We start from the raw sequence: 53302 nt of genomic DNA, 5'->3' as shown, positions 1-53302 counted from the left end.
GCCACGCACCCCGCCCGTCGCCGTTTGATCTACCCGTCGGTAGCATCCTGGCCATGGCAGACACGCAGCAGGTTGACGCGAAGGCCGAGCGCACGGTGGCGAAGCTCGCCCGGCGGATCGGCGCCTTCTCCAAGGCGCACGGCGGCGCCGAGGGCCAGGTGGCCCACATCGGCGAGCGCGGCGCGCGGATCGTCCTCGTGGGCGAGGACGGCGGCTGGGGCGACCTGGTGGCCCCGAGCTTCGAGATCGCCGAGAAGGCGGTGGAGAAGTCCGGGATCACCGTCCACGAGGCCTTCGACGGCGAGTTCGCCGCGAAGGTGACCACCGGCGCGTACGAGTGGAAGCGGATGGCCGGCATGCAGATCGGCGGCTGAGCATCACCTCGCCCCCGGTTCACCCGTTAGGACGGGTAAGACCCGCGTCCTACGGGGAGCCGGAATGATCGAAACGCCGTCCCTCGTGGACCAGTACTGCCACGGCGTACTGAGAACGGAGCTGGGCCTCGGCACCTTCGAGGCCCAGCTGGCCCGCACCGAGGGACCGCCCGCCCCCGGCACGACGCTCTTCGACACGCAGACGGGGTTCGCGGTACGCCGCTGGTGCCCCCCGCTGCTCGGCCTGGAGCCGCACTGCCCGCCCGCCCGCTATCTCGCCCGGCGCCGTGAACTGGGCCCCCTGGAGGCGGGCCGCCGGCTGCTGCGCGGCAGCGGCATCACCACGTACCTGGTCGACACCGGACTGCCGGGCGACCTCACCGGCCCCGCCGAAATGGCTTCCGCGGGCCTGGCCGACGCCCGCGAGATCGTACGGCTGGAACTCCTCGCCGAGCAGGTCGCCGACACCTCCGGCACCGTCGAGTCCTTCCTCGCCAACCTCGCCGAGGCGGTCCACGCCGCCGCCGCGCACGCCGTCGCCTTCACCTCCGTGGCGGGCGTACGGCACGGCCTCGCGCTCGCTCCCGAGCCGCCGGGGCCGGGGGAGGTGCGGGGCGCGGCCGGCCGCTGGCTCGCCGCGCGGCGGGTCGGCGGCGAGCTGAGCGACCCGGTGCTGCTGCGGCACCTGCTGTGGAGCGCGGTCGCCTCGGGGCTGCCGCTCCAGCTGCACGCGGGGCTCGGCGAGCCGGGCCTGCGCATCGACCGCACCGACCCGGTGCTGCTCACGGACTTCGTACGGGCCACGGCCGGCCTCGGCACCGACCTGGTCCTGCTGCACGGCTACCCCTACCACCGGCACGCCGCCCACCTGGCCGGGGTCTTCCCGCACGTCTACGCCGACTCGGGCGCCGCGCTCGTGCGCACCGGGGCCCGGGCCGCCACCGTCCTCGCGGAGATCCTGGAGCTGGCCCCCTTCGGCAAGATCCTCTTCTCCACCGGCGCGGGCGGCCTGCCCGAGCTGCACGTGGTCGGCGCCCGTCTGTTCCGCGAGGCCCTCGGCCGCGTGCTGGGCACGTGGGTGGCCGAGGGAGCGTGGTCCCTGGCGGACGCGCAGCGGGTGGCGGGGATGGTGGCGTCGGGGAACGCGCGGCGGGTGTACGGGCTGAGCTGAGACGCCGGTGTACCGGCGTCCTTGCCGGAACTCAGGCCCGGACTGAGTTCCGGACTCAGTCCCGGACTCAGGCCTTCGTGAGGGACGCCTCGGCAGCCGGACCCGGCAGGTCCGCCACGGCCGGCTCCGGCCGCTCCCGCAGCGCCAGCAGCACCCGGAGCACGCCGATCCACACCAGGGCCGATCCGAGCATGTGCAGGCCGACCAGGATCTCCGGCAGATCCGTGAAGTACTGGACGTAGCCCACGACCCCCTGGCCCAGCAGCACCAGGAACAGATCCCGCGTCCGGTGCAGCGGGCCCTTCGGCGCGTCGACCGCCTTCAGGACGAACCACAGCGCGAAGGTCAGCGTCACCACGATCCAGGCCAGCACGGCGTGCAGCTTGGTGACCGTCTCCCAGTCCACGTGCATGCGGTCGACCTCGCTGGAGTCGCCCGCGTGCGGTCCCGCGCCGGTGACCACCGTGCCGACCGCGATCAGCAGACCGGCCGCCGCGACCAGGAACCAGACCAGTTGCACCACCGACTTGCCGACCAGTGGCCGGGGCGCCCCGTCGCCCTCGCGGGTGCGCTGCCACATCACCACGGCGACGCTGATCAGCGCCGTCGACAGCAGGAAGTGCGCCGCGACCGTGTATGGGTTCAGGCCGACGAGGACCACGATGCCGCCGAGCACCGCGTTGCCCATGACTACCCAGAACTGCGCCCAGCCCAGCCGGGTCAGGCTCCGCCGCCACGGCTTCTGCGCCCGCGCGGCGATGATCGCCCAGCCGACCGCCGCGCAGAGTACGTACGTCAGCATGCGGTTGCCGAACTCGATGGCGCCGTGGAAGCCCATCGCGCTGGTCGCGGTGAGCGAGTCGTCGGTGCACTTGGGCCAGGTCGGGCAGCCCAGACCGGAGCCGGTGAGCCGAACGGCACCGCCGGTGACCACGATGATCACCGCCATGACGACGGCGGACAGGGCCGCCCGCTGGACCGTCCGGGGGGCGGGCGTCCAGCGTGCGGCGATGAAGGCGAGCGGGTTGCGCGCGGCGGCGGTGGCGTCGGCGGGGGTCAGCTTGGGCACGCCCACCATCGTAGGCGCCTGCTTGTGCACGCTTTCACGAGGGTCGGGCACGGTCCTACTCCCAGCGGAAGAACTTCCCGGCCGCCGCCAGCCCGACGACGGCCCACGCGGCGAGGATGCCCGCGTCGCCCCAGGGCATGGCCGCGCCGTGCTGCAGGACGTCGCGCAGGCCGTCGGAGAGGGCCGAGACGGGCAGCAGGGCGAGGACGTCCTGGACGCCCGCGGGGAACTTGTCCAGCGGGACGATCACGCCGCCGCCGATGAGCAGCAGCAGGAAGACCAGGTTGGCCGCGGCCAGGGTGGCCTCGGCCTTCAGGGTGCCGGCCATCAGCAGGCCGAGGCCGGAGAAGGCCGCCGTGCCGAGGACGAGGAGGAGCAGGACGGCGAGCGGGTTGCCGTGCGGGGACCAGCCGAGCGCGAACGCGATCACCGTGAGCAGCACCACCTGGAGCACCTCGGTGACCAGCACGGACGCCGTCTTCGCCGTCATCAGCGCCCAGCGCGGCAGCGGGGAGGAGGCGAGGCGCTTCAGGACGCCGTAGCGGCGCTCGAAGCCGGTCGCGATGGCCTGGCCGGTGAAGGCCGTGGACATCACGGCCAGGGCGAGGATGCCGGGGGCGAGGAAGTCGACGGGCTCGCCCGCGCCGGTGTCGACGATGTCGACGGAGCTGAACAGGACCAGCAGCAGCGTCGGGATGATCACCGTGAGGAGCAGCTGCTCGCCGTTGCGCAGCAGCATCCGCGTCTCCAGCGCGGCCTGGGTGCCGATCATGCGGGGGAGCGGGGCCGCCCCCGGCTTCGGGGCGTAGGTGCCGGTGGCGGTCACGAGCGCAGCTCCTTGCCGGTCAGTTCGAGGAACACGTCTTCGAGGGAGTGCCGCTCGACGGAGATCTTCTCCGGCATCACGCCGTGCTGGGCGCACCAGGAGGTGACCGTGGCGAGCAGCTGCGGGTCGACCTTGCCGCTCACCCGGTACGAGCCGGGGGTCAGCTCGGCGGCCGAGCAGTCGGCGGGCAGCGCCTTGAGCAGGGAGCCCACGTCCAGGCCCGGGCGGCCGGTGAACCTGAGGGTGTTCTCGGCGCCGCCGCGGCACAGCTCCTCGGGGGAGCCCTGGGCGATGACCTTGCCGGCGTCGATGATCGCGACGTCGTCGGCGAGCTGCTCGGCCTCGTCCATGTAGTGGGTGGTGAGGATCACGGAGACGCCGTCGGCGCGCAGGTCGCGCACGAGGTCCCAGGTGGCGCGGCGGGCCTGCGGGTCGAGGCCGGCGGTCGGCTCGTCGAGGAAGACCAGTTCCGGGCGGCCCACGACGGCCATGGCCAGGGCGAGCCGCTGCTGCTGGCCGCCGGACAGGCGGCGGTAGGAGGTCCGGCCGCAGGAGCCGAGCCCGAGCCGCTCGATCAGGGCGTCCACGTCGAGGGGGTGGGCGTGCAGCCTGGCCATGTGGCGCAGCATCTCGTCGGCCCGCGCCCCGGAGTACACGCCGCCGGACTGGAGCATCACGCCGATCCGGGGGCGCAGCGCGGCCGACTCCCTGACCGGGTCGAGGCCGAGGACGCGGACCGTGCCGGCGTCCGGCCTGCGGTATCCCTCGCAGGTCTCGACCGTGGTGGTCTTGCCGGCGCCGTTGGGGCCGAGGACGGCGGTCACGCCCGCCCGGGCCACCAGGTCGAGGCCGTCGACCGCGGTCTTGCCGCCGTACCGCTTCACCAAGGCCTGGACCTGGACCACCGGCTCACTTCGCATGGGTCATGAGTCTAGGTAGGCGCGGGGGGCCTCCGGCGGGCGGGTGGCGGAACTGCTCCGCGCCCCTCGAAGCGCCTCCGCGCGCCGGGGCCGCGGGGTGGCCGGTGGGCCCGCGGTCACCGCCGCGACCTGCACTGTTTGATCGATCAGAGATCGTTTCCGCAGGTCACATTAGGTATGCCTAAGTGACGTAGGGCACCGTCCGCCGGTCAGGGCGCCGCTTGTCACGCTCTCGAGAATTACGCAACAATGGCGTTGTGAAAAACGTCGGCGAGGCTCGGGAGACCCCCACGGGGACCCCGCAGGAGGAGCTCGCGACCGGGGAGCGCTCGACGCGCAACCGGGTCGCGCGGTCCATCCTGGACCACGGCCCCTCGACCGTCGCCGAGCTGGCCGGCCGGCTGGGACTCACCCAGGCCGCCGTACGCCGCCACCTCGACGCGCTCGTCGCCGACGACGTCGTGGAGGCCCGCGAGCAGCGGGTGTACGGCACCCGGACCCGCGGCCGCCCCGCCAAGGTCTTCGCCCTCACCGACTGCGGACGCGACGCCTTCGACCAGTCGTACGACAAGCTGGCCGCGGACGCGCTGCGCTGGATCGCCGAGCAGGAGGGCGGCAGCGAGGCCGTCGCCGCCTTCGCCCGCGCCCGCATCGCCGCACAGGCGGCGAGCTACCGCCGCGCGGTGGAGGGCGCCGACCCCGACCAGCGCACCGAAGCCCTGGCCAGGGCGCTGAGCGCGGACGGGTACGCTGCCACTGCGCGGAGCGCCCCGGTGGGCGAGCAGCTGTGCCAGCACCACTGCCCCGTCGCCCATGTCGCCGAACAGTTCCCGCAGCTGTGCGAGGCGGAGACGGAGTTCTTCGCCGAGCTGCTCGGCACGCATGTGCAGCGGCTGGCGACCATCGCGCACGGCGACGGCGTCTGCACGACGTTCATCCCCAAGATTTCTCAGACCACCGACAACGCATCTGCAAGCACGGCCGGGAGGAACCCCGCATGACTCTCCCCACGGAGACTGCCCACCCTGAGCTGGAGGGCCTGGGCAAGTACGAATACGGCTGGGCCGACCGCGACGTGGCCGGTGCGTCGGCGAGGCGCGGTCTGAACGAGGAGGTCGTCCGCGACATCTCGGGCAAGAAGTCCGAGCCGGAGTGGATGACCAAGCTGCGCCTGAAGGGCCTGAAGCTCTTCGAGAAGAAGCCCATGCCGAACTGGGGCTCCGACCTCTCCGGCATCGACTTCGACAACATCAAGTACTTCGTGCGCTCCACGGAGAAGCAGGCGGAGTCCTGGGAGGACCTGCCCGAGGACATCAAGAACACCTACGACAAGCTGGGCATCCCGGAGGCCGAGAAGCAGCGCCTCGTCGCCGGTGTCGCCGCCCAGTACGAGTCGGAGGTCGTCTACCACCAGATCCGCGAGGACCTGGAGGAGCAGGGCGTCATCTTCCTCGACACCGACACCGCGCTGAAGGAGCACCCGGAGCTCTTCAAGGAGTACTTCGGCACCGTCATCCCCGCCGGCGACAACAAGTTCGCCGCGCTGAACACCGCCGTGTGGTCGGGCGGCTCCTTCATCTACGTGCCGAAGGGCGTGCACGTCGAGATCCCGCTCCAGGCCTACTTCCGCATCAACACGGAGAACATGGGCCAGTTCGAGCGGACCCTGATCATCGTCGACGAGGGTGCCTACGTGCACTACGTCGAGGGCTGTACGGCCCCGATCTACAAGTCGGACTCGCTGCACTCCGCGGTCGTCGAGATCATCGTCAAGAAGAACGCCCGCTGCCGCTACACGACCATCCAGAACTGGTCGAACAACGTCTACAACCTGGTCACCAAGCGCGCCGTCGCCTACGAGGGCGCGACCATGGAGTGGATCGACGGCAACATCGGCTCCAAGGTGACGATGAAGTACCCGGCCGTCTACCTGATGGGCGAGCACGCCAAGGGCGAGACGCTGTCCATCGCCTTCGCCGGCGAGGGCCAGCACCAGGACGCCGGCGCCAAGATGGTCCACATGGCGCCCAACACCTCGTCCAACATCGTCTCCAAGTCGGTGGCGCGCGGCGGCGGCCGTACCTCCTACCGCGGCCTGATCGAGATCGGCGAGGGCGCCGCCGGCTCGAAGTCGAACGTGCTCTGCGACGCGCTGCTCGTCGACACCATCTCCCGCTCGGACACCTACCCCTACGTGGACGTCCGCGAGGACGACGTGTCCATGGGCCACGAGGCCACCGTCTCCAAGGTCTCCGAGGACCAGCTCTTCTACCTGATGAGCCGCGGCCTCAGCGAGGACGAGGCCATGGCGATGATCGTGCGCGGCTTCGTCGAGCCGATCGCCAAGGAGCTGCCCATGGAGTACGCCCTGGAGCTCAACCGGCTGATCGAGCTGCAGATGGAAGGCGCGGTCGGCTGACGACCGCCCCCATCGCCCGCACACGTCTTACTCAGGAAAGAGAGCACTACGACAGCCATGGCTGAGGCCCAGAACATCCCCGTGGGGTCGACCACCGCGGGCGCGATCGCGGTCGCCGCGGAGTCGACCGTCGTCTCCCGCATGAGCGCCCCGCCCTCCTACGACGTCGCGGACTTCCCCGTCCCGCACGGCCGCGAGGAGGAGTGGCGGTTCACCCCGCTGGAGCGCCTGCGCGGACTGCACGACGGCACCGCCACCGCCACCGGTGAGGGCGTCAAGGTCGACGTGCAGGCCCCCGAGGGCGTCATCGTCGAGACCGTCGGCCGCGACGACGCGCGGCTCGGCAAGGCCGGCACGCCGGTGGACCGCGTCGCCGCGCAGGCGTACTCCGCGTTCGAGAAGGCCTCGGTCGTGACCGTGCCGAAGGAGACCGTCCTCACCGAGCCGATCCGCATCGCGGTGCACGGCGAGGGCGGCACCCGCTTCGGCCACCAGGTCATCGAGCTGGGCGCGTTCGCCGAGGCCGTCGTGGTCATCGACCACACCGGTGACGCGGTGCTCGCCGCCAACGTCGAGTACCTCCTCGGTGACGGCGCCAAGCTGACCGTCGTCTCCGTCCAGGACTGGGACGACAAGGCCGTGCACGTGGCCCAGCACAACGCCCTCGTCGGCCGCGACGCCTCCTTCAAGTCGGTCGTCGTCACCTTCGGCGGCGACGTCGTCCGCCTGCACCCGCGCGTGCGGTACGCCGGCCCCGGCGGCGAGGCCGAACTGCTCGGCCTGTACTTCACCGACTCCGGCCAGCACCAGGAGCACCGCCTCCTCGTCGACCACAACGTGCCGCACTGCAAGTCCAACGTCGTCTACAAGGGCGCGCTCCAGGGCGAATCGGCGCACGCCGTGTGGATCGGTGACGTGCTCATCGAGGCCGCGGCCGAGGGCACCGACACCTACGAGATGAACCGCAACCTGGTCCTCACCGACGGCGCCCGCGTCGACTCGGTGCCGAACCTGGAGATCGAGACCGGCGAGATCGTCGGCGCCGGTCACGCCTCCGCCACCGGCCGCTTCGACGACGAGCAGCTCTTCTACCTGATGGCCCGCGGTATCCCCGAGCACGAGGCCCGCCGCCTCGTCGTCCGCGGCTTCTTCGCCGAACTGGTCCAGCAGATCGGCGTCGCGGACATCGAGGAGCGCCTGCTCGCCAAGATCGAGGAGGAGCTGGAGGCGTCGGTCGCATGACCTTCGTACGTGCCTGCGGGCTGAGCGAGCTGGAGGAGGACACCCCGAAGCGGGTGGAACTCGACGGCACGCCCCTGTCCATCGTGCAGACCGAGGGCGAGGTGTTCGCGATCCACGACATCTGCTCGCACGCGAACGTCTCGCTGTCCGAGGGCGAGGTCGACGACTGCCACATCGAGTGCTGGCTGCACGGCTCGCGCTTCGACCTCCGCTCCGGAAAGCCCGACAGCCTTCCGGCGACGCGTCCCGTCCCCGTATACCCCGTAAAGATCGAAGGGGACGACGTGCTCGTCTCCCTCACCCAGGAGTCCTGAGGCACCCATGGCTACGCTTGAAATCCGAGACCTGCACGTCACCGTCGAGGCCGACAACGCCACGAAGGAGATCCTCAAGGGCGTCGACCTCACCGTGAAGCAGGGCGAGACGCACGCCATCATGGGCCCCAACGGCTCCGGCAAGTCGACCCTCGCCTACTCGCTCGCGGGTCACCCGAAGTACACGATCACCGGCGGCACCGTCACCCTCGACGGCGAGGACGTCCTGGAGATGTCCGTCGACGAGCGCGCCCGCGCCGGCCTGTTCCTCGCGATGCAGTACCCGGTCGAGGTCCCCGGCGTCTCCGTCTCCAACTTCCTGCGCACCTCCGCCACCGCCATCCGCGGTGAGGCCCCCAAGCTGCGCACCTGGGTGAAGGAGGTCAAGGAGGCCATGGAGCGCCTCAACATGGACCCCTCCTTCGCCGAGCGCAACGTCAACGAGGGCTTCTCCGGCGGTGAGAAGAAGCGCCACGAGATCCTCCAGCTGGAGCTGCTCAAGCCGAAGGTCGCGATTCTCGACGAGACGGACTCCGGTCTCGACGTCGACGCCCTGCGGATCGTCTCCGAGGGCGTGAACCGCGTCCGCGAGACCGGCGAGGTCGGCACCCTGCTGATCACGCACTACACGCGCATCCTGCGCTACATCAAGCCCGACCACGTCCACGTGTTCGCCGGCGGCCGCATCGTCGAGTCCGGCGGTCCGGAGCTCGCGGACAAGCTGGAGAACGAGGGCTACGAGTCGTACGTGAAGGGTGGCGCATCCGCGTGACACAGCTGCCGGGCCTCCTCGACACCGAGGCGCTCCGTAAGGACTTCCCGATCCTGGACCGGGTGCTCCACGACGGCAAGAAGCTGGTGTACCTGGACAACGCGGCGACCTCGCAGACGCCGCGCCAGGTCCTCGACGTACTCGCCGAGTACTACGAGCAGCACAACGCCAACGTCCACCGCGGCGTGCACGTCCTCGCCGAGGAGGCCACGGCGCTCTACGAGGGCGCGCGGGACAAGGTCGCGGACTTCATCAACGCGCCGAGCCGCGACGAGGTGATCTTCACCAAGAACGCCTCCGAGTCGCTCAACCTCGTGGCCAACATGCTCGGCTGGGCCGACGAGCCCTACCGGGTGGACTCCGACACCGAGATCGTCATCACGGAGATGGAGCACCACTCCAACATCGTGCCGTGGCAGCTGCTCGCGCAGCGCACGGGCGCGAAGCTGAAGTGGTTCGGGCTGACCGACGACGGCCGCCTCGACCTCTCCAACATCGACGAGATCATCACGGAGAAGACGAAGATCGTCTCCTTCGTGCTGGTGTCGAACATCCTCGGCACGGTCAACCCGGTCGAGGCGATAGTGCGCCGCGCCCAGGAGGTCGGCGCCCTGGTCTGCGTCGACGCCTCGCAGGCCGCGCCGCACATGCCGCTGGACGTGCAGGCCCTGCAGGCCGACTTCGTGGCCTTCACCGGCCACAAGATGTGCGGCCCGACCGGCATCGGCGTGCTGTGGGGCCGCCAGGAGCTGCTGGAGGACCTGCCCCCGTTCCTCGGCGGCGGCGAGATGATCGAGACCGTCTCGATGCACTCCTCCACCTACGCCCCCGCCCCGCACAAGTTCGAGGCGGGCACCCCGCCGATCGCGCAGGCGGTCGGTCTCGGCGCGGCGATCGACTATCTGAACTCGATCGGCATGGACAAGATCCTCGCCCATGAGCACGCGCTGACCGAGTACGCCGTCCAGCGTCTGCAGCAGGTCCCCGACCTGCGCATCATCGGCCCGACCACGGCCGAGGACCGCGGCGCGGCGATCTCCTTCACGCTCGGCGACATCCACCCGCACGACGTGGGCCAGGTCCTCGACGAGCAGGGCATCGCGGTCCGCGTCGGCCACCACTGCGCGCGTCCCGTCTGCCTCCGGTACGGAATTCCTGCGACCACGCGAGCGTCGTTCTATCTGTACTCCACGCCGGCCGAGATCGACGCACTGGTCGAGGGGCTGGAGCACGTTCGGAACTTCTTCGGCTGAAGGGCGTGAGCTGAGACCGTGAAGCTGGACTCGATGTACCAGGAAGTCATCCTGGACCACTACAAGAACCCGCACGGGCGGGGCTTGCGGGATGGCGACGCCGAGGTGCACCACGTCAACCCGACGTGCGGCGACGAGATCACCCTGCGCGTGAAGTACGACGGCACCACGATCCAGGACGTCTCGTACGAGGGCCAGGGCTGCTCCATCAGCCAGGCCAGCGCGTCCGTGCTGAACGAACTGCTGGTCGGCAGGGACCTCGCCGACGCGCAGAAGATCCAGGAGACCTTCCTGGAGCTGATGCAGTCCAAGGGGAAGATCGAGCCCGACGACGCGATGGAGGAGGTGCTGGAGGACGCGGTCGCGTTCGCCGGCGTCTCCAAGTACCCGGCCCGGGTCAAGTGCGCCCTCCTCAGCTGGATGGCGTGGAAGGACGCGACGGCCCAGGCCCTGGGCGGAGCCGACGCCGAAAGGAAGACGGCATGAGCGAGACCGTTGAGATGAAGCCGGCCTCCGAGGACGAGATCCGCGAGGCCCTGTACGACGTCGTCGACCCCGAGCTCGGCATCGACGTCGTCAACCTCGGCCTGATCTACGGCATCCACATCGACGACGCGAACATCGCGACGATCGACATGACCCTGACGTCCGCGGCCTGCCCGCTCACCGACGTCATCGAGGACCAGGCCAAGTCCGCCACGGACGGCCTCGTCAACGAGCTGCGCATCAACTGGGTCTGGATGCCGCCGTGGGGCCCCGACAAGATCACCGACGACGGCCGCGAGCAGCTGCGGGCGCTCGGCTTCAACGTCTGAGGCGTCCGGTACGACACCCTGAACGGCCCCCGGCATCGCGCCGGGGGCCGTTCGGCGTGCCAGGGGATCTTCGCTGTGTACGGTCGTGCGCATGGGATACCTGCTGCTGTTCGGAGCCATCGCCGCCGAGGTGGCCGGGACGACCGCGATGAAGTACAGCGACGGCTTCAGCAGGCTCTGGCCCTCGCTGCTGACCCTCCTCGGCTATCTGGTGTCCTTCTGGCTGCTGGCCCGGACACTGAAGACCGTCTCCGTGGCCACCGCCTACGCCATCTGGTCCGGCGTCGGCACGGCGGCGATCGCCACCATCGGGATCCTCTTCCTGGGCGAGGGCATGACCGTGACCAAGGCCGCCGGGATCGCGCTGATCATCGTCGGCGTGGTCGTGCTCAGTCTGGGCGGCGCCCACTGACCGCGGCCAGCGCCGCGTCCACGCTTCCCGCGATGTCCGTCACCGGGTACTGCGCGTGCCGCACGACCCGGTCCCGGTCCACCACCAGCGTCAGCCGCTTCAGGCGGGTCGTGGCCGCCGCGCGGAACGTCGGCAGGCGCAGCGCGGTGATCAGGGCCAGGCCCGCGTCGGACAGCAGCCGCTGGCCCAGCTGCTCCTTCTCGGCGAACGCCCGCTGCTCGTCCGGGCGTTGGGTGGACACGCCGTACACCGTGGCGCCGGCGGCGGTGAAGTCGGCGAGGCGGTCGCGGTAGGTGCAGGACTCCAGGGTGCAGCCCGGGGCGCCCGGAATCCGCGACCAGCCCGGGGGATAGGCGTCGGCGCGCGCGAAGGCGCCGGGGAAGCAGTACAGGACCGTGAACGGGGTGTCCGCGGCGACCGGGTCGCGGGGCTCACCGGTGTCGTCGGGCAGGGTCAGCTCCGGGACCCGGGTGCCGACGAGGTCGTGCACCCGGCGGGCCTCCGTGGACGCCTCGTCCGCCGTCGCCGACGCGGTGCCGTCGCCCAGCACCCAGCTGTCCCCCCAGTCCTGCAGCGCGACCAGCACCGGCAGCAGGGCGCGGCCGCGCGGGGTGAGCCGGTATTCGTGCCGCACCGGGCGGTCCTGGTACGGGACGCGGGCGAGGACGCCGGCCTCGACGAGCAGCCGCAGCCGCTCGGTGAGCACCTTGCGGGACATGCCCAGCTCGCGCTGCAGGTCGTCGAAGCGGTGCACGCCGCGTGCGGTGTCCCGCACGATCAGCAGGGTCCACCAGTCGCCGACCACGTCCAGCGCCTGGGCGATGGCGCAGGTGGAGTCCTCCAGGCTGGTTCTGCGGGCCATGACCCTCCACCTCTTCTTCCCCGGTCGTCGTTGACCCGAGGCTGCCATGCTGACATAGTCAGTTCCCAAAAGAAACTCACTCGGGGGTGGGCGGGTGCGAGGCCTGAGGGACGTTCCGCGTGCGGTGTGGCTGCTGGCCGGCGGCACGTTCGTGAACATGACGGTGAGCGTGACCTTCGCCTTCCTCTTCCTGTATCTGACCGGCCCGCGCGGCCTGGACTCCGGGCAGGCGGGCCTGGTGGCCGGGGCCGGGGGAGCGGGCCTGCTCGCAGGCAACCTCACCGGCGGCTTCTTCGGCGACCGGTTCGGACACCGCCGCGCCCTGCTCACGTCCGCGGTCACCGGTGGCCTGCTGCTGGCCGCCGTACCCCTGCTGCCGACGCCCGCGCTGTTCGCCGCGCTGCCGCTCGCCCAGTACGCGTCCGGAGTGCAGCGCGCCGCGAACGCCGCGCTGGTGGCGGTGATCGTGCCGGAGGGGCAGCGGCGGCAGGCGTTCGCGGTGGTGCGGGCGGCGGCCAACGGCGGGTTCACCGCCGGCCCGCTGCTCGGCGCACTGGTCGCGACCCGGCTGTCGTACGACTGGCTGTACGTGGCGGACGGGCTGGGCAGTGTGGGGCTGGCGTGGTGGACGGCGCGGGTGATCCCGGCACGGGTGGGGGGTGTGCGGCTGCCGTCGTCGGGGGCGGGTGCGGTACGGCCCGGGTCGTCGCGGGAGGGTGGCGTACGGCACGACCCCGTGCGCCCCGTGCGGCCGGTCGCGGCGCCGGGGCTGTGGGCGGCGCTGCGGGCGCGGCCCGCCGTGCCGGTGCTGCTCGGCGCGATCGTCGTCGCGGACATCGTCTACCGCCAGCTCTACACGACCTTCCCCGTCTACCTCGCCGACCACGGCCAGGACACCGGCGTCTACGGCGCCCTGCTCGCCGTCAACGGCGGGGTCCTGCTCTGCCTGGAGCTGCCCGCCGCGCTCGCCCTGCGCCGGCGCGCTCCGCTGCCGGTCGTCGCGACGGGCCTGCTGCTGGTCGCGGCGGGGTACGGCGTGCTGCTCGCCGGGCCGGGAGCCGGGGTGGCGGTGGCGATGATGACGCTGCTGACCCTGGGGGAGCTGCTGTACAAGACCCCCGCCACCGCCTATGTCGCCGACCGGGCCCCCGCCCACCTGCAGGGCCGCTTCCAGTCGCTGTACGCCGGCGCGTCCATCACCGGCGTGGTCCTGGCAGCCCCGCTCGGGGGCGCGCTCTACCAGGCGGCGCCGGGACTGCTGTGGCCGCTCACCACGGCCGCCGCGGGGGTGGCGGGATGCGCGGTGCTGGTGGGGGCACGCCTGGAGAGCGGCCGGACCGCGTGGCACCCGGCGGCCGGAGCGGCGGCGGAACCGCTCGCGACGCCCGTGCTGCGCGCGGCGACGCGCCGGAACCCTCCGGCGTGACCTGCGCGGAGGCCTCGGTCCCGCCCGCCTCCTGAGACACCGCGCCGCTGGTTGGCCTCGGCGGCCCTCGGCCGGTTAGGTTGCCCTCATGACCGACTCGACTGCTTCTCGTACCACCGGCGCCGTCGCCGCCGGCCTTGCCACCATCGCCTCCGACGGCACCGTTCTCGACACCTGGTTCCCGGCCCCCGAGCTGGTCGAGCAGCCGGGCCCGGCCGGCACCGAGCGGCTCAGCGCCGAGCGGGCCGCCGAACTGCTGGGCGGCGGCGCCACCGCGGCGATCGGCCCGGACGCCCGCCGGGGCGTCGAGGTGGTCGCGGTCCGCACGGTCATCGCCTCCCTCGACGAGAAGCCGATCGACGCGCACGACGTCTACCTGCGCCTGCACCTGCTCTCCCACCGCCTGGTCAAGCCGCACGGCCAGAGCCTGGACGGCATCTTCGGCCACCTGGCCAACGTCGCCTGGACCTCGCTCGGCCCGGTCGCCGTGGACGACGTCGAGAAGGTGCGCCTCAACGCCCGCGCCGAGGGCCTGCACCTCCAGGTGACCTCGATCGACAAGTTCCCGCGCATGACGGACTACGTCGCCCCCAAGGGCGTGCGCATCGCCGACGCCGACCGGGTCCGCCTCGGCGCGCACCTGGCCGAGGGCACCACGGTCATGCACGAGGGCTTCGTCAACTTCAACGCCGGCACGCTCGGCACGTCGATGGTCGAGGGCCGGATCTCCGCGGGTGTCGTGGTCGGCGACGGCTCGGACATCGGCGGCGGCGCGTCCACGATGGGCACGCTGTCCGGCGGCGGCAACGTGATCATCTCCATCGGCGAGCGCTGCCTGATCGGCGCCGAGGCCGGCGTCGGCATCGCGCTGGGCGACGAGTGCGTGGTGGAGGCGGGCCTGTACGTCACCGCGGGCACCCGCGTCACCATGCCCGACGGCCAGATCGTCAAGGCCCGCGAGCTGAACGGCGCCTCCAACATCCTCTTCCGCCGCAACTCGGTCACGGGCGCGGTGGAGGCCCGGCCGAACAACGCGGTGTGGGGCGGCCTGAACGACATCCTGCACAGCCACAACTGATCCCGGGCGGCCGTGACCTGCGGCCGCCGGACCGGCCAACACCCTGACCCGCTGCCGAGCTGTCGGTGGCTGTCGACGTTGGTCATCGCTGAGCGCCCTTCCACGGCCGAGGACGGCCCGGGAGGGCGCTCGTGCGTGAGCACCCGCGGCGCGGTCTACCGGCCTCCGGTCAGTACCAGACCTGGTAGTTGTTTCCGCTCTGGCACGGCAGCGCGTACATGTCCCCGCTCCCGTTTCCGTCCAGGCACAGACCGGTCATCCGGTTCACCAGATTGAAGCCGTTCCCGACCCAGCGCTCCTCCCACTGCTCGTAGTAGTTGACGGGACCGGAGCAGTTCTCCAGGTACACCGGGCCGAGACCGTTCGAGCCCGGCCAGTAGGAGGTCAGGCAGACGTTCGTGTTGTGGACCTTCTGCGCCCAGTACTTTCCGCTCCCGTTGTTCTCCAGGCCGCTCTGAGTGTCGTCCCAGCTGCCGCCCTGACTGGAGGTGGTGGTGCACCAGTAGTCGTTGTGGACGGAGTACCTGTTGTCGCTGCTGCGGGTCCAGAGAAGGCAGTGGTCGGTAGCGCGGGACCGCCAGGTGAAATCGGTGCTGGCGGACGCCGAACCGGCGGTGGCGGTGAGGAGGACAGGTACGGCGGCGGCGATGACGGCGGCCTTGCCGACCCCCTGCTTGATCTTGAGCATGACGAATTCCCCCTGCAGTCTGTGGAGTTGACCGGCCCATCAGAGGCCGACGACTGCTGACGCTACATTCGCGCTCCTGGCGCGGCTTTGCGTTGCGTGCAGGATCTCTGCACGATGCACGCCATGGGGGGCATGGCTTGGTGGGGCGCACCTGAACGCCCTTCCCGGTTGCCACGGGAGGGCGTTCACTCAGCCGGCCAGCCCCGTCGCGAACTGCTCCAGCGCCGTGAAGTCCTCCGTGCGCAGGCCCACGCGGGGGTTCACGTGGTGCAGGAGGGCGGGGGCGGGGTGGCGGTCGGTGACGTATGCGTCGTCCAGGGGGCTCTGCTCGTCGTCGACCCAGGCGAAGGGGCGCCCGGCGGCGTACTCGACGAGGGCTTCCGTCTTCCAGTGGACGCCGTCCGGGCGCTCGCGCAGCAGTCGGGCGCCGAAGTCGACGTACGGGAGAGCGGGGAGGCCGAGGACGGGGGCGATCCAGCGGTTGGCGTCGGCCTTCCATGTCGTGGCCCAGCACAGGTCGTAGGGGAGGGCCTGGAGGGCCGGACCGTGGGACGGGTTCAGCCAGACGCGCAGCGGGCGGGGGCGGGAGGCCACGGGGACGCGGATCGTCGTGTAGCCCTCGGGGCGGCGTTCCGGCTTCGCCGCCCACGGGTTGAGGGGGCCGTCGACATCGAGGAACAGCAGCGGGCGGGTCATGCCGTCAGAGTGTCGTATGCCTTTCGCAGGGCCGTCACCGTGTTTTCGTCCGCCGGGCGCAGGGGTGGGCGGACCGGGCCCGCCGGGTGGCCGAGGTGGGTCAGGAGGGCCTTGGCCGTCACCGTTCCCGGGAGGCCCGCGGACATCATCGCCTCGATGAGAGGGATGGCCCGGCGCTGGAAGCGGGCAGCCGTCGCCGTGTCGCCCGCGTCGAACGCGTCGAGGATCGCGCGGAGCCGGGCCGGCGCCACGTTCGCCACCGTGCTGACGTAGCCCGCCGCGCCCACCGCGTACAGGGCGAGGATGTGCTCGTCGCAGCCCGCGTAGTACGCCAACTCCGTGCGGGAGAGCACCTTCTGCGTGCCCAGGAAGTCGTAGGAGCAGTCCTTCACCGCGACGATCCGGGGGTGCCCGGCGAGGCGGATCATCGTGTCCGGCTCGATGCGGGTGCCGGTGCGGCCGGGGATGTCGTAGAGCATCACCGGCAGGCCCGACGCGTCGGCCACCTCACGGAAGTGCGCCTCCAGGGCGTCCTGCGGCGGCCTGCTGTAGTACGGCGTGACGACCAGCACCCCGTCCGCGCCCGCCTTCTCCGCCTCCAGCGTCAGCTCGACCGTGTGCCGGGTGTCGGCCGTGCCCACCCCCGCGACCAGCGCCGCCCGGTCGCCGACCGCCTCGCGCACCGCCCGCACCAGCGCCGCCTTCTCGGCGTCCGACGTGGTCGGTGACTCGCCCGTCGTGCCGGACAGCACCAGGCCGTCGCAGCCCTCCCGTACCAACCGGTCGGCGAGGCGCTGGGCGCCGTCCAGGTCGAGCGCGCCCTCCTCGGTGAAGGGCGTGATCATGGCGCACAGCGCGCGGCCGAAGGGAGGGGTGGCAGAAGGTGCGTAGGTCATGAGAGCAGTGTGGGTCTCCTCCGTCTCGTAGCTCCACTTAAATTTTCTGCGACATACCTGTAAGGGATGCTGCGAGATTGCAGGTGGTCTGCCGAGGCCCTATGTCCTCGATGCCCCCTCATGGGTCACCATGGGCGGGACGGGTCATGGACCACCGGTCATGGGAGGCGTCATGAAGCTCGGCAAGGCACTCGCCACCGGCGTCGCGGAGGAGCAGCCCCAGACGGTCGACCGGGGGAGCGATCTCTCCGTCGGCCTCCCGGTCGACGTCGACGAGATCCAGGAGCCCTCGGCCCCCGCGCCCGAAGAGGTGCCGGCCGCCCGATGAGGCTGCGGCTTCCGGAGGAACGCCCGACGGAGCCGCCGACCGGCTACAAGATCGCCCACGCGGTGCTGTCGCAGGACGGCACCCGTGCCGCCTTCACCGGCGTGTCGCTCGGCGGCGCGCTCCCGTACGGCGTTCTGGCCGACGCGTCCTGCGCGTACGGCCTGCGCCACCGGCCGCCGCACCGCCGCTGCGACTGCGGCTTCCACTGCGTGCACGACCGTACGGCCGCCGAGGCGCTGCTCTGCACCGCCGAGCACCGCTCTGCCCTCCTGCTGGAGGTCACCGTGCTGGGCGCCTACATCCGCTTCGAGCGTGGCTTCCGCTACGCCCGGCAGCGGGTGCGCACGGCCACCGTCGGCCCCTGCACCTGCGGGACGCCGGCCGCCGGCCTGGCCGACGCGGGCTGGGGACGTCCCGGCTGGCGCGCCCTCGCCCCGGTCTGCCCGGGCTGCGCGCACGGCCGTACGACCGTCTCGCTCGCCGCGTTCGCCCGGCTGGCGGGGGAGGGGCTGCGGGTCGTGGGGGGTGAGGGTGCCCCGGATGTCCGGCCACCCGTCGGCGCCGACCCCGCCCGGCCGGGCCTTCCTGAGCTGACCGTTCCCGAGCTGGTCGCCGAGGCGGCTCTCCTCCAGGCCCGGCTCGACTGGTTCCAGTCCCAGCTGGCCCGGCTCGGCGAGCCCGGCGGGGACGGACCGGCCCGCGGGTAGCGGCGGCGGGGCAGGGTACCCGGCGTTCCGGACCGAGAGGAGGCGGAACACCGTGACCGGGACCATCGACGTCAGGCCCGCCCGGACGGGGCCGGCCACGCGGCAGCACGTGTCGCCCGCCCGCACCGGGCCGGCGACCCAGCACTACGTCACACCCGCCGGGACCGGGTCGCGGGCCCGGCAGGAATCCGTCGGCGCACTCGTCGGCCGGGCCAGCGAACAGCTCTCCAGGCTCGTACGGCAGGAAGTGGCCCTCGCCAAGGAGGAGCTGGCCGAGAAGGGCCGGCGGGCCGGCCGCGGCGGCGGGCTGCTCGGCGCCGCGGGCGCGTTCGGCTACGCCGGGCTGCTCTTCCTGGCCGGCACGGCCACCGCCGCGCTCTCCCTGGTGCTGTCCGTGTGGGCCTCGGCGCTCATCGTCACGGCGGTGCTCTTCGTGATTGCCGCCCTGCTGGGCATGGCCGGCCGCGCGCAGCTGCGCCGCGCCACGCCGCCCGCCCCGTCGCAGGCGATCGACAGCGTCAGGGCCGATGTGGAGGAGATCAGGGAAAGGGTGCACCGATGACGGATGCGACGGGCGACCAGCCCGGAAAGAGCGGCCCCCGGGGGGCCAAGGGGCCCGACGAGCTGCGCCGGCAGATCGCCGAGACCCGCAGGGAACTCGGCTCCACGGTCGAGGAGTTGGCCGCCAAGGCGGATGTGCGGGGCCGCGCCAAGGCCCGCGCCGCCGACCTGCGCGACAAGGCCGGTGCGCTGACCGTGCAACTGCGCAGCACCGCCGCCCAGGCCGGCCACACCGTGCAGGGCCGGGCCACCAAGGCCGGGCACACCGTGCAGGAACGCGCCGCCAAGGCCGGGCACACCGTGCAGCACCGCGCCTCCCGCGCGGGTCACGAGCTGCAGGACAGGGCCTCCCGCGCCGGCCATGAGCTGCAGGACCGGGCCTCGCGGGCCCGGCACACCACGCGCGACAAGGCCCTGGAGACGGGCCACGCTGTCGAGCACCAGGCCCCGTGGCCGGTGCGGACGGCCGTGCGCACCGGCCGGCGCCACCCGGGGCTGCTGCTGTTCTGCGCCGCCGGAGTGGTCGCGTACGGCTCGTGGCGGATCCTGCGCCACCCGAAGTAACCGAAGCAGGGCCACCCGCGGCAGACCGTGGGCCGGCGGCCCGGTCCGGAGCATCCGGGCCGGGCCGCCGGGCGTCACACAGGCTCGGCTACGGGTGGAACCGCAGCACCTGCGGGTCGTGGTCGCTGATCTGGTCGTGGAACTCCGCGTTCAGGTGCACGCTGTCGTACTCGAAGTCACAGCCGCGCCGGATCGCCGGGCTGATCAGGATCTGGTCGAGCACCTGGGCGTTGCCCTGGTAGACGTACGAGTAACGCTCGCTCTCCGGCAGCGACTTGACGGCCGACCACAGCGCCCCGTCCCGCTCCAGGATCTGCGCGGTGCCGGAGAACTCGAAGTCGTTGATGTCGCCGAGCGCGATGACGTCCGCGTTCTTCTGGACGTCGAGGATGTCCTTGACGAACGCGTTCACCAGGGCCGCCTGCTGGTGGCGCTGCACCTCCGAGCTGCGCACCGGCGGCTGGTACTGCGCCGTCAGGCCCTGGTCGCCGCCCTTGGAGTTGAAGTGGTTGGCGATCACGAAGACCGTACGGCCGCGGAAGACGAACTCGCCGACCAGCGGCTTGCGGCTGGACTTCCACGCCTCGTTCGCCGGGTCGATACGGCCCGGGGACACCGTCAGCCGCGCCTTGCCGTACGCCCGGGTCACGCCGACGGCGGTCGTGGCGTCGCCGCCGGGGCGGTCGGTGAAGGACACCCGCTGCGGGTTGAACAGGAACACCTGGCGGATGTTGCCGCCGGGCTCGCCGCCGTCGGTGTCGTTCGCCGGGTCGACGGAACGCCAGTCGTAGCGCGGGCCGCCCGCCGCGACGATCGCGTCGATCAGCTTGGTCACCGTCACGTCGGCGGCCGTCGTGCCGTCGTCCGTGGCGCCGTTGTTGTCCTGGATCTCCTCCAGGGACACGATGTCCGGGGACTGGAGGTTGTGCACGATCGCGGCGGCGTGCGCGGCGAAGGTGCCGTCGGACGGGTCGAGGTTCTCGACGTTGTACGTGGCGACCGCCAGCTCGCCGTTCCTCTGCTTCTCGGTCGTCTCGCGCTCCAGCCCCGCGCTCTCCAGCGCGCCGATGCTGTTCGCGACGAGGGTGTAGCCGCCGAACTGGTTGTAGTCCAGCGGGCCGGCGGTGGTGCCGGCCAGGGTGTCGCCGACGTTGGCGACGGGGAAGTCGGCGGTCCTGCCCAGCGACTGGATCTGCAGACGGCCGGTGTTCTGCGCGTCGTAGGAGCCGTAGACCGTGCCGCCGCGCTCGGCGCGGTGCTCGTCCGGCTTCACCGTCACCCACAGCTCGGTGTACGGGTCGGAGGCGCCGACCACGCGCACGTCGGCGACCTGGACGTTCATGCCCTCCAGGGACTCCCAGTAGTCCAGCGCGTACGCCGTCGGCCGCAGCGTCAGGCCGTTGACCGAGTTGTTCACGGCGCTGTCCCCGGCCGGCGCGTACGCGTCCGGCACGGAGTCCGCGTCGACGACCACCGGGGCGGGCACGGCGTTGCCGCTGGAGACGACCGTGATCACCGGCTTGGTGATCTCGGTGACCGACTGGTTCCCGGAGGAGGTGCCGCCCGGGACGTACTCCGAGACCGTGCCGGACACCTTCACCGCGTCGCCGACGGCCACGCCCTTCGGGGTGGAGCTGGTGAAGACGAACACGCCCTCACTGGTCGCCGCGTTGTCGTCCGGGTCCGGGTCCTGGATCCAGAAGCCCTTGGAGGAGCCGTAGGTGCGGATGCCGGTGACGATTCCGGCCACGTCCGCGACCTTCTGGCCGGCGTACGGCGATATCCGGGTCGTGCCCTGGATGTCGTGGACGCGCACCGAGGCGGCGTGCGCGGGGGAGGTGAGGACGACGGTGGACGCCGCGGAACAGACGGCGGCGACGGTGAGCGCGGCGAGACGCGCGGACGACTTGCTCGGCAAGGGATCCCTCCGGGGACGTGACGGGGCGCCGGGACGAGGGTGGTGCGTCGTGCAGAGGAAAGCGCGCCTGGCGCGCGGTCGCCGCCCGCTCGGACGGCCGTCGCGCACTGGACGCGCGTAGAAAACAGTGAACAGTTGTCCCCCGACTTCTACGCGCGTCAATCTCCAGCCTGCCCCGGTCAGTTGTCAAGGTTTCGGCCATGTACGGCGGCCGACGGGGAGATGAACCGGGCGGCATGGGTGGAAATCCGTCTAGGCTGAGCGGCTGAGTGGTACGACCGTCCGAGGAGAACGAGCCCATGTCAGACAGCTCCCCCCTGCCGCCCGTGCGGCTGACCGACGAAGCGGAGCTGGCGCGGGCCGCCCTGTCCACGCCGCTGCTCTCCCGGGCCGCGCGGCTGGCCCGCTGGGCGGGGCCCGAGACCCGTGTCGACGCCGGCGGCGGGCTCGTCGAGGAGCACCTGCCCGCCGCGGCCGAGGTCCTCGGGCTCACCGGCGACGACGCCGCCGCCTACGCCAGCGAGGCCTGGCGGATCGCCGTCGACACCGGCCTGGTCGAGATCACCGACGAGGAGTCCGGCACCGTCGCCGCGGGCGAGGACCTCGCCCTGCTCACCGGCGGCTCCCCGCACGACGTGCTCGGCATCTGGCTGGGCGCCCTGGAGACGGTCCTCGCCGACGCCGGCGTGCCCGACCTGGACGACCTGGTCGACGCCATGGACCTGGAGAACGGCGGCGGCGAGATCGACTTCTCGCAGCTGGACTGGGACCCCGAGGCCGAGGCCGAGTTCCTGGACGGCGTGCTCGGCAACCTCTACCTGCTCTCCGTCAGCGAGGACGGCCCCGGCGAAGGGCCCGTGCCGCTCCCGGCGCTCGCCGCCTCCATGATCGTCCCCGGGGACATGGCCGAGCCCAGCAACGACATGCTGGAGCAGGTCTCCGACGCGATGATGCGCCTCGACGACCAGTTCCGGCTGCTGGAGCCGGTCGGCCTGGTCGCGTACCAGCCCGTGGACGAAGCCCTGATGGCCGACGCGGACGACGACGCCGACGCCGCCGACCCGGGTAACGCCGGGCCCGCCGGCCCCGTCGACGACACCGACGTCTCCCGCTACGGCATGGTCCGGCTCACCCCGCTCGGCCTGTACGGGCTGCGCGCTCGGCTGCTGGAGGCCGGCTTCGACGCGCCCGCCGTGGGCGACCTCGCCGACAAGGGCGCCGACGCGCTGCTCGACGGCACCGCCGCGTACGGGCCCCGGGCTGTGCGCGCGGAGACCGAGCAGTGGCTGTCCCGTCGCGAACCCCTCACCGCCGCACGGGAGTTGCTGGCCGCCGCGCGCGGCAGCGACCCCGGTGCGCCGCTGCGCCGGCTGCGCTGCCAGGAGGCGCTGTCCCTGGTCGGCCGCGCCGCCGAGCCCGCGCTGCGCGAGGTCCTGGGCGACGCGGAACTCGGCGGGCTGGCCCGGGTCTGGCTCACCGAGCACGGCGCGGCGGACGTGCCCGCGCCCTCGGAGGCGATGATCTTCTGGCTCACCATCGACACGGTCGCCGCACAGTTGGCCGCCGAGGGCAACTCGGAGGAGCTGCAGGCCCTCGTCGAGGGTCTCGCCGCCCAGCACGACGGCTTCTTCGCCGCGGCCTGGCGCGTCGAACACCCCGCCACCGCCGACGTCCTGGAGGCGATGGGCCGCCTCCACCCGGACAAGAAGGTGGCCAAGGAGGCCCGCAAGGCGGCGTTCAAGGCACGGTCGGCACAGGGCGGCTGAGGCCCGCCGGGGCTGTATGCGACGGCCGCCCCCCGCGGCCGCCGGATCGCACGCGGCGGCCGCTCCACCCGGGCCGCGTGCGGCGGCCATCCTGGGGCCGTGTGCAGCGCCCGGCCCCCGGGGCCGTTCAGCGGCCCCTCCCCGTGGCCGTACACAGGGGCCGCTTTCACCTGAGCCGCGCGCGGCGGTACACCCTGGTGGCACACGGCAGCCATCCCCGGGCCCTGCGCGGCAGCCGCCCTCGGCCCTTGTGCGCCGGCCAACCCCCCGGCCGCGTGCGGCGGCCAACCCCGGCCCGGGTGCAGCGGCCGGCCCCCCGGGGCCGTTAGCGGCCGCTCCCCGGGGGGCGTACACAGCAGCCGCTTTCCCCTGGGCCGCACGCGGCAGGCACCCCGGGGCCCTGCGCGGCAGCGGCCCTCGGCTCGTGCGCGCCGGCCACCCCCTGTCCGTGTGCGGCGGCCGCCCCCTGTCCGTGTGCGCCGGCCATCCCCGGCCCGTGCACGCCGACCGCCCCCGGCCGCGTTCGGCGGCCCTCCCCGGCGGCCGTCCCCGGGTCGCGTGCGCTGGCCGTCCCCGGGCCGCGTGTGGCGGCCGTCCGGCCGTGCGCTGCGGCCATCCCCGGCGCGTATGCAGCGGGCCGTCCCCGGCCTGTGCGGCGGTTGCCCCCACGGCCGTACGCAGCGGCCGCCGGGCGCCCCGCACACCGGCCGGAACCCCACGCCGACGGGATTCACGCGCCAGGTCCCGCTGCCGTCCCCCTCTGTTCAACCGCCGTTCAGCGGCGGGCGCGACGGTGTGGCCGCATCCGAGGTCCGCCACCCTCCACGGCACACCACTGTCACAGGAGACACCATGTCGCTCACCCGCAGGGACTTCACCCGAAAGTCCGCGATCACCGGTGCCGGGGTCGCCCTGGCCGGCAGCGTCGGCGCGCTCGCCACCGCGCCGAACGCCCTGGCGTCCTACGACACCGAGACCGAGGGCGACGCCTCGGCGGACGCGCGGCACTCGGCCGGCTACGGCCCGCTCCTGCCCGACCCGAACGGCATCCTCGCGCTGCCCGCCGGCTTCTCCTACCGCGTCGTCACCCACAGCGGCAAGACCAGGCTGGAGTCGGGCGAGTTCACCCCCTCCAACCACGACGGCACCGCCACCTTCACCGGTCCGCGCGGCGCGACCCTCCTCGTCAACAACCATGAGCTGAAGGGCCCGCGCGCCAACTGGAAGTACCCCGTCCCGCTCACCGACGGCCTCGTCTACGACCCCGCCGCCTCCGGTGGCTGCACGGTCGTCGAGGTCCGCCACGGCCACGTCGCCGAGTGGGTCGGCATCGCCGGCACCTCCACCAACTGCGCGGGCGGTTCGACCCCCTGGGGCACCTGGCTGACCTGCGAGGAGACCGAGGACAAGGCCGGCCAGAACGGCATGACCAAGGACCACGGATACGTCTTCGAGGTCGACCCCGCCGACCGCCGCGCCAACCGCGACCCCAAGCCCATCAAGGCGTTCGGGCGCTACGCCCACGAGGCCGTGGTGATCGACCCCAGGCGCGGTCACGCGTACCTCACCGAGGACGCCTCCGGCCCCAACGGCCTGCTCTACCGCTGGACCCCGCCGGCCGGCTTCGAGCACGGCCGCGGCCGGCTGCGCACCCTCGCCGACGACGCCGGCACGCTGCAGGCGTTCAAGTGCTTCGACTCCGGCGGTCAGTTCGTCGACGACCTCTCCCGCGCCACGAAGACCGGCACGGTGTACGGCGTGGACTGGATCGACGTCCCCGACCGCGACGCGAAGACCGTCCCGGTCCGCAAGCAGTTCACCACAGGCCGGATCACCCGCGCCCGCAAGCTGGAGGGCATGTGGTGGGGCGACGGCGGCGTCTACGTCGTCTCCTCCTTCGCCCGCGAGGAGAGCCCTGTCCAGCACGACGGCCAGGTCTGGTTCTACGACCCCAAGCGCCGCACCCTCACCCTGAAGGTGCTGCTCGGGGTGAACCCCGACCCGGCGCGGGACGGCGCCTTCGACGGCCCCGACAACATCACCGTCTCCCCCTACGGCGGCCTCGTCATCGCCGAGGACGGCGAGGGCGTACAGCACCTGTTCGGCGCGACCGACAGCGGCCGTACCTACCCCATCGCCCGCAACGAGCTGAACATCGGCACCGCCGAGGAGCCGGAGTACAGCGAGTTCACCGGCGTCACCTTCTCGCCCGACGGCAGGACCCTGTACGCCAACATCCAGACGCCCGGCATCATGCTCGCCATCACCGGCCCGTGGAAGCGGCAGAAGCGCGGCTGAACCCCCGTGTGATCCCCGCTCGTTAATTCGCTCGCCCGAACCCGCGGCCCCCACCTAAGCTGACGTACGTCCAGGTGCGACAGGCAGGACCTACTTCCGCTCATAACGGGGAGGCCGCGGGTTCGAATCCCGCCGCCGGCACGACAGGCCGGTGTAGCTCAGAGGCAGAGCACCACACGTCGGTTCAGCCGCCCTCGATCTCTGGACACGCAGAGCTTCACGCACCTCCCGGTGCGCAGGCAGCGGTTACTTCGTTGTGATCGAATCCGTACCGCAGCCGACTCAGATCTCGGGAGGCGCGGCTCATGGTGGGTGCCCGGTGCGCAGGCAACGGATACTTCCGGATCTGGTGGGCGCCGTGTGCGACCGTGCGGGTTCGAGCCCCGTCGTCGGCCCTGGGCCGATGTGGCGGAAGTGGAAGACGCGCCAGGATATGTGACCGTCGCCGCCTCTGACCTCGGGCCCCCTCCATCCGCCGCGCCTCCTCCGAACCACCAATGAATTCGGGGGAATTCACCATGGCACGCTTCAACACGCGGACCGCCAAGGCGCAGCCCGCCTCGCCCGTCACCACGACGGGCCGGGTGCTGCGCACCCACGAGGGCGGCCGCGGCCGGGAGCGGGACCCGCGCTCCGAGCTGTTCCTGCTCGCCGTCTCCCACCTCGTCTCCCAGAAGACCTTCTACGAGTCCGGCACCGCCCGCGACGAGCGGTTCGTGCGGCTCGTGCGCGAGCTGGCCGTCGCCGACCCGTCCTGGACGGCCGGCCTGCTCGGCTGGCTGCGCGGCGAGGGCAACATCCGTACCGCCGCCGTCGTGGGCGCCGCCGAGTACGTCAAGGCGCGTCTCGACGCCGGCGCCACCGACGGCCCGGCCAACCGGCAGGTCGTCGCCTCCGTGCTGCGGCGCCCGGACGAGCCCGGCGAGCTGCTGGCCTACTGGACGGCGACGTACGGCCGGGCCGTGCCCAAGCCGGTCAAGCGGGGCATCGCCGACGCCGTGCGCCGGCTGTACACCGGCAAGGCGCTGCTGAAGTACGACACCGCCTCCAAGGGCTACCGTTTCGGCGACATCCTCAACCTGGTGCACGCGGCGCCCGACCCGGACAAGCCGTGGCAGGGCGAGCTGTTCCAGTACGCGCTGGACCGCCGCCACCACCCGGAGACGGCCCTGCCGCCCGCCTCGGACCGCGTCCTGACCGCGCACCGCGCGCTGATGGCGCTGCCCGTCGCCGAGCGGCGGGCGGTGGTGACGTCGGCCGGCGGCGCCGAGCGGCTCGCCGAGGCCGGGATGACGTGGGAGGCGCTGGCGGGCTGGCTGCAGGGCCCGATGGACAAGGCGGCCTGGGAGGCCGTGATCCCGTCCATGGGCGCGATGGCGCTGGTGCGCAACCTGCGCAACTTCGACGAGGCCGGCGTCTCCGACGAGGTCGCGGCCCGGGTCGCGGCGCGGATCAGCGACCCGGCCGAGGTGGCGCGCTCGCGGCAGTTCCCCTTCCGCTACCTCGCCGCCTACCAGCACGCCCCGTCGCTGCGCTGGGCGTACCCGCTGGAGCAGGCGCTGCGCCACTCGCTGGCCAGCGTGCCCGCGCTGACCGGCCGCACCCTGGTGCTGGTCGACCGGTCAGGCTCGATGTTCTACTCCCGTCTGTCCGACCGGTCCGAGCTGACCCGGGCGGACGCGGCGGCGGTCTTCGGCGCGGCGCTCGCGCTGCGGGCCGAGCACGCGGACCTGGTGGAGTTCGGCACGTCGAGCAACGCGGTGCCGTTCCGCAAGGGCGAGTCGGTGCTGAAGGTCCTCGGCCGCTTCGGCGACCTGGGCGGCACCGACACCGTCGCGGCGGTACGGCGCCACTACCGGCGGCACGACCGGGTGCTGATCGTCACCGACGAGCAGTACGCCCCCAGCGGGTACGGCGACCCGACCGAGCAGGTCCCGGCGCACATCCCGGTCTACACCTGGAACCTGGCCGGCTACCGGGCCGGCCACGGCCCGTCCGGCACCGGCAACCGGCACGTCTTCGCGGGCCTCACGGACGCCGCGTTCCGCATGGTCCCGCTGCTGGAGGCGGGCCGGGACGCCGCCTGGCCGTGGCAGCGGGACGTGGCCGCCTAGGCGGAATGCCTGTATTGCCGGTGCCGGTGCCGGTTGCCGGGGCGGCCCGCTCAGGCCTGTTGCCGGGTCCTGCCGCCCCGGATGACCAGGGCCGACACCACCAGCGCGGTCAGGGCGATCAGCGCGCCCGCGCCGAACGCCCGGGCCGCGCCCGTGGTGAGGACGGCGGCGGGTGCGCCGGTCGCATGCCGGGTGGCGGTGCCGTACACCGTGACCAGCACGGCGAGGCCGACGGTGCCGCCGAGCCACTGCAGGGTCTGCAGCAGGCCCGAGGCGGCGCCCGCGTCGCCCGGTGCGACACGGGCCAGGATCGTGGCGTTGAGCGGCATGAAGCTCAGGCCGATGCCGGTGCCGAGCAGCAGCAGCGGGCCGAGCAGCCCGGCCGCGTACCCGTCGCCGGGCTCCAGCCGCCACAGCCACCCGGCCGCCGCCACCAGCAGGCCCATGCCGGTGAGCAGGACCGGCTTGGTGCCGAGGCGGGCCAGCAGGCGCGGCACCAGGCGGACGACGGTGAACATCGCCAGCGTCATCGGCAGGAAGGCCACCCCCGCGCGCAGCGGGCTGTAGTCCAGGACCTGCTGGGTGAAGAGGGTGAGGAAGTAGAACGCGCCGAACATGCCCGCGGGCAGCAGCAGCACGCCGAGGTAGCCGCCGGTGCGGTCGCGGTCGGCGAACAGCCGCAGCGGCATGACCGGTTGCCCGGCCCGCGCCTCGACCAGGCAGAAGCCGGCCAGCAGCGCCGCCGCGGCGGTGAAGCCCAGCAGCGCGCGGGTGTCGCTCCAGCCGTCCTCCGAGACCCGGACGAAGGCGTACACCAGCGAGGTCGTGCCGGCGGTGCCGGTGAGGGCGCCCGCCGCGTCGAACCGGCCCGCGTGGCGCGGGGTCTCGGGGACGAAGCGGGGCAGCGCGAGCGCGACGCCCACGCCGATGGGCACGTTGATCAGCAGGGACCAGCGCCAGGACGCCCACGAGGTGAGCATGCCGCCCACGAGCAGGCCGACCGAGGCGCCGATGCCGGCCATCGACGAGTAGACGCCGAGGGCGTGGTGGCGGCGCGGGCCCTCCGGGAAACCGGTCGTGATCAGCGCGAGCGTGCTGGGCGCGATCAGCGCGGCGCCGGCGCCCTGCGCGGCGCGGGCCGCGAGCAGCCACCCGCCCTCGCCGGCCAGGCCGCCGAGCAGGGACGAACCGGCGAACAGCAGGACTCCGGCGGTGAGCGTGCGGCGGCGGCCCGCGAGGTCGCCGATCCGGCCGCCCAGGAGCAGCAGACCGCCGAAGGCGAGCGTGTAGGCGTTGAGCACCCAGGACAGGCCGGTGGGGCTGAAGCCGAGGTCGTGCCGGATGTCCGGCAGAGCCACGTTGACCACGGTGGAGTCCACGCCGACCATCAGATAGGCGGTGACGACGACGAGGAGGACGGCACGCGGCCGGACGGGCCGGCCGGGCGGCGCGGAGTGCGCGGCGGTGGTGGTGGACGGCGTGGACATGGATGCTCTCTGTCTGGTGTCCCCGGATGGTGTCTGGTGTCCCTGGGCGAAGTGGTGGAGCATGCGGGCAGCACGGACGGACGGGTGACACGGCCCTGGGCGGCACGGCACTAACCGGGGACTGTCTCCGTTTCGTTGCGGACAAAATACGGAGAGAGTCTCCGGATTTGCAAGGAGTTTCTGGATGACGCAGGTCAAGCCCATGCGGGCGGACGCTCGGCGCAACTACGAGCGGTTGCTGAAGGCGGCGGCGGAGGCCTTCGCCGAGCATGGGGAGGGCGCGTCGCTCGACGACATCGCCAAACGCGCGGGGGTCGGCTCCGGCACGCTCTACCGGCACTTCCCGACCCGCCAGGCGCTGCTGGAGGCGGCGTACGTGGACCGCATCGAGGCGATGGCGGCGCGGGCGGACGAACTCGCCGCGCAGCTGCCGCCCGGCGAGGCACTGGACGAGTGGCTGTACGAGGTGTGCGTCGGCACGGTCCAGGTGCGGGGCATGAAGGCCCTGCTGGGATCGGCCGTCACCGACGGCAGCACGGCCGCGCTGACGGCCTGCGGCACGTCGATGAAGGGCGCGGCGGCGCGGCTGGTGGAGGCGGCGCAGCGGGAGGGCACGCTGCGGGCGGACCTGGAGCCGGTGGACCTGCTGCGGCTGGCGCACGGCGTGGCGACCGCCTCGGAACTCGCCGATCCCCGGGGCGGGCAGCTGCGCCGCTATCTGTCGGTGCTGACGGACGGGCTGCGGCCGCAGAAGTGATCCCGGCCGCGGGCGCCCCGGAGGCGGGGCGCCCGGCCGGGACCGCTCACAGGGCCTGGGCGGCCGGCTTCACCATGTTCCGGACCGTGCGGGCCTTGACGAAGTCGCCCATCGCGGTCATCTCCCACTCGCCGGAGAACTGGCGGATGAGCTTCGCCATCATCACGCCGGTCTGCGGCTCGGCGCTCGTCAGGTCGAAGCGGACCAGCTCCTCGCCGGTCGCGGCGTCGATCAGACGGCAGTAGGCCTTGGCGACCTCGGTGAACTTCTGGCCGGAGAACGAGTTGACCGTGAAGACCAGGCCGGTGACCTCCTGCGGCAGGCGCCCCAGGTCGACAGTGATCACCTCGTCGTCGCCGCCGCCCTCGCCGGTGAGGTTGTCCCCGGAGTGCCGGATCGCGCCGCCGACGATGGTCAGCTTGCCGAAGTAGCAGCTGTCGATGTGGTTGCGCTGGGGGCCGAAGGCGATGACCGAGGCGTCCAGGTCGATGTCCTTGCCGCGGTACGCGGGCTCCCAGCCGAGGCCCATCTGCACCTGCGACAGCAGCGGGCGGCCGCCCTTGACCAGGGAGACCGTCTGGTTCTTCTGGAGGCTGACCCGGCCCTTGTCGAGGTTGATCTTGCCGGCCGGGGCCGGGGGAGCGGCCGGAGCGGCCGGTGCCGCCGGGGGCTGCGTGGTGGGCATCGGCGGCGCCGCGGCCGGCTGCGGCGGGGCGGCGGGGGCCGCCGCGGGCTCCTCCACGCTCACGCCGAAGTCGGTCGCGATGCCCGCCAGCCCGTTCGCGTACCCCTGGCCGACCGCTCGGGCCTTCCACTGGCCGTTGCGCAAGTAGATCTCCACGACCACCAGGGCCGTCTCGGCGCCGAGACGCGGGGGCGTGAAGGTGGCGAGCACCGAGCCGTCGTCCGCGTTGCGGATCGTCGCCGTCGGCTCGATGCCCTGGAAGGTCTGGCCGGCCGCGTCCGGGCTGGCGGTGACGACGATCTTCTCGATGCCCGGCGGGAGGGCGGCCGTGTCGACGGTGATCGCGTCGGGGGCCGCGCCGCCGCCCGAGCGGTAGGTCACGCCCGGGCCGGAGGGCTGGTTGTAGAAGATGAAGTCGTCGTCGGAGCGCACCTTGCCGTCGGCGGTGAGCAGCAGGCCCGAGACATCGAGCCGCACGGGCGCGGCGACGTCCACCGCCACGCGGGCGACGGGGAGCGGGATGTTCGAGCCGGGGGTCATAGCTGTCATGCCGGGTGAACGAGCGGGGCCGCTTTACCGTTCCCTTACCAGCGGCCCTTCCCTCTCCAGCGCCCGTTCACCGGGGGCCCGCGCCGGTCAGGCCGACGGCACCACCACGATCTTCCGCCCCACCCCCGCCGCGAACTGCTCCAGGGCCTGCGGGTAGCTCTCCAGCGGGATGCGGTCGCTGATGAAGACCTCCGGGTCCAGGACACCGTTCGCGAAGAGTTCCGCCGCGCGTTCGAAGCTGTGCAGCACCGCCATCGACCCGGTGATCGTGATCTCCTGGTTGTAGATGCGGTACGGGTCGATCGTCACGCGCGTCGCGTAGTCCGCCACCCCGAACTGCAGGAACGTACCCGCCTTGGCCACCCTCTCCAGGCCGTCCTGGATCGCCGCCGCGTTGCCCGTGGCGTCGACGACGACGTCCCAGCCCTGCGGGCGGTCCAGCTCGTCGGCGTTCGCGGCCGACGCCGAGACACCGAGCCGGCGGGCCGTCTCCAGGCGGGCCGGGTTCACGTCGACCACGTCCACGCTCGCCGCGCCCGTCCGCTTGGCCAGCTCCAGCATCATCAGGCCCATCGTGCCGGAGCCGTAGATCAGCACGTGCGCGCCGAGGCGCGCGTTCAGCACGTCGTAGCCGCGGACCGCGCACGACAGGGGCTCGATCAGGGCCGCGTCCTCGGTGCGGACGTGCTCCGGGAGCTTCACGCAGTTCGCCACCGGCGCCAGCGCGTAGCGTGCCGCGCCGCCCGCGGTCGTCACGCCGATCGCCGCCCACCGCTCGCACAGGTTGTTGTGGCCGGTACGGCAGTAGCGGCACTCGTGGCAGTACAGCGACGGGTCCACGGCCACCCGGTCGCCCTCCGCGACCTCCGTGACCTGTGTGCCGACGGCGACGACCGTCCCCGCGAACTCGTGCCCCGGCACGATCGGCAGCTTGGGCGCGAACTCGCCCTGGAGGATGTGCAGGTCGGTGCCGCACAGTCCGCACGCGGCGACCTCCACGACGACCTCGCGCGGTCCCGGCGTCGGGTCCGGGACCTCCGTGACGACGGCGCGGCCCACGGACTCGATGACGGCGGCCTTCATTTCACAGCTCCCAACGACAGGCCCTGGACCAGCTTGTCCTGGGCGGCGAACCCCGCGGCGAGCACCGGCAGGGAGACGACGAGCGACGCGGCGCACACCTTCGCCAGGAACAGGCCCTGGCTGGTGATGAAGCCGGTCAGGAAGACGGGCGCGGTCTCGGCGACGACGCCGGTGAGCACCCGGGCGAACAGCAGCTCGTTCCAGCTGAAGATGAAGCAGATCAGGGCCGTCGCCGCGATGCCCGGCAGGGCGATCGGGGCGACCACGCGCGCGAGGATCGTCGGCAGCCGGGCCCCGTCCACCCGTGCCGCCTCGATGACGGCGACCGGGATCTCGGCGAGGAAGGACTGCATCATCCACACCGCGATCGGCAGGTTCATGGAGGTGTAGAGCAGGACCAGCAGCCAGATGTTGTCGAGCAGGCCCGCGTTCTTGGCGAACAGATAGAGCGGCAGCAGGCCCGCCACGGCCGGCAGCATCTTCGTGGAGAGGAAGAAGAACAGCACGTCCGTCCACTTGCGCACGCGCCGGATCGACAGCGCGTACGCCGCCGGCAGCGCGAGCAGCAGCACCAGCAGCGTCGACGCCGCCGACGCCACCAGTGAGTTGACCAGCGCCGGCCAGGGGCTCGCCCCGCCGCCGGTGCCGAAGAACTCGCGGTAGCCGTCCAGGGTCAGTGCGGCCGTGAAGGACGGCGGGTTGGTGGCCGCGTCCTGCTCGGAGTGGAAGGACGTCAGCGTCATCCACGCGATGGGCAGGAAGAACACGATCCCGGCCAGCCAGGCCAGCAGGCCCAGACCGTTCCGGCGCAGTACGGCGGTCATGAGCGCGCCACCTCCTCACGGAACAGGGACGACACGACGCGCAGGGCGAAGGTCGCGATGACGATCGAGCCGATGACGACCAGGACGCCGGCCGCCGAGGCGAGGCCGTTCTCATGGGCCTGGTAGAAGCTCTGGTAGACGGTGTAGGGCAGGTTGGCGGTGCCCAGCCCGCCGGAGGTGATCGTGAACACCGCGTCGAAGTTCTGCACGATGTAGATCGAGCCGAGCAGGGCGCCCAGTTCGAGGTAGCGGCGCAGGTGCGGCAGTGTGAGGTGGCGGAAGATCTGCCAGTCGCTCGCGCCGTCGACGCGGGCCGCCTCGATCTGCTCGTGGTCGCGGCTCTGCAGCCCGGCGAGCAGGATCAGCATCATGAACGGGGTCCACTGCCACACCAGGGACGCCTCCACCGCGAGCAGCGGCGTGTTCGAGATCCAGTCGGGCTGCGGGCCCCCGACGTAGTGCAGCAGCCCGTTGAACAGGCCGTACTCCGGGTTGTACAGGACGTGTTTCCACAGCAGCGCCGCCGCCACGGGCACGATCAGGAACGGCGCGATCAGCAGGGTGCGCACCACGCCCCGGCCGCGGAAGCGCCGGTCCAGCAGCAGCGCGAGGGCGAGGCCGAGGACCAGGCTCACCAGCACGACGGTCGCGGTGAGCAGGACGGTCGTCCACACCGAGTGGCGCAGGTCGGCGTCGGTGAGCACCTGGCGGTAGTTGTCGAGGCCGGTGAAGCGGCGGGCCTTCGGGTAGAGGGCGTTCCAGTCGAAGAAGCTGATCACCAGCGTGGCCACGAACGGCAGCTGGGTCACCACGATCATGAAGACCAGGGCGGGCAGCAGCGGGGCCCGGGTCGCCCAGCCGCGCAGCCGCGCCGAGGGCTGCCGTACCGTGCGGACGGGCGCGGTGGTCACGGGGGTCGTCGTCGTCGCGGTCATCGTCCCTCGTACTCCTCGGAGATCTGCTCGGCGAGCTTCTGGGACTTCTTCAGGGCCGACGCGACGGACTGGCGTCCCGCGACGGCCGCGCTGATCTCCTGGGAGACCTTGGTGCCGAGGTCGGTGAACTCGGGGATGCCGACGAACTGGATGCCGGGCGCGGGGCGCGGCTGGACGCCGGGGTCGTCGGGGCGGGCGTTCTCGATGGCCTTCCTGGTCATCTCCTGGAAGGCGGCGGCCTCCTTGGCGTACGCCGGGTTGCCGTACGTCGAGGCCCGCTTGCCCGCCGGGACGTTCGACCAGCCGATCTCGTCCCCGACCAGCTGCTCGTACTCCTTGCCGGACGCCCACGAGACGAACTTCCAGGCCTTGTCGGGGTTGCGGGAGGCCTGCTGGATGCCCCAGGCCCAGGTGTAGAGCCAGCCGGAGGACTGCGTCTTCTCCACGGGCGCGGGCGCGTACCCGAGCTTGCCCTTGACGGGGGAGTCCGCCGCCTCCAGCAGGCCGGCCGCGGAGGTGGCGTCGTACCACATGGCGACCTTGCCCTGGGTCATGTTGTTCAGGCACTCGGCGAAGCCGGCCTGGGCGGCGCCGGACTCGCCGTGCTCGCGGACCAGGTCGACATAGAACTTCGTCGCCTCCTGCCACTCGGGGGAGTCCAGCCGGGCCTTCCAGTCCTGGTCGAACCAGGTGCCGCCGAAGGTGTTCACGACCGTCGTCAGCGGGGCCATCACCTCGCCCCAGCCGGGCAGCCCGCGCAGGCAGATGCCCTTCATGCCGGGCTCGGCGCCGTCCGCCTTCGCCGCGAGGTCGGCGACCTGCCGCCAGGTGGGGCGGGCGGGCATCGTCAGGCCCTTCTCGGCGAAGACGTCCTTGCGGTACATCAGGAAGGACGACTCGCCGTAGAACGGCTGGCCGTAGAGCTTGCCGTCGTCGCCGGTGAGCGACTGGCGCATGGGCTTGAGGACGTCCTGCTCGTCGTAGGCCGGGTCCTTCGCCGCGTACGAGTCCATCTCGTGCAGCCAGCCGTTGCGGGCGTAGATCGGTATCTCGTAGTTGGACAGGGTCGCCACGTCGTACTGGCCGGCCTGGTTGGCGAAGTCCTGGCTGATCTTGTCGCGGACGTCGTTCTCCGGCAGCACGGTGAAGTTCACCTTGATGCCGGTCTCGCGCGTGAAGTGGGCGGCGGTGAGCTTCTGCAGCTCCACCATCTGCGGGTTGTTCACCATCAGGACGTTGAGGGAGTCACCGCCCGAGCCCGCCCCGCCGGCCCCGACCCAGCAGCCGGAGAGCAGCGGGGCGAGCAGCGTCCCTGCGGCGGCCGCGGCGAGCGTGGCCCGCCGTGGTCGTCGTCGGCTCTGGGTTCGCATGGATCGCTCCTGGACGTATGAGGAGATAAGGGGCATCAAGGGGTGCGGGAGGGCCCGCGGGTGGCGATGCCGGGTGTCTGCCCGGGTGTCTGGCCGGGTGTCTGCCGGGTGCCGTCAGACCCGGATGACCTGTGGCCCGAGCAGCGAGTAGCGGTGGGCCTCCGCCGCCGGGAGCAGCGTGCTCGTCACGATCGCCTCCACCGCGCCGACCTCGGCGAACCGGCAGAAGCTGACCGCGCCGAACTTGGTGTGCACGCCGGCGAAGACGGTCCGCCGCGCGGCCCGCATCGCCTGCGCCTTGACCTCGCCGACGGCGGGGTCGGGCGTGGTGAGGCCGTGGTCGCGGGAGATGCCGTTGGCGCCGACGTAGGCCAGGTCGAGGACGAAGCCGGCCAGCATCCTCGTCGTCCAGTGGTCGACGGTGGCGAGGGTGCCGGCCCGGACCCGGCCGCCGAGCAGCAGCACCGAGACGTTCTCCGACCCGGCGAGGGCACCGGCGACCGGCAGGGACGCGGTGACCACGGTCAGCGGCCGGTCCCGGGGCAGTGCCTCGGCGATGAGCTGCGGGGTGAAGCCCTCGTCGACGAAGACCGTCTCGGCGTCGCCGAGCAGTCCGGCCGCCGCGGCGGCGATCCGGCGCTTCTCGGGGACGTGGCTGGTGGCGCGGAAGGCGAGCGTCGTCTCGAACCCGGCGCTCTCCACCGGGTAGGCGCCGCCGTGCGTACGGCGGATCAGACCGTGGTCCTCCAGGGCGCGCAGGTCCCGCCGTACGGTCTCCTTCGCGACGCCCAGCTCGGACGCGAGCGCGGCGACGTCGACCGAGCCGGTGGCCCGTGCGACGCGCACGATCTCCCGCTGGCGCTCCTCCGCCGTCCTCGTGGCCATCGGCCGCCACCCACTTCCTCGTGTGCTGCCCGTTCGGGCCCGGTGGGGCCCTCGGAAGGAAGTTCTACAGCGGCTGCCGGGCGCTGACCAGGCCTGTTGCCTGCCCGATGCTGCCCGAATGTGCCCGTTCACGGGGCGTGCTGCCCGGCGCGGACCTGCGGCGCTGCGGTGCGGGGCGTGGGATCGGGCACGACCGGTGCCCGAATACGGCGGCGGGCGGGCCCGTTCGGTGCCCGCCCGCCCTCCTGAGGGTCGATTTTCCGCCGCGCGTCAGTACGGCCAGACCGGCGGGTCGTTGACGAAGTGGCCGCCGAGGCAGGCGTGGGCGGGGTTGTCCGGGTCCAGCTCGCCGTGCTCGGCGACGAGCTTCTCGGCGTACACCTCGGAGTCGTCCTGCGGCGCGTAGCCGAGCGCCCGCGCGGTGGTCAGGTCCCACCACAGGCGGGTGTTGGCGGAGGAGCCGTAGACGACGGTGTGCCCGACCCGCTCGGCGGTGAGCGCCGCGTGGAAGAGGCGGGCGCCGTCGGCGGGGCTCATCCACACCGACAGCATTCGCACGCTGGTCGGCTCGGGGAAGCAGGAGCCGATCCGCACGGACACCGTCTCCAGGCCGTACTTGTCCCAGTAGAGCTGGGCGAGGTCCTCGCCGAAGCACTTGGACAGGCCGTAGAAGGTGTCCGGGCGGCGCGGCGTGTCGATCGGGATGAGGGGGTCGTCGCCCTGCGGGCGCGGGGTGTAGCCGACGGCGTGGTTGGAGGAGGCGAAGACGATCCGGCGCACGCCCTCCTCGCGGGCGGCCTCGTACAGGTTGTACGTGCCCTCGATGTTCGCCGTGAGGATCTTCTCGAACGGGGCTTCCAGGGAGATGCCCGCAAAGTGGATGATCGCGTCGACGCCGCGTACGGCCTCGCGCAGCGCCTCCCGGTCGGCGAGGTCGGCGGTGATCGCGTCCGGCGCGCCCTCGACCGGGCGCACGTCGAGCAGGCGCAGCGTGTAGCCGTACTCGGGGAGCAGGTCCCGCATCAGGGTGCCGAGCCCGCCGGCGGCGCCGGTGAGCAGAACGGTGCGGGGAGCGGGCATCCTCGGTCTCCTTGGTCAGCCGCGGCGGACTTCCGCATGCTTGGACGATATTCACATGCGTGGACACGCTAGGGAGCTGCGGCGCGCCCCGTCAAGGGTCACCGCTTGACCGGCCTCGGGAAACGTCCTTAGGGTGAGCGTGTTCATAAATATGGACGCCAGTCATAAACATGAGCGCCTTCCCAGGGAGAGCCCGTGACGTCAGCCCCTCTCGCCGCTCGACTCGGCCGACCCGGCGGGCCGCTGTTCTTCCCCGTCACCGCCTACGGCCCCGACGGCTCCGTCGACCTCGACACCTACCGCACCCATGTGCGCCGCGGGATCGACGCCGGGGCCGCCGCCGTGTTCGCCTGCTGCGGCACCGGCGAGTTCCACGCGCTCACCCCCGAGGAGTTCGAGGCCTGCGTGCGCACGGCCGTCGAGGAGGCCGACGGGCGCGTCCCCGTCCTCGCCGGCACCGGGTACGGCACCGCGCTCGCCGTCCGCTACGCCCGCCTCGCCGAGGCCGCCGGCGCCGACGGGCTGCTCGCCATGCCGCCGTACCTGGTGGTCGCCGGACAGGAAGGGCTGCTGCGGCACTACCGGGAGATCGCCGCCGCGACCGCGCTGCCGGTCATCGTCTACCAGCGCGACAACGCCGTGTTCACCCCGGAGACGGTCGTGGAACTCGCTCGCACCGAGGGCGTCGTCGGCCTCAAGGACGGCCTCGGCGACCTGGACCTGATGCAGCGGATCGTCAGCGCGGTGCGCGCCGAGGTCCCGGGCGACTTCCTCTACTTCAACGGCCTGCCCACCGCCGAGCTGACCCAGCCCGCCTACCGCGCGGTCGGCGTCCCGCTGTACTCCTCCGCCGTCTTCTGCTTCGCCCCGGACATCGCCCTCGCCTTCTACCGGGCGCTGGAGGAGGACGACCGGGCCACCGCCGAGCGCCTGCTCGACGGCTTCTACCGGCCGTTCGTCGAGCTGCGCGCCCAGGGCCGCGGCTACGCCGTCTCCCTCGTGAAGGCGGGCGTACGGCTGGGCGGACTGGACGTGGGGGAGGTCCGGCCGCCGCTGCACGAGCCGGCCGAGGACCACGTCAAGCAGCTCGCCCAGCTCGTCGAGCGCGGACACGCGCTGCTGGAGGGGGACGGCCGGTGAAGGCGTCGGCATTCGTCTACCCCTGGGACGTCAACGGCGACCCCGAGGCCCCCGCCCGTATCGCCGGGCTCGGCGTACGGCAGGTCACCCTCGCCGCCGCCTACCACTCCACCCGCGCGCTGACCCCCCGCCACCCGCGCCACCGTGTCGTCACCGCCGAGTACGCGGCCGTCCTCTACCCGCCCGGCGCGCACTGGGCCGACCGCGCCCCGCGCCCTCACCCGGCCGGGGACTGGGCACCCGGCGACGCGTGGGGCGAGGCCGCCGCCGCACTCGCGGGCGCCGGCCTGGAGGTGCACACCTGGGTCGTCCTCGCCCACAACTCCCGCCTCGGCGCCGAGCACCCGGACACCTCCGTCGTCAACGCCTACGGCGACCGCTACCCGTGGGCGCCGTGCATCGCGCAGCCCGCCACGCGCGCGTACCTCGTCGGCCTGGCCGCCGAGGCCGCCGTACGGCCCGGCGCGGCCGGCACCGAGCTGGAGTCCCTCGGCTGGTACGGCCTCGCCCATCTGCACGCCCACGACAAGACCGGCGGCGTCGGCCTCGGGGAGGCCGGGCAGTACCTGATGTCGCTGTGCTTCTGCCCCGCCTGCCGGGACGGGTACGGGCGGCACGGACTGGACGCCGACCGGCTCGCCGCCGCCGTGCGGGCCGCGCTGGAGCCGGTGTGGCGGCAGGAGCCGGGGGAGGGCGGCTGGGCCGGTGTGGAGAAGCTGCTGGGCGAGCCGCTGGCCGCGGCCACGCGCGCGTACCGCGACGAGACCGCCCGCACCCTCCAGGAGGAGGCCGTCGCCGCCGTACGCGCCGCCGCCCCGGCCGGCTTCCAGGTCCTGCTCCACGCCGACCCGGTGTCCTACCACTGCGGCGCCAACGCGGGCGTCGACCCCGCGCACATCCTCTCCGTCGCCGACGGCGTCGTCGTGCCCTGCACGGGCGACCCGTCACCGCTCACGCCGTTCGCCGCACAGGACCGGCCGGACGCGGTGCTCGCCGCCAACCTCACCGTCGTCTCCGGCATGGGCGGCAGCCCGGCCACCCTCGCCGCGGACGCGGCACGCGCGCGTGACCTCGGCGCGACGGAACTGCGGCTCTATCACGCGGGGCTGGCGTCGGACGCCGACCTGTCGGCGGTACGGTCGGCACTCGCCGGGGGGTGAGCCGTACGGGTACCGGGCTGGGGCTGACCCCCGTCCTCGTCCCCTGGCCGGTACCCGTCCTCGTCCCCCTCGCGGTACACGCCCACGCCGCACACCTCCCGGCCCCGGCGGGCCAGGACCGCCGGCGCCGTCAGCCACACCGCGCCGAGGGCCGGCAGGACCAGACGGTGGTCGGCCAGCTCCACCAGGCCCGCGCCCACCGCCAGTCCCGCCACCGTCGGCGCGAACAGCAGCGTGTTCGCCGTGGCCGCCACGCGGCCCAGCAACGGCCCCGGCGTCTCGCGCTGTACGGCGGTCATCGCGGCGATCAGCGCGCACGGCAGCCCCACGCCGTAGACCGCGCTGCACACCACGGCCACCGCGTCCGACGGCACCGCCCGCAGCGCCGCCGCGACGGCCGCGAGCGCGCTGCCGTACACCGCGAACCGGACCGCGCCCAGGCGGCGCAGCGCCGGACCCGCGACCAGCCCGGCCACCACCGTGCCCGCGCCCTGCGCGGCGGCGAGCACCCCGGCGTACGCGGGGCAGCGGCCGAGGCCGTCGACGACGGCGTAGACGAGGGCCCCGTTGATCCCGGAGCACAGCATCGTCGCGCCGCCGGCCAGCACCAGCAGCCGCAGCCGGGGACGCCCCCACAGGTACCGCGCGCCCTCCGCGGTCCGCGTGCGCCAGCCGGACTCGGGCGGGGGCGGCTTCTCCTCGCGGACGCGCAGCGCGGCGTAGACGCCGGCGGCGAGGACGAAGGTGAGCGCGTCCAGCAGGGCGACGCCCGGCCCGCCATACGCCGCGTACAGGCCCGCCCCCGCGAGCGGGGCCAGCAGCTTCATGCTCTCGGTGGCCGTCATGCGCAGCCCGTTGAAGTCGCCGAGCAGCCGCGCGTCCACCGCGGACGCGACCAGCGCCGACTCGGCCGCGTCATGGACGACGCCCGCGGTGCCGTAGACGAACAGCACCGCGAGGACGAGCCACACCCGGTCCGCCGAGCCGACCGCCGACAGGGCCGGCAGCAGGGCGGCCGGCAGCAGGCTCACGCCGATCAGCAGCGGTCTGCGGCGGACCCGGTCGGCGAGTGTGCCCAGCGCCGGGCCCGCCAGGACCGGCGCCCACATCGCCAGCTGGCACAGCGCGGCCAGCCCGTCGGAGCCGGTCAGGTCCTTCACCCACACGCCGGCCGCCAGCCACAGCGCCGCCGTGCCGAAGCCGGAGACCACCACCCCGGTCAGGTAGATCCCCGCGTTGCGGTCGCGCAGCACGTGCGGCAGCGGCGACCTCGATCGCTTGCTCGTCATGTCCGGCCATGCTGGTCCTAAGGCCCCCGGGCGGGGATCGGGCACATTCCCCGGAAAGTTCCGGGCCGGCCGATGAGTTCCGGGGCCGGCGTCGGTCACCCTTCCGAGAGCCCCTACGGCGAGGAGCCACGGATGACCGACACGAGCCAAACCTTCGACTTCGCACCCCAGACCCGGATCCTGGCGCGCCTCGTGGAGGGCGTGCGCGACGGACAGCTGGACGACCCCACCCCCTGCCCGGGGGTCGCGGTGCGCAACATGCTGGGCCATGTGCACGGCGTGGCCATCGCCTTCCGGGACGCCGCCCGCAAGGATCTCGGCCCCACCACCGACACCGCCCCGGACGCCACCACGCAGGACGTCGGCCCCGACTGGCGCGCGGCACTCCCCAAGGCCCTCGACGAACTCGCCGACGCCTTCCGCGACCCGGCCGCCTGGACCGGCATGACCCGCGCGGGCAGCGTGGACCTGCCGGGCGCGGTGGCCGCCGCCGTCGCCGTGGACGAACTGGTCGTCCACGGCTGGGACCTGGCCCGCGCGACCGGCCAGGAGTACGAGCCCGACCCGACCGCGCTGCGGGTGTCGTACGACTTCCTGCTCGCCTCCGTCGACGCCGAGGGCAACGGCATCTTCGGCCCGGTCGTCCCGGTCCCCGAGGACGCGCCCCTGCTGGACCGCACGGTGGGGCTGAGCGGCCGGGACCCGGGCTGGACGCGGCAGGCCTGAGAGCCGGCTTCCACCGGGACCGCGAAGGGGCTGCGGCCCGCCTGCCGCCCGCGCTACGGTGCTCTGCAACCGGCCTGTGACGAGGGGGAGTTCATGCCGAGAGCAGGGGTGTGCAGCGGCCTGACCGGGACGCGGGCGGGGAGGTCGGCCGGCCGGGGCGGGGCGCGCCGGGTGTGGTGTGCCGCGCTGCTCTGCGCGGGCCTGGCGGTCCTCTCGGCCTGCTCCGACGAGGACGAGCCCGTGGGGGCCGCCGAGTCGGCCACGAGCGCCTCCACGCCGTCCGCCCCGCGGTCGACGCCCACGCCGTCCTCCGTATCTCCGTCCCCGTCGGCATCCGTCTCGCTCTCGCCGCGCGCCGCCGTCACCGGCTGGTTCACCTCCGGCGGCGAGGACCAGCTCGTCGACGTCATGGGCGTCGCCGCCGACGTGCAGGCCCGCCACGAGAGGGACGCGCTGATCATCGACTTCACCGGCTTGTTCGACACGGTGCACGCGGCGCAGAAGTACGCGCCCATCCCGGACCGCGCCACCCAGACGGCCTGGAAGACCGCGCTGCAGCACCTCAGCAGTGGCGCGGGCGATGTCTACAACGCCTCCGCGCTCGGCCGCGGGACGGAGGACGACCCGAAGTCGCGGGAGCAGATCGATCACGGCTGGAAGGAGTTCGGCGAGGGCGTCAAGGGCCTGAAGGCGCTCCAGACGCGCCTGCACCGCCAGTTCGGCCTGGACCTGCGGACCGACCCGTGGGCCGACCCGACCTGAGCCCGACGACGGCCCGCCCCGAGCGCGGAGGTCGCCGGGCCGCCCAGCGGCGGGCCACAGCCTTGCCCCCCTCCGGCCACCGAAGCGGGCCGGCCCGCCCGGACCGGGCGCGGATCCGCGCCGCCCGCCCGAGGCCATCCCCGTAGGGTCCCCCCATGCCCCTCGCCCTCACCGTCCTCGGCACCGCCTCCCCGCACCCCGGCCCCGGCCGGCCCGCCTCCGGGTATCTGGTGCGCGGCGGCGGTGCCGAGGTGTGGGTGGACGCCGGGTTCGGGACCTTCGCGGAGTTGCGGCGGCACACGGATCCGGCGCGGCTCGACGCGATCTGGATCTCCCATCTGCACGCCGATCACAGCGCCGATCTCCTCGCCGCCGTCTACGGTCTCGCGTTCGGCGGCCTCACCCCGCCCGCGCCGGTCCCCGTCTACGCCCCGCGTGACTGCGCTGCGCGCCTGGCCGGCTTCTTCGGCCGTCCCGACGCCTCCTTCCTGACCGGCATCTTCGACTTCCGTCCCTTGTCCGACGGGCACACGGCCCGGCACGGAGGGCTGACCCTCACCGCACGCGCCGTCGTGCACGACACCGAGGCGTACGGGCTGCGCGCCGCCTGCGACGGCAAGGTGCTCGCGTACTCCGGGGACAGCGGACCCTGCGCCGCCCTCGACGGACTCGCGGCGGGCGCGGACCTCTTCCTGTGCGAGGCCGACATCGACCGGCATCGCGAAGGCGAACAGCGTGTGCATCTCACCCCGGAGGACGCCGGCGCCTGCGCGCGGGGCGCCCGGCGGCTCCTCGTGACCCATGTCGGGCCCACTCTCACCCGCGAGGCGGCGACCGCCCAGGCCGCCGCCGTCTTCGGCGGTCCCACCGCCGCCGCCGTGGAGGGCGACACCCACACCCTCTGACAGGTCGCCTCGACTTCCTTTGTCAGAAGCATTGACGAAACACAGGGGCGCTCCTACCTTCAACGCGTCGTACTTCGTACGTCATATATGAGACGCGATACGTGAGATCCCATACGCGGGACACAGATCCCGCGAAGATCCGAGAGGCGCGCATGACCTCTGTGCCCATGCCGATCCCCTCCCGCACGCAGTACGTGCTGGAGGAGATCAAACGACGCATCCTCACCGGGCGGCTGACGCCGGGTCAGGCCCTGGTCGAGACCGAGCTGGCCGCGCAGTTCGGGGTCTCCAAGACCCCGGTGCGCGAGGCGCTCAAGACCCTGGCCGGCACGGGTCTGGTCGTCATGAGCCAGTACAAGGGCGTCACGGTGCGCATGGTGGACGCGGACATGGCGCGCGAGGTCTACGACGTGCGGCTGCTCCTCGAACCCGAGGCCCTGAAGCGGGCCGTCCGCCGCGGCGCCTCCCTGGAGGCCGCCCAGGCCGCCCTCACCCGCGCCGACGACGCCACCGACACCGCCGAACGCTCCCTCGCCAACCGGGAGTTCCACCGCGCGCTGTACCTGCCGTGCGGCAACCCGCTGCTCGGCCGGATGCTCGACGAGGTCCGCGACCAGGCCGCCCTGGTCTCCGCCGTCGCCTGGGCCGCCGACCCCTCCTGGGAGCGGGAGGCCGGCGAGCACCGGGAGATCCTGCGGCTCGCCCTGGACGGCGACGCCGACGGCGCCGCGCGCGCCCTCCACGCCCACATCGCGTCCTTCGTGCGGCGGGCATTCCCCGAGGCCGGCACCCCCGGCGAGGAACAGGAAGGTCAGGAATGAGCAGCGTGGCGTTCGAGACCCAGCGGGCGGCCCTGGCCGACGTGGTGGCGATCCCGGTGACCCCGTTCGCCGAGGACGGCACCGTCGACCGGGACACCCACCGGTCCCTGCTGCGCCGCCTGCTCGACGGCGGCATCACCACCCTCACCCCCAACGGCAACACCGGCGAGTTCTACGCCCTCACCCCCGACGAGCGCCGCCTGGTCACCGAACTGACCGTCGAGGAGGCCGGCGACCGGGCCGTGATCCTCGTCGGCGTCGGCCACGACGTGCCCACCGCCGTCGCCTCCGCCCGGCACGCCCGCGAGCTGGGCGCCCGGATGGTGATGGTCCACCAGCCCGTCCACCCGTACGTCTCCCAGTCCGGCTGGGTCGACTACCACCGCGCCATCGCCGAGGCCGTACCCGAGCTGGGTGTCGTGCCGTACATCCGCAACGCGCAGCTCACCGGCGCCCGCCTCGCCGAACTCGCCGACGTGTGCCCCAACGTCATCGGCGTCAAGTACGCCGTCCCGGACGCCGCCCGCTTCGCCGCCTTCGCCCGCGACGCCGGCCTGGACCGCTTCGTGTGGGTGGCCGGCCTCGCCGAGCCGTACGCCCCCTCCTACTTCTCCGCGGGCGCCACCGGCTTCACCTCCGGCCTCGTCAACGTCGCCCCGTCGGTCTCGCTGAACATGATCGAGGCGCTGCGGGCCGGCGACTACCCGGCCGCGATGAAGGTCTGGGAGCAGATCCGCCGCTTCGAGGAACTGCGCGCCGCCAACGGCTCCGCCAACAACGTCACCGTCGTCAAGGAGGCCCTCGCCTCCCTCGGCCTGTGCCGCCGCGACGTCCGCCCGCCCAGCCGCCCGCTGCCCGAACAGGAGCGCGCCGAGGTCGCCGCCATCGCCGCGGGGTGGTCCATATGACACGCCGCCCCGAGGACCTCAGAAGCCACCAGTGGTACGGCACCGACGGCCTGCGCTCCTTCAGCCACCGCGCCCGCACCCGCCAGCTCGGCTACCTGCCCGAGGAGCACCTCGGCAAGCCGGTCATCGCGATCCTGAACACCTGGTCGGACATCAACCCCTGCCACGTCCACCTGCGCGACCGCGCGCAGGCCGTGAAGCGGGGCGTGTGGCAGGCCGGCGGTTTCCCGCTGGAGTTCCCGGTCGCCACGCTGAGTGAGACCTTCCAGAAGCCGACCCCGATGCTCTACCGCAACCTCCTCGCGATGGAGACCGAGGAGCTGCTGCGGTCCTACCCGGTCGACGGCGCGGTCCTGATGGGCGGCTGCGACAAGTCCACCCCCGCCCTGCTGATGGGCGCCGCCTCCGCCGACCTGCCCGCCGTGTTCGTGCCCGCCGGGCCGATGCTGCCGGGCCACTGGCGGGGCGAGGTCCTCGGCTCCGGCACCGACATGTGGAAGTACTGGGACGACAAGCGGGCCGGCCTGATCGGCGACTGCGAGATGCAGGAACTGGAGAGCGGCCTCGCCCGCTCGCCCGGCCACTGCATGACGATGGGGACGGCGTCCACGCTCACCGCCGCCGCGGAGGCCCTCGGTGTGACCGTGCCGGGAGCCTCCAGCATCCCGGCGGTCGACTCCGGGCACGACCGCATGGCCGCCAGGGCCGGCATGACGATCGTCGACCTGGTCCACAAGGACCGCAGGATCGGCCACATCCTCACCCGGGAGGCCTTCGAGGACGCCGTCACCACCGTCCTCGGCCTCGGCGGCTCCACCAACGCCGTCATCCACCTGATCGCCATGGCCGGCCGGGCGGGCGTGAAGCTCACCCTCGACGACTTCGACCGCATCGCCCGCACGGTCCCCGTCCTCGCCAACGTCCGGCCCGGCGGACAGACCTACCTGATGGAGGACTTCCACTTCGCGGGCGGCCTGCCCGGCTTCCTCTCCCGCATCCCGGACCTGCTCCACCTGGACCGTCCCACGGTGTCGTACGACACCCTGCGCGAGCAGATCGCCGGCGCCCAGGTGCACCACGACGACGTCATCCGGCCCCGGGACAACCCCGTCGCCAACGAGGGCGGCGTGGCCGTGCTGCGCGGCAACCTCTGCCCGGACGGTGCGGTCATCAAGCACATCGCCGCCGAACCGCACCTGCTCAAACACACCGGTCCCGCCGTCGTCTTCGACGACTACCGGACGATGCAGCGCACCATCAACGACCCCGCGCTCGGCATCACCGCCGACAGCGTGCTGGTGCTGCGCAACGCCGGACCCAAGGGCGGCCCGGGCATGCCCGAGTACGGCATGCTGCCCATCCCCGACCACCTGCTCAAGCAGGGGGTGCGGGACATGGTGCGGATCTCCGACGCCCGGATGAGCGGCACGAGTTACGGCGCGTGCGTGCTGCACGTGGCGCCGGAGTCGTACATCGGCGGACCGCTCGCGTTCGTCCGCACCGGCGACCTGATCACCCTCGACGTCGAGGCACGCACCCTCCATCTGCACGTGGACGACGAGGAACTGGACCGCCGCCGGGCGGCCTGGACCCCGCCGCCCACCCGCTACGAGCGCGGCTACGGCGCGCTCTACAACGACCAGATCACCCAGGCCGACACGGGCTGCGACTTCGAGTTCCTGGCCCGGCCGGGCAAGGTCCAGGACCCGTACGCCGGCTGACCGCCGCCTTCAAGCACCGCACGACCGACCGCGCACCGCCCTGCCCGTCGAGAAAGCGCTTCCCGCGGGACGCGCTTCCCGGACGACGCGCTTCCCGCACGACGTACCAGAACGGAGAACAGTCATGGCCCAAGCCGCAGCCGTGGCGAAACCGCCCGCGCCACCGAGGCGGCGCCGTGCCTCCGCCACGCCGCGCAGGCTGCCGTACCTGCTGATCGCGCCGGCCGCCCTGCTGATGCTGGGGTTCATCGCCTATCCGGTCATCAGCGTCTTCTACTACAGCCTGCAGAACTACAACCCCACCAAACCGTGGCGGAACGGCTACGCGGGCTTCGACAACTTCGTCCACGCCTTCACCGACGACCCGCAGTTCTGGGACACGCTGACCTTCAGCGCCAAGTGGGTCGTCGTCGAGGTAGGACTCCAGCTGCTGTTCGGTCTCGCCCTCGCCCTCATCGTCAACCAGACCTTCGTGGGCCGGGGCCTCGGCCGCGCCCTGGTGTTCTCGCCGTGGGCCGTCTCCGGCGTGCTCACCTCCGCGATCTGGGTGCTGCTGTACAACTCCCAGACCGGCATCACCCGCTACCTCGCCGACATGGGCATCGGCTCCTACGGCACCAGCTGGCTGTCGGACACCTCCACCGTCTTCCCCGCGGCGGTCGTCGCCGACCTGTGGCGGGGCGTGCCCTTCTTCGCGATCCTCATCCTCGCCGACCTTCAGTCCGTCTCCAAGGACCTGTACGAGGCCGCCGAGGTCGACGGGGCGAGCCGGCTCAAGCAGTTCTGGCACATCACCCTGCCGCACCTGAAGGACGCCATCGTCCTGTCGACGCTCCTGCGCGCGGTGTGGGAGTTCAACAACGTCGACCTGCTCTACACCCTGACCGGCGGCGGACCGGCCGGCGAGACGACGACGCTCCCGCTGTACATCGCCCACACCTCCGTCGACGCCCACAACTTCGGCTACGCGTCCGCCCTCACCACCGTGGCGTTCGTGATCCTTCTCTTCTGCTCGATCGTCTATCTGCGGCTGAGCAAGTTCGGAGGCGGTGACAAGTGAGCACCAAGGAGGCACCCGCCCTCGCCCCCGCCCCCGCGCGCGTGCCCGTGACCAAAGCGCCACGCCCGCACCACAAGCGCCGCACCTGGGACGAGGTCCCCCGCTGGCAGATCTACGTTCCGCTGTCGATCTACCTGCTGTTCACGCTGATCCCCTTCTACTGGATCCTGCTCTTCGCGCTGCGCCCGGCCGGCTCGTCCTCGCTCGTGCCCTGGCCCATGACGTTCGAGCACTTCGAGAAGGTGTGGACCGAGCGGGAATTCGGCACCTACTTCCAGAACAGCGTCCTCACCGGCATCGCGACCCTGGTGCTGACCACGGTCGTCGCCCTGGCCGGCGGCTACGCCCTCGCCCGGTTCGACTTCAGGATCAAACGAGCATTCATGCTCGCTCTGCTCTGTTCGCAGTTCGTTCCGGGCGCGCTGCTGCTCGTTCCGCTGTTCCAGATCTTCGCCGAGCTGAAAATGATCAACTCGCTGGGCAGTGTGATCATCGCCGAGACGGTGTTCCAGCTGCCGCTGTCGATGATCCTGATCAGCGGCTTCATCCGGAACGTGCCGCCCTCCCTGGAGGAGGCCGCCTGGGTGGACGGCTGCAGCCGCTTCACCGCGTTCCGCATCGTCGTGCTGCCGCTGCTGCGGCCCGGTCTGATCGCCGTCGGCTCCTTCGCCTTCGTGCACGCCTGGAACCACTTCCTGTTCGCGCTCATGTTCCTGTCCGACCAGAGCAAGCAGACCATTCCGGTCGGTCTGAACTCCCTGATGAGCGCGGACAGCGTCGACCTCGGCGCGCTCGCCGCGGGCGGCATCATCGCCGCCGTCCCGGTGGTGATCGTGTTCGCGTTCATCCAGAAGTGGCTGATCACCGGCTTCAGCGCGGGGGCGGTGAAGGGCTGATGGCCAAGAGCCGGAACGGCAGCGCCCTGCACGCGGCCGCCGACCGGGCGGTGGCGCGCGGCGCCGGAGCGGGGAGGATCCCATGACCGTACCTGTGGTGCTCGCCGGCGCGCGCGGACACGGCCGCTGGCACGTCGAGAACATCCGCCGCCTCCAGGACCGGGGCGTGGTGCGGCTCGTGGGGATCTGCGAGCTGACCCCGCTGACCGAGGACGAGTTCGGCGGTGAACTCCCGCGGCAGTCCAGCGACTTCGGTGCCCTCCTGGACGCCACCGGCGCCCGCGCCGCCGTCGTCTGCACGCCCATCCCCACCCACACCGACCTCGCGCTGACCGCCGCCGAGCGGGGCGTGCACCTGCTGCTGGAGAAGCCGCCCGCGCCGTCGTACGCCGAGTACCGGCGGATGGCCGACGGCGTCGCCCGCGCCGGCGTCGCCTGCCAGATCGGCTTCCAGTCGCTCGGCTCGCACGCGCTGCCCGCGATCCGGCGGATGATCGCCGACGGTCTGATCGGCGAGGTCACCGGCGTCGGCGGGGCCGGCCCCTGGGCCCGCCCCGAGGCCTACTTCCGGCGCGCCCCCTGGGCGGGCAGGCGGCGCCTGAACGGCGTGGACGTGGTCGACGGGGCCCTCACCAACCCCCTCGCCCACGCCGTCGCCACCGCCCTCGCCCTGGCCGGCGCCGCCCGCGCCGAGGACGTCACCCGCATCGAGACCGAGCTGCTGCGCGCCAACGCCATCGAGTCCGACGACACCTCCTGCGTCCGCGTCACCACCGGCCGGGACCTCCAGGTCACCGTCGCCGCCACCTTGTGCGCCGAGCACCCGGACGAGCCGTATGTGCTGGTGCACGGCACGCGCGGCCGGATCACCTTCTGGTACAAGCAGGACCGCGTCCTGCTCCAGCGCGCCGACCACGGCCCCGAGGAATTCGAGTACGGCCGCACCGACCTGCTGGAGAACCTCGCCGCGCACCTCACCACCGGCGCGGACCTGCTCGTGCCGCCGGAGACCACCGGCGCCTTCATGCGGGTCGTCGAGGCGATCCGCACGGCCCCCGACCCGGCTCCGCTGCCCGAATCGGCCTGGCACCCGCTGCCCGAGGAGGGCCGCCGGGTGGTGCCCGGCGTCGACGGGCTCGTCGCCGCCGCCGCGGACACCCTCGCCCTCTACTCCGAACTGGGCGCCCCCTGGGCGCCGGCCGCCCACGCCCTGCCGAGAGAGGTGAGCACCCGATGACCGACACCGCCCCGGTCCTGCGCGTCGCCGGCCGCCCCGTCGGCCGGTACGTCGTCCGGCCCGAGCTGCCCGCCCGGCTCTCCCCGCGCCCCTACCTGCACCCCGTCACCACCCTGGCCGGCACGGCCGTCACCGAGCTGAGCCCCGCCGACCACGCACACCACCTCGGCGTCGGTGTCGCCGTTCCCGACGTCGAGGGGCACAACTTCTGGGGCGGGCGCACCTTCGTCCGCGACCAGGGGCCGACCGAGCTGGACAACCACGGCGCCCAGCGCCATCTCGGTTTCCAGCTGCGCGACCCCGACGGCTTCGTGGAGGAGCTGCGCTGGCTCGCCGCCGGGTCCGAGCTGCTGCGCGAGCGCCGCACGGTCGCCGCCACCGAACTCACCTCCACCGCCTGGGCGCTGGACTTCACCTTCTCCCTGACCAACACCACCTCCGGCCTGCTGTCCATCGGCAGTCCCGCCACCAACGGCCGCCCGGGCGCCGCGTACGGCGGCTTCTTCTGGCGGGCCCGCAAGGAGGAGGCGGCCCCGCGGGTCTTCACCGCCGACGCCGACGGCGAGGAGGAGGCGCACGGCCGCCCCGCCGACTGGCTGGCCCTCGCCGGCTCCACGTGGACGCTGGTCTTCGCCGGCGCCACCGACGCCACCCGGCGCGACCCCTGGTTCGTGCGCGCCGCCGAGTACCCCGGCGTGGGCTCCTCCCTCGCCTCCGCCGAGCGGCTCCCGATCCCGCCCGGCGAGACCGTCGTACGGCGGATCGTCACCGTCGTCGCCGACGGCCCGCTCGGCCGCGACGAGGCGGCGGCGCTGGTGCGGAAGGCGGTGACGCAGTGACGACGCACCGGGAGCCCGGCGGGCAGCCGGGCGGGGCGACGTACCGCAACCCCGTCCTGAACGCCGACTGGTCCGACCCCGACGTGGTGCGTGTCGGCGACGACTTCTACCTGACCGCCTCCAGCTTCGGCCGCGTCCCCGGACTGCCCCTGCTGCACTCGCGCAACCTGGTCGACTGGACCCTCGTGGGGCACGCCCTGGACCGCCTGGAACCGGAGGAGACGTTCGCGGCACCCCGCCACGACTGCGGCGTCTGGGCACCCTCGATCCGCCACCACGACGACCGGTTCTGGATCTTCTGGGGCGACCCCGACCAGGGCGTCTTCCAGGTCAACGCCCCCGGGATCCGCGGCCCCTGGACCCGCCCGCACCTGGTCAAGGCGGGCAGGGGCCTGATCGACCCGTGCCCCCTGTGGGACGACGAGACCGGCGAGGCCTACCTGGTGCACGCCTGGGCCAAGTCCCGCTCCGGCGTCAAGAACCGCCTCACCGGCCACCGTATGCACCCCGACGGCACCTCCCTGCTCGACGAGGGCAAGCTGATCGTGGACGCCGACCGCATGCCCGGCTGGTTCACCCTCGAAGGGCCCAAGCTGTACCGGCACGACGGCTGGTTCTGGATCCTCGCGCCCGCCGGGGGAGTGGAGACCGGCTGGCAGGGCGCCTTCCGCTCCCGCGACTTCTTCGGACCGTACGAAGAGCGGATCGTCCTGGAGCAGAAGGACACCGACGTCAACGGCCCCCACCAGGGCGGCTGGGTGCGCACCGCCGCGGGCGAGGACTGGTTCCTGCACTTTCAGCAGCGGGGCGCCTACGGCCGGGTCGTCCATCTCCAGCCGATGCGCTGGGACGAGGAGGGCTGGCCGGTGCTCGGCGACGAGGGCGCGCCCGTCACCGAGCACCGCAGGCCCGCCCTGCCCGCGCAGGCGCCCGCCGCGCCCGCGGCCGACGACGACTTCCCCGGCGGGCGCTTCGGCCGGCAGTGGCAGTGGACGGCGAACCCACAGGACGGCTGGGCCACCCAGCACTCCGGGGACGGGCTCCGCCTCACCTGCGTGCGCACGGCCGACGCGCACGACCTGCGCAGGCTGCCGAACGTGCTCACCCAGCGGCTGCCCGGACTGCCATCCGCCGCCGAGGTCGAACTGCGCCTCGACAGCGAGGAGCCCGGGGCCCGGGCCGGACTCGCGGTGCTGGGGGACGCCTTCTCCTGGATCGGGCTGCAGCGCGGGGCCGACGGGACGGTCCACCTGGTGCACCGGTTCGCGGAGGGCGTCGCCGAGCGTGAGCGGGACGCCGGGCATCCCCGGCCCGCGCCCGACGGGCGGGCCCGGCTGCGGATCGAGATCGGCGCGGGCGCCCGCTGCCGCTTCCTCGCCGACACCGGCGACGGCTTCCGGCCCTCCGGCCCCGTCTTCGCCGCCACCCCCTGGCGCTGGGTCGGTGCCCTGCTGGGCCTGTTCGCCCTCGCGCCCGACGGGCGGTCACCCGCCGGCGCCGCCACGTTCACCCGGTTCCGCATCACCGCCCTCTGACCCCCTGTTCGTACGCCTGTCGGGAGCCGCAATGACGCACATCCCCAGCAAGCGCTTGCCGAGAGCCCTGGCCAGGTCCGTGGCCGGAGCCGCGCCGAGATCCGGAGTCGTCCTCGCCGCCGTCGCCGGGCTGGTCGCCGCCCACGGGCTCGGCGCGGTGGGGGAGGCGAAGGCCGCCGCGCCCTCGTCCCCCGCGCCCGCGTCCGCCGCCCCGCGCTGGTCCGACCGGCCGCACGGCTTCGCCTCCCTCGCCGGCGGCACCACCGGCGGCGCGGGCCCCTACCGGCTCGACCCCGCAGCCGCCGTGCCGGCGCTGGTGAGCCGCTTCTCCGGCCCGCAGAAGCAGCTCGGCGACGTGCACACCGTCGCCGACCACCTCAGGGGCACGGACGGCCGGGCGCCGTCCGGCCACCGCTGACTCCCACACCTCCGTATCTCCGTTGGATCCAGAAGAAGAGAGCCGACCAATGAAGAGCAGCATCAGCAGAAGCAGACGTGCCGCCATCGCCGTCGCCCTGGGCTCCGCCCTCGCGCTGACCGCGACCGCCTGCGGTGACGACGGCAGCGGCACCGGCGGCGACAAGGGCGCCGAGGGCAGCGGCAAGGGCGAGATCGTCTTCTGGGACAACAACGGCGGCGTCCGCACGGACATCTGGAAGGAGATCATCGCCGACTTCGAGAAGGCGAACCCCGGCATCAAGGTCAAGTACGTGGGGATCGCCGCGAAGGAGTACCAGTCCAAGGTCGACACCGCGATCCAGGGCGGCGGGCTGCCCGACGTCGGCGGCGTGGGCGCGGCGATGATCGCCGAGTTCTCCGCGCAGAACGCGCTGGAGCCGCTGGACGGCCGGCTCGCCAAGTCGCCCCTGAACGGCAAGCTCAACGAGGAGTTCGTGAAGTCGCTGAAGGCGGCCGGCGGCACGGGCGACACCCTGTACTCGATCCCGACCTCCGCCAACAACGGCGTCCTGTACTACCGCACCGACCTGTTCCAGGCGGCCGGCCTGAAGGCACCGGAGACCTGGGACGCCTTCTACACGGCCGCGCAGAAGCTGACGGACTCCGGCAAGAACGAGTTCGGCTACACCATCCGCGGCGGCGCCGGCTCCATCGCGCAGGCCCTCGACGCGATGTACGGGCAGTCCGGGATCACCTCGTT

At 72.7% G+C, this 53302-nt stretch carries 53 protein-coding genes and 1 tRNA gene (1 of these 54 only partly in view); 37 read left to right on the top strand and 17 right to left on the bottom strand.

Features of this window, described 5'->3' with window-relative positions; translation table 11 throughout:
- Positions 1-53: 53 nt before the first annotated feature.
- Together IE308_RS34180 and IE308_RS34175 are read left to right on the top strand one after the other, a co-directional pair.
- Positions 54-374 carry a hypothetical protein gene (locus tag IE308_RS34180; RefSeq protein ID WP_162655469.1) on the top strand — a complete coding sequence of 107 codons (321 nt, stop codon included), beginning with the start codon at positions 54-56 and terminating at the stop codon, positions 372-374.
- 64 nt (positions 375-438) lie between these two features.
- Positions 439-1545, top strand: coding sequence for an amidohydrolase family protein (locus IE308_RS34175; RefSeq protein ID WP_110627354.1), 1107 nt, complete (start codon positions 439-441; stop codon positions 1543-1545).
- A gap of 67 nt (positions 1546-1612) precedes the next feature.
- Here IE308_RS34175 and IE308_RS34170 read toward each other — a convergent pair whose 3' ends face one another.
- From IE308_RS34170 to IE308_RS34160, 3 genes are read right to left on the bottom strand one after another with little or no spacing between them, the layout of a single operon-like run.
- Positions 1613-2623, bottom strand: coding sequence for a COX15/CtaA family protein (locus tag IE308_RS34170; RefSeq protein ID WP_190220987.1), 1011 nt, complete (start codon positions 2621-2623; stop codon positions 1613-1615).
- Positions 2624-2669: 46 nt separating this feature from the next.
- Entirely contained in the window at positions 2670-3386 is a 717-nt protein-coding gene (locus IE308_RS34165) for an ABC transporter permease (protein WP_229909363.1), read from the bottom strand.
- A 50-nt stretch (positions 3387-3436) separates the two neighbouring features.
- On the bottom strand, positions 3437-4360 hold the full coding sequence (locus IE308_RS34160) for an ABC transporter ATP-binding protein (protein WP_110627351.1): 924 nt from the start codon (positions 4358-4360) through the stop codon (positions 3437-3439).
- Between the two features lie 257 nt (positions 4361-4617).
- On the opposite strand from IE308_RS34160, the gene IE308_RS34155 reads away from it, so the two are divergent.
- The 9 genes from IE308_RS34155 (at position 4618) to IE308_RS34115 (ending at position 11587) form a co-directional block, all read left to right on the top strand.
- Entirely contained in the window at positions 4618-5361 is a 744-nt protein-coding gene (locus IE308_RS34155; RefSeq protein WP_110627350.1) for a helix-turn-helix transcriptional regulator, read from the top strand.
- Positions 5358-6779 (top strand): Fe-S cluster assembly protein SufB, encoded by a 1422-nt coding sequence (gene sufB, locus IE308_RS34150; protein WP_110627349.1) that lies wholly within the window; start codon positions 5358-5360, stop codon positions 6777-6779. Before IE308_RS34155 ends, sufB begins: the two co-directional genes overlap by 4 nt.
- Before the next feature lie 57 nt (positions 6780-6836).
- Positions 6837-8021, top strand: coding sequence for a Fe-S cluster assembly protein SufD (gene sufD / locus IE308_RS34145; RefSeq protein ID WP_110627348.1), 1185 nt, complete (start codon positions 6837-6839; stop codon positions 8019-8021).
- On the top strand, positions 8018-8335 hold the full coding sequence (locus IE308_RS34140; protein WP_110627347.1) for a non-heme iron oxygenase ferredoxin subunit: 318 nt from the start codon (positions 8018-8020) through the stop codon (positions 8333-8335). Before sufD ends, IE308_RS34140 begins: the two co-directional genes overlap by 4 nt.
- Before the next feature lie 7 nt (positions 8336-8342).
- Complete coding sequence (gene sufC, locus IE308_RS34135) at positions 8343-9107, top strand: Fe-S cluster assembly ATPase SufC (RefSeq protein WP_110627346.1); 765 nt, start codon at positions 8343-8345, stop codon at positions 9105-9107.
- Positions 9104-10360 carry a cysteine desulfurase gene (locus IE308_RS34130; protein ID WP_110627345.1) on the top strand — a complete coding sequence of 419 codons (1257 nt, stop codon included), beginning with the start codon at positions 9104-9106 and terminating at the stop codon, positions 10358-10360. The genes sufC and IE308_RS34130 overlap by 4 nt, the downstream gene beginning before the upstream one ends.
- A gap of 18 nt (positions 10361-10378) precedes the next feature.
- Positions 10379-10846: a Fe-S cluster assembly sulfur transfer protein SufU gene (gene sufU, locus IE308_RS34125; RefSeq protein ID WP_110627344.1), complete on the top strand. Its 468-nt coding sequence runs from the start codon at positions 10379-10381 to the stop codon at positions 10844-10846.
- Complete coding sequence (locus IE308_RS34120; protein WP_110627343.1) at positions 10843-11175, top strand: metal-sulfur cluster assembly factor; 333 nt, start codon at positions 10843-10845, stop codon at positions 11173-11175. Before sufU ends, IE308_RS34120 begins: the two co-directional genes overlap by 4 nt.
- Positions 11176-11266: 91 nt before the next feature.
- Positions 11267-11587: a DMT family transporter gene (locus IE308_RS34115; protein WP_110627342.1), complete on the top strand. Its 321-nt coding sequence runs from the start codon at positions 11267-11269 to the stop codon at positions 11585-11587.
- Here the strand turns inward: IE308_RS34115 and IE308_RS34110 are convergent.
- Complete coding sequence (locus tag IE308_RS34110; protein WP_110627341.1) at positions 11565-12449, bottom strand: winged helix-turn-helix transcriptional regulator; 885 nt, start codon at positions 12447-12449, stop codon at positions 11565-11567. The genes IE308_RS34115 and IE308_RS34110 overlap by 23 nt on opposite strands.
- A gap of 94 nt (positions 12450-12543) precedes the next feature.
- Here IE308_RS34110 and IE308_RS34105 point away from each other — a divergent pair, with 94 nt between their 5' ends.
- Positions 12544-13875, top strand: coding sequence for an MFS transporter (locus IE308_RS34105; RefSeq protein ID WP_190220858.1), 1332 nt, complete (start codon positions 12544-12546; stop codon positions 13873-13875).
- Positions 13876-13963: 88 nt separating this feature from the next.
- A complete protein-coding gene (dapD, locus tag IE308_RS34100) occupies positions 13964-14953 on the top strand; it encodes a 2,3,4,5-tetrahydropyridine-2,6-dicarboxylate N-succinyltransferase (protein WP_110627339.1) in 990 nt (329 codons plus the stop codon).
- A gap of 169 nt (positions 14954-15122) precedes the next feature.
- On the opposite strand, the gene IE308_RS34095 is transcribed toward dapD, so the two are convergent.
- The 3 genes from IE308_RS34095 to dapA form a co-directional block, all read right to left on the bottom strand.
- The gene (locus tag IE308_RS34095) at positions 15123-15641 is read right to left on the bottom strand and encodes a ricin-type beta-trefoil lectin domain protein (RefSeq protein WP_190220857.1); all 519 of its coding nucleotides are present in this window, start codon (positions 15639-15641) and stop codon (positions 15123-15125) included.
- 189 nt (positions 15642-15830) lie between these two features.
- Positions 15831-16337: an HAD domain-containing protein gene (locus tag IE308_RS34090; RefSeq protein WP_190220856.1), complete on the bottom strand. Its 507-nt coding sequence runs from the start codon at positions 16335-16337 to the stop codon at positions 15831-15833.
- Positions 16334-17233, bottom strand: a complete 900-nt coding sequence (gene dapA / locus IE308_RS34085) for a 4-hydroxy-tetrahydrodipicolinate synthase (RefSeq protein WP_190220855.1) — start codon at positions 17231-17233, stop codon at positions 16334-16336. Before dapA ends, IE308_RS34090 begins: the two co-directional genes overlap by 4 nt.
- Positions 17234-17393: 160 nt before the next feature.
- Here dapA and IE308_RS34080 point away from each other — a divergent pair, with 160 nt between their 5' ends.
- Genes IE308_RS34080 through IE308_RS34065 form a run of 4 tightly spaced genes read left to right on the top strand, consistent with a single transcriptional unit; the run spans position 17394 to position 19393 of the window.
- Positions 17394-17561, top strand: coding sequence for a hypothetical protein (locus IE308_RS34080; RefSeq protein WP_162655395.1), 168 nt, complete (start codon positions 17394-17396; stop codon positions 17559-17561).
- Positions 17558-18268 carry a hypothetical protein gene (locus tag IE308_RS34075; RefSeq protein ID WP_190220854.1) on the top strand — a complete coding sequence of 237 codons (711 nt, stop codon included), beginning with the start codon at positions 17558-17560 and terminating at the stop codon, positions 18266-18268. Before IE308_RS34080 ends, IE308_RS34075 begins: the two co-directional genes overlap by 4 nt.
- Positions 18269-18320: 52 nt before the next feature.
- Positions 18321-18830: a phage holin family protein gene (locus IE308_RS34070; protein WP_229909338.1), complete on the top strand. Its 510-nt coding sequence runs from the start codon at positions 18321-18323 to the stop codon at positions 18828-18830.
- Positions 18827-19393 (top strand): DUF3618 domain-containing protein, encoded by a 567-nt coding sequence (locus IE308_RS34065; RefSeq protein ID WP_190220853.1) that lies wholly within the window; start codon positions 18827-18829, stop codon positions 19391-19393. Before IE308_RS34070 ends, IE308_RS34065 begins: the two co-directional genes overlap by 4 nt.
- Positions 19394-19481: 88 nt before the next feature.
- On the opposite strand, the gene IE308_RS34060 is transcribed toward IE308_RS34065, so the two are convergent.
- Positions 19482-21311 (bottom strand): DUF8508 domain-containing protein, encoded by a 1830-nt coding sequence (locus tag IE308_RS34060; protein ID WP_190220852.1) that lies wholly within the window; start codon positions 21309-21311, stop codon positions 19482-19484.
- 299 nt (positions 21312-21610) lie between these two features.
- On the opposite strand from IE308_RS34060, the gene IE308_RS34055 reads away from it, so the two are divergent.
- The 4 genes from IE308_RS34055 to IE308_RS34040 all read left to right on the top strand — a co-directional run bounded on the left by IE308_RS34055 (position 21611) and on the right by IE308_RS34040 (position 27489).
- Positions 21611-23077, top strand: coding sequence for a hypothetical protein (locus IE308_RS34055; protein WP_190220851.1), 1467 nt, complete (start codon positions 21611-21613; stop codon positions 23075-23077).
- 852 nt (positions 23078-23929) lie between these two features.
- The gene (locus IE308_RS34050) at positions 23930-25375 is read left to right on the top strand and encodes an alkaline phosphatase PhoX (protein ID WP_190220850.1); all 1446 of its coding nucleotides are present in this window, start codon (positions 23930-23932) and stop codon (positions 25373-25375) included.
- 58 nt (positions 25376-25433) lie between these two features.
- Positions 25434-25516 (top strand) — tRNA-Met (locus IE308_RS34045).
- Between the two features lie 377 nt (positions 25517-25893).
- Positions 25894-27489 carry a TROVE domain-containing protein gene (locus IE308_RS34040; protein ID WP_190220849.1) on the top strand — a complete coding sequence of 532 codons (1596 nt, stop codon included), beginning with the start codon at positions 25894-25896 and terminating at the stop codon, positions 27487-27489.
- A 50-nt stretch (positions 27490-27539) separates the two neighbouring features.
- Here the strand turns inward: IE308_RS34040 and IE308_RS34035 are convergent, their stop codons facing one another.
- Positions 27540-28976, bottom strand: coding sequence for an MFS transporter (locus IE308_RS34035; RefSeq protein ID WP_190220848.1), 1437 nt, complete (start codon positions 28974-28976; stop codon positions 27540-27542).
- A gap of 184 nt (positions 28977-29160) precedes the next feature.
- On the opposite strand from IE308_RS34035, the gene IE308_RS34030 reads away from it, so the two are divergent.
- Positions 29161-29733, top strand: a complete 573-nt coding sequence (locus tag IE308_RS34030) for a TetR/AcrR family transcriptional regulator (RefSeq protein ID WP_190220847.1) — start codon at positions 29161-29163, stop codon at positions 29731-29733.
- Between the two features lie 46 nt (positions 29734-29779).
- Here the strand turns inward: IE308_RS34030 and IE308_RS34025 are convergent, their stop codons facing one another.
- The 7 genes from IE308_RS34025 to IE308_RS33995 all read right to left on the bottom strand — a co-directional run bounded on the left by IE308_RS34025 (position 29780) and on the right by IE308_RS33995 (position 37144).
- Positions 29780-30958 (bottom strand): TerD family protein, encoded by a 1179-nt coding sequence (locus IE308_RS34025; RefSeq protein WP_190220985.1) that lies wholly within the window; start codon positions 30956-30958, stop codon positions 29780-29782.
- 96 nt (positions 30959-31054) lie between these two features.
- Positions 31055-32050: a zinc-dependent alcohol dehydrogenase family protein gene (locus IE308_RS34020; RefSeq protein ID WP_190220846.1), complete on the bottom strand. Its 996-nt coding sequence runs from the start codon at positions 32048-32050 to the stop codon at positions 31055-31057.
- Positions 32047-32874 (bottom strand): carbohydrate ABC transporter permease, encoded by an 828-nt coding sequence (locus tag IE308_RS34015; protein WP_110627326.1) that lies wholly within the window; start codon positions 32872-32874, stop codon positions 32047-32049. Before IE308_RS34015 ends, IE308_RS34020 begins: the two co-directional genes overlap by 4 nt.
- The gene (locus IE308_RS34010; protein ID WP_190220845.1) at positions 32871-33809 is read right to left on the bottom strand and encodes a carbohydrate ABC transporter permease; all 939 of its coding nucleotides are present in this window, start codon (positions 33807-33809) and stop codon (positions 32871-32873) included. Before IE308_RS34010 ends, IE308_RS34015 begins: the two co-directional genes overlap by 4 nt.
- A complete protein-coding gene (locus tag IE308_RS34005; RefSeq protein WP_190220844.1) occupies positions 33806-35179 on the bottom strand; it encodes an ABC transporter substrate-binding protein in 1374 nt (457 codons plus the stop codon). Before IE308_RS34005 ends, IE308_RS34010 begins: the two co-directional genes overlap by 4 nt.
- Before the next feature lie 114 nt (positions 35180-35293).
- On the bottom strand, positions 35294-36064 hold the full coding sequence (locus IE308_RS34000; protein ID WP_190220843.1) for a DeoR/GlpR family DNA-binding transcription regulator: 771 nt from the start codon (positions 36062-36064) through the stop codon (positions 35294-35296).
- 270 nt (positions 36065-36334) lie between these two features.
- Positions 36335-37144 carry an NAD-dependent epimerase/dehydratase family protein gene (locus IE308_RS33995; protein WP_190220842.1) on the bottom strand — a complete coding sequence of 270 codons (810 nt, stop codon included), beginning with the start codon at positions 37142-37144 and terminating at the stop codon, positions 36335-36337.
- Positions 37145-37339: 195 nt separating this feature from the next.
- Between IE308_RS33995 and IE308_RS33990 the strand changes: the two genes are divergently transcribed.
- Together IE308_RS33990 and IE308_RS33985 are read left to right on the top strand one after the other, a co-directional pair.
- The gene (locus IE308_RS33990; RefSeq protein ID WP_190220841.1) at positions 37340-38284 is read left to right on the top strand and encodes a 5-dehydro-4-deoxyglucarate dehydratase; all 945 of its coding nucleotides are present in this window, start codon (positions 37340-37342) and stop codon (positions 38282-38284) included.
- Complete coding sequence (locus tag IE308_RS33985) at positions 38281-39444, top strand: hypothetical protein (RefSeq protein ID WP_190220840.1); 1164 nt, start codon at positions 38281-38283, stop codon at positions 39442-39444. Before IE308_RS33990 ends, IE308_RS33985 begins: the two co-directional genes overlap by 4 nt.
- On the opposite strand, the gene IE308_RS33980 is transcribed toward IE308_RS33985, so the two are convergent.
- Positions 39381-40733 (bottom strand): MFS transporter, encoded by a 1353-nt coding sequence (locus IE308_RS33980; RefSeq protein ID WP_190220839.1) that lies wholly within the window; start codon positions 40731-40733, stop codon positions 39381-39383. The two genes, IE308_RS33985 and IE308_RS33980, sit on opposite strands and share 64 nt — an antisense overlap.
- Before the next feature lie 132 nt (positions 40734-40865).
- On the opposite strand from IE308_RS33980, the gene IE308_RS33975 reads away from it, so the two are divergent.
- The 13 genes from IE308_RS33975 to IE308_RS33915 all read left to right on the top strand — a co-directional run.
- On the top strand, positions 40866-41459 hold the full coding sequence (locus tag IE308_RS33975; RefSeq protein WP_190220838.1) for a TIGR03086 family metal-binding protein: 594 nt from the start codon (positions 40866-40868) through the stop codon (positions 41457-41459).
- Positions 41460-41552: 93 nt separating this feature from the next.
- Entirely contained in the window at positions 41553-42221 is a 669-nt protein-coding gene (locus IE308_RS33970) for a hypothetical protein (protein WP_190220837.1), read from the top strand.
- A 155-nt stretch (positions 42222-42376) separates the two neighbouring features.
- Complete coding sequence (locus tag IE308_RS33965) at positions 42377-43126, top strand: MBL fold metallo-hydrolase (protein ID WP_190220836.1); 750 nt, start codon at positions 42377-42379, stop codon at positions 43124-43126.
- A gap of 152 nt (positions 43127-43278) precedes the next feature.
- Positions 43279-43947 (top strand): GntR family transcriptional regulator, encoded by a 669-nt coding sequence (locus IE308_RS33960; RefSeq protein WP_190220835.1) that lies wholly within the window; start codon positions 43279-43281, stop codon positions 43945-43947.
- Positions 43944-44855, top strand: coding sequence for a dihydrodipicolinate synthase family protein (locus tag IE308_RS33955; RefSeq protein WP_190220834.1), 912 nt, complete (start codon positions 43944-43946; stop codon positions 44853-44855). Before IE308_RS33960 ends, IE308_RS33955 begins: the two co-directional genes overlap by 4 nt.
- Positions 44852-46576, top strand: a complete 1725-nt coding sequence (gene araD / locus IE308_RS33950; RefSeq protein ID WP_190220833.1) for an L-arabinonate dehydratase — start codon at positions 44852-44854, stop codon at positions 46574-46576. Before IE308_RS33955 ends, araD begins: the two co-directional genes overlap by 4 nt.
- 124 nt (positions 46577-46700) lie before the next feature.
- Positions 46701-47636, top strand: coding sequence for a carbohydrate ABC transporter permease (locus IE308_RS33945; protein ID WP_190220832.1), 936 nt, complete (start codon positions 46701-46703; stop codon positions 47634-47636).
- The gene (locus IE308_RS33940) at positions 47633-48532 is read left to right on the top strand and encodes a carbohydrate ABC transporter permease (RefSeq protein WP_110627311.1); all 900 of its coding nucleotides are present in this window, start codon (positions 47633-47635) and stop codon (positions 48530-48532) included. Before IE308_RS33945 ends, IE308_RS33940 begins: the two co-directional genes overlap by 4 nt.
- A gap of 82 nt (positions 48533-48614) precedes the next feature.
- Entirely contained in the window at positions 48615-49769 is a 1155-nt protein-coding gene (locus IE308_RS33935; RefSeq protein ID WP_190220831.1) for a Gfo/Idh/MocA family protein, read from the top strand.
- Positions 49766-50608 (top strand): DUF6807 domain-containing protein, encoded by an 843-nt coding sequence (locus IE308_RS33930; RefSeq protein WP_190220830.1) that lies wholly within the window; start codon positions 49766-49768, stop codon positions 50606-50608. The genes IE308_RS33935 and IE308_RS33930 overlap by 4 nt, the downstream gene beginning before the upstream one ends.
- The gene (locus tag IE308_RS33925; RefSeq protein ID WP_190220829.1) at positions 50605-52143 is read left to right on the top strand and encodes a glycoside hydrolase family 43 protein; all 1539 of its coding nucleotides are present in this window, start codon (positions 50605-50607) and stop codon (positions 52141-52143) included. Before IE308_RS33930 ends, IE308_RS33925 begins: the two co-directional genes overlap by 4 nt.
- A 31-nt stretch (positions 52144-52174) precedes the next feature.
- On the top strand, positions 52175-52561 hold the full coding sequence (locus IE308_RS33920) for a hypothetical protein (RefSeq protein ID WP_190220828.1): 387 nt from the start codon (positions 52175-52177) through the stop codon (positions 52559-52561).
- Between the two features lie 49 nt (positions 52562-52610).
- Positions 52611-53302 carry the 5' portion of an ABC transporter substrate-binding protein gene (locus IE308_RS33915; protein WP_190220827.1) on the top strand. The gene runs 649 nt beyond the window's last position, so only the first 692 of its 1341 coding nucleotides appear in the window; its start codon is at positions 52611-52613; the stop codon falls past the right edge of the window.

Origin of the sequence: Streptomyces griseosporeus (genome assembly GCF_014656055.1) — a bacterium.
Taxonomy (GTDB): domain Bacteria; phylum Actinomycetota; class Actinomycetes; order Streptomycetales; family Streptomycetaceae; genus Streptomyces; species Streptomyces griseosporeus.
Note: the sequence above shows the minus strand (reverse complement) of the source record. Positions and strands in the feature narration are given on the sequence as shown.

Excerpts from the sequence above, each read along its gene's own strand:
- IE308_RS34180 (WP_162655469.1), top strand. The coding sequence starts at position 54 with ATGGCAGACACGCAGCAGGTTGACGCGAAGGCCGAGCGCACGGTGGCG.
- IE308_RS34175 (WP_110627354.1), top strand. The coding sequence starts at position 439 with ATGATCGAAACGCCGTCCCTCGTGGACCAGTACTGCCACGGCGTACTG.
- IE308_RS34170 (WP_190220987.1), bottom strand. The coding sequence starts at position 2,623 with ATGGTGGGCGTGCCCAAGCTGACCCCCGCCGACGCCACCGCCGCCGCG.
- IE308_RS34165 (WP_229909363.1), bottom strand. The coding sequence starts at position 3,386 with ATGATCGGCACCCAGGCCGCGCTGGAGACGCGGATGCTGCTGCGCAAC.
- IE308_RS34160 (WP_110627351.1), bottom strand. The coding sequence starts at position 4,360 with ATGCGAAGTGAGCCGGTGGTCCAGGTCCAGGCCTTGGTGAAGCGGTAC.
- sufB (WP_110627349.1), top strand. The coding sequence starts at position 5,358 with ATGACTCTCCCCACGGAGACTGCCCACCCTGAGCTGGAGGGCCTGGGC.
- sufD (WP_110627348.1), top strand. The coding sequence starts at position 6,837 with ATGGCTGAGGCCCAGAACATCCCCGTGGGGTCGACCACCGCGGGCGCG.
- IE308_RS34140 (WP_110627347.1), top strand. The coding sequence starts at position 8,018 with ATGACCTTCGTACGTGCCTGCGGGCTGAGCGAGCTGGAGGAGGACACC.
- sufC (WP_110627346.1), top strand. The coding sequence starts at position 8,343 with ATGGCTACGCTTGAAATCCGAGACCTGCACGTCACCGTCGAGGCCGAC.
- IE308_RS34120 (WP_110627343.1), top strand. The coding sequence starts at position 10,843 with ATGAGCGAGACCGTTGAGATGAAGCCGGCCTCCGAGGACGAGATCCGC.
- IE308_RS34115 (WP_110627342.1), top strand. The coding sequence starts at position 11,267 with ATGGGATACCTGCTGCTGTTCGGAGCCATCGCCGCCGAGGTGGCCGGG.
- IE308_RS34110 (WP_110627341.1), bottom strand. The coding sequence starts at position 12,449 with ATGGCCCGCAGAACCAGCCTGGAGGACTCCACCTGCGCCATCGCCCAG.
- dapD (WP_110627339.1), top strand. The coding sequence starts at position 13,964 with ATGACCGACTCGACTGCTTCTCGTACCACCGGCGCCGTCGCCGCCGGC.
- IE308_RS34095 (WP_190220857.1), bottom strand. The coding sequence starts at position 15,641 with ATGCTCAAGATCAAGCAGGGGGTCGGCAAGGCCGCCGTCATCGCCGCC.
- IE308_RS34090 (WP_190220856.1), bottom strand. The coding sequence starts at position 16,337 with ATGACCCGCCCGCTGCTGTTCCTCGATGTCGACGGCCCCCTCAACCCG.
- dapA (WP_190220855.1), bottom strand. The coding sequence starts at position 17,233 with ATGACCTACGCACCTTCTGCCACCCCTCCCTTCGGCCGCGCGCTGTGC.
- IE308_RS34080 (WP_162655395.1), top strand. The coding sequence starts at position 17,394 with ATGGGAGGCGTCATGAAGCTCGGCAAGGCACTCGCCACCGGCGTCGCG.
- IE308_RS34075 (WP_190220854.1), top strand. The coding sequence starts at position 17,558 with ATGAGGCTGCGGCTTCCGGAGGAACGCCCGACGGAGCCGCCGACCGGC.
- IE308_RS34065 (WP_190220853.1), top strand. The coding sequence starts at position 18,827 with ATGACGGATGCGACGGGCGACCAGCCCGGAAAGAGCGGCCCCCGGGGG.
- IE308_RS34055 (WP_190220851.1), top strand. The coding sequence starts at position 21,611 with ATGTCAGACAGCTCCCCCCTGCCGCCCGTGCGGCTGACCGACGAAGCG.
- IE308_RS34050 (WP_190220850.1), top strand. The coding sequence starts at position 23,930 with ATGTCGCTCACCCGCAGGGACTTCACCCGAAAGTCCGCGATCACCGGT.
- IE308_RS34040 (WP_190220849.1), top strand. The coding sequence starts at position 25,894 with ATGGCACGCTTCAACACGCGGACCGCCAAGGCGCAGCCCGCCTCGCCC.
- IE308_RS34035 (WP_190220848.1), bottom strand. The coding sequence starts at position 28,976 with ATGTCCACGCCGTCCACCACCACCGCCGCGCACTCCGCGCCGCCCGGC.
- IE308_RS34030 (WP_190220847.1), top strand. The coding sequence starts at position 29,161 with ATGACGCAGGTCAAGCCCATGCGGGCGGACGCTCGGCGCAACTACGAG.
- IE308_RS34025 (WP_190220985.1), bottom strand. The coding sequence starts at position 30,958 with ATGACCCCCGGCTCGAACATCCCGCTCCCCGTCGCCCGCGTGGCGGTG.
- IE308_RS34020 (WP_190220846.1), bottom strand. The coding sequence starts at position 32,050 with ATGAAGGCCGCCGTCATCGAGTCCGTGGGCCGCGCCGTCGTCACGGAG.
- IE308_RS34015 (WP_110627326.1), bottom strand. The coding sequence starts at position 32,874 with ATGACCGCCGTACTGCGCCGGAACGGTCTGGGCCTGCTGGCCTGGCTG.
- IE308_RS34010 (WP_190220845.1), bottom strand. The coding sequence starts at position 33,809 with ATGACCGCGACGACGACGACCCCCGTGACCACCGCGCCCGTCCGCACG.
- IE308_RS34005 (WP_190220844.1), bottom strand. The coding sequence starts at position 35,179 with ATGCGAACCCAGAGCCGACGACGACCACGGCGGGCCACGCTCGCCGCG.
- IE308_RS34000 (WP_190220843.1), bottom strand. The coding sequence starts at position 36,064 with ATGGCCACGAGGACGGCGGAGGAGCGCCAGCGGGAGATCGTGCGCGTC.
- IE308_RS33995 (WP_190220842.1), bottom strand. The coding sequence starts at position 37,144 with ATGCCCGCTCCCCGCACCGTTCTGCTCACCGGCGCCGCCGGCGGGCTC.
- IE308_RS33980 (WP_190220839.1), bottom strand. The coding sequence starts at position 40,733 with ATGACGAGCAAGCGATCGAGGTCGCCGCTGCCGCACGTGCTGCGCGAC.
- IE308_RS33975 (WP_190220838.1), top strand. The coding sequence starts at position 40,866 with ATGACCGACACGAGCCAAACCTTCGACTTCGCACCCCAGACCCGGATC.
- IE308_RS33970 (WP_190220837.1), top strand. The coding sequence starts at position 41,553 with ATGCCGAGAGCAGGGGTGTGCAGCGGCCTGACCGGGACGCGGGCGGGG.
- IE308_RS33965 (WP_190220836.1), top strand. The coding sequence starts at position 42,377 with ATGCCCCTCGCCCTCACCGTCCTCGGCACCGCCTCCCCGCACCCCGGC.
- IE308_RS33960 (WP_190220835.1), top strand. The coding sequence starts at position 43,279 with ATGACCTCTGTGCCCATGCCGATCCCCTCCCGCACGCAGTACGTGCTG.
- IE308_RS33955 (WP_190220834.1), top strand. The coding sequence starts at position 43,944 with ATGAGCAGCGTGGCGTTCGAGACCCAGCGGGCGGCCCTGGCCGACGTG.
- araD (WP_190220833.1), top strand. The coding sequence starts at position 44,852 with ATGACACGCCGCCCCGAGGACCTCAGAAGCCACCAGTGGTACGGCACC.
- IE308_RS33945 (WP_190220832.1), top strand. The coding sequence starts at position 46,701 with ATGGCCCAAGCCGCAGCCGTGGCGAAACCGCCCGCGCCACCGAGGCGG.
- IE308_RS33935 (WP_190220831.1), top strand. The coding sequence starts at position 48,615 with ATGACCGTACCTGTGGTGCTCGCCGGCGCGCGCGGACACGGCCGCTGG.
- IE308_RS33930 (WP_190220830.1), top strand. The coding sequence starts at position 49,766 with ATGACCGACACCGCCCCGGTCCTGCGCGTCGCCGGCCGCCCCGTCGGC.
- IE308_RS33920 (WP_190220828.1), top strand. The coding sequence starts at position 52,175 with ATGACGCACATCCCCAGCAAGCGCTTGCCGAGAGCCCTGGCCAGGTCC.